Annotated in this window: 54 protein-coding genes (2 of these 54 only partly in view); 27 read left to right on the top strand and 27 right to left on the bottom strand. The window is 64.8% G+C overall.

The window, feature by feature from the left end; all coding sequences use genetic code 11:
- On the top strand, positions 1-42 hold the final stretch of the coding sequence (gene rplA, locus E0473_RS06955) for a 50S ribosomal protein L1 (protein ID WP_137680167.1). The gene continues 651 nt to the left of window position 1, outside the view; the window shows 42 of its 693 coding nt (coding positions 652-693); its start codon lies off the left edge, out of view; the stop codon is at positions 40-42.
- 85 nt (positions 43-127) lie between these two features.
- Here rplA and E0473_RS06950 read toward each other — a convergent pair whose 3' ends face one another.
- From E0473_RS06950 to E0473_RS06935, 4 genes are read right to left on the bottom strand one after another with little or no spacing between them, the layout of a single operon-like run.
- On the bottom strand, positions 128-892 hold the full coding sequence (locus E0473_RS06950) for a competence/damage-inducible protein A (protein ID WP_137680166.1): 765 nt from the start codon (positions 890-892) through the stop codon (positions 128-130).
- Positions 889-2,367, bottom strand: coding sequence for a flavin-containing monooxygenase (locus E0473_RS06945; RefSeq protein ID WP_137680165.1), 1,479 nt, complete (start codon positions 2,365-2,367; stop codon positions 889-891). Before E0473_RS06945 ends, E0473_RS06950 begins: the two co-directional genes overlap by 4 nt.
- A 21-nt stretch (positions 2,368-2,388) precedes the next feature.
- Positions 2,389-3,318, bottom strand: a complete 930-nt coding sequence (gene folD, locus E0473_RS06940; protein ID WP_137680164.1) for a bifunctional methylenetetrahydrofolate dehydrogenase/methenyltetrahydrofolate cyclohydrolase FolD — start codon at positions 3,316-3,318, stop codon at positions 2,389-2,391.
- Positions 3,319-3,343: 25 nt separating this feature from the next.
- Positions 3,344-4,216: a methylenetetrahydrofolate reductase gene (locus E0473_RS06935; RefSeq protein WP_137680163.1), complete on the bottom strand. Its 873-nt coding sequence runs from the start codon at positions 4,214-4,216 to the stop codon at positions 3,344-3,346.
- A 155-nt stretch (positions 4,217-4,371) separates the two neighbouring features.
- On the opposite strand from E0473_RS06935, the gene E0473_RS06930 reads away from it, so the two are divergent.
- The 3 genes from E0473_RS06930 (at position 4,372) to E0473_RS06920 (ending at position 7,717) form a co-directional block, all read left to right on the top strand.
- Positions 4,372-5,073, top strand: a complete 702-nt coding sequence (locus tag E0473_RS06930) for an alpha/beta fold hydrolase (RefSeq protein ID WP_137680162.1) — start codon at positions 4,372-4,374, stop codon at positions 5,071-5,073.
- 33 nt (positions 5,074-5,106) lie between these two features.
- Positions 5,107-6,531: a syringate O-demethylase gene (gene desA / locus E0473_RS06925; RefSeq protein ID WP_137680161.1), complete on the top strand. Its 1,425-nt coding sequence runs from the start codon at positions 5,107-5,109 to the stop codon at positions 6,529-6,531.
- Positions 6,532-6,628: 97 nt separating this feature from the next.
- Entirely contained in the window at positions 6,629-7,717 is a 1,089-nt protein-coding gene (locus E0473_RS06920) for a hypothetical protein (RefSeq protein ID WP_137680160.1), read from the top strand.
- Here E0473_RS06920 and E0473_RS06915 read toward each other — a convergent pair.
- The 3 genes from E0473_RS06915 to E0473_RS06905 all read right to left on the bottom strand — a co-directional run bounded on the left by E0473_RS06915 (position 7,714) and on the right by E0473_RS06905 (position 10,145).
- Positions 7,714-8,487, bottom strand: a complete 774-nt coding sequence (locus tag E0473_RS06915; RefSeq protein WP_137680159.1) for an IclR family transcriptional regulator — start codon at positions 8,485-8,487, stop codon at positions 7,714-7,716. The two genes, E0473_RS06920 and E0473_RS06915, sit on opposite strands and share 4 nt — an antisense overlap.
- 2 nt (positions 8,488-8,489) lie before the next feature.
- On the bottom strand, positions 8,490-9,617 hold the full coding sequence (locus E0473_RS06910; protein ID WP_137680158.1) for a cobalamin-independent methionine synthase II family protein: 1,128 nt from the start codon (positions 9,615-9,617) through the stop codon (positions 8,490-8,492).
- Positions 9,618-9,752: 135 nt separating this feature from the next.
- The gene (locus E0473_RS06905) at positions 9,753-10,145 is read right to left on the bottom strand and encodes a nuclear transport factor 2 family protein (RefSeq protein WP_137680157.1); all 393 of its coding nucleotides are present in this window, start codon (positions 10,143-10,145) and stop codon (positions 9,753-9,755) included.
- A 63-nt stretch (positions 10,146-10,208) separates the two neighbouring features.
- Here E0473_RS06905 and E0473_RS06900 point away from each other — a divergent pair, with 63 nt between their 5' ends.
- Genes E0473_RS06900 through E0473_RS06885 form a run of 4 tightly spaced genes read left to right on the top strand, consistent with a single transcriptional unit; the run spans position 10,209 to position 13,553 of the window.
- Entirely contained in the window at positions 10,209-11,858 is a 1,650-nt protein-coding gene (locus E0473_RS06900; protein WP_137680156.1) for a GMC family oxidoreductase, read from the top strand.
- Positions 11,855-12,244 carry a nuclear transport factor 2 family protein gene (locus E0473_RS06895; RefSeq protein ID WP_137680155.1) on the top strand — a complete coding sequence of 130 codons (390 nt, stop codon included), beginning with the start codon at positions 11,855-11,857 and terminating at the stop codon, positions 12,242-12,244. The genes E0473_RS06900 and E0473_RS06895 overlap by 4 nt, the downstream gene beginning before the upstream one ends.
- Positions 12,245-12,269: 25 nt before the next feature.
- Complete coding sequence (locus tag E0473_RS06890; protein ID WP_137680154.1) at positions 12,270-13,019, top strand: SDR family oxidoreductase; 750 nt, start codon at positions 12,270-12,272, stop codon at positions 13,017-13,019.
- 3 nt (positions 13,020-13,022) lie between these two features.
- Complete coding sequence (locus tag E0473_RS06885; protein WP_137680153.1) at positions 13,023-13,553, top strand: DUF3237 domain-containing protein; 531 nt, start codon at positions 13,023-13,025, stop codon at positions 13,551-13,553.
- Positions 13,554-13,577: 24 nt separating this feature from the next.
- On the opposite strand, the gene E0473_RS06880 is transcribed toward E0473_RS06885, so the two are convergent.
- Positions 13,578-14,048 (bottom strand): hypothetical protein, encoded by a 471-nt coding sequence (locus tag E0473_RS06880; protein WP_194146757.1) that lies wholly within the window; start codon positions 14,046-14,048, stop codon positions 13,578-13,580.
- Between the two features lie 96 nt (positions 14,049-14,144).
- Complete coding sequence (locus E0473_RS06875; protein WP_137680152.1) at positions 14,145-15,629, bottom strand: lignostilbene-alpha,beta-dioxygenase NOV2; 1,485 nt, start codon at positions 15,627-15,629, stop codon at positions 14,145-14,147.
- A gap of 151 nt (positions 15,630-15,780) precedes the next feature.
- Here E0473_RS06875 and E0473_RS06870 point away from each other — a divergent pair, with 151 nt between their 5' ends.
- Both E0473_RS06870 and E0473_RS06865 read left to right on the top strand, forming a co-directional pair.
- Positions 15,781-16,317, top strand: coding sequence for a MarR family winged helix-turn-helix transcriptional regulator (locus E0473_RS06870; protein ID WP_241657387.1), 537 nt, complete (start codon positions 15,781-15,783; stop codon positions 16,315-16,317).
- Between the two features lie 33 nt (positions 16,318-16,350).
- Positions 16,351-16,800: a nuclear transport factor 2 family protein gene (locus E0473_RS06865; RefSeq protein WP_241657386.1), complete on the top strand. Its 450-nt coding sequence runs from the start codon at positions 16,351-16,353 to the stop codon at positions 16,798-16,800.
- Here E0473_RS06865 and E0473_RS06860 read toward each other — a convergent pair.
- Both E0473_RS06860 and E0473_RS06855 read right to left on the bottom strand, forming a co-directional pair.
- On the bottom strand, positions 16,790-18,010 hold the full coding sequence (locus E0473_RS06860; protein WP_137680151.1) for an MFS transporter: 1,221 nt from the start codon (positions 18,008-18,010) through the stop codon (positions 16,790-16,792). The two genes, E0473_RS06865 and E0473_RS06860, sit on opposite strands and share 11 nt — an antisense overlap.
- 66 nt (positions 18,011-18,076) lie before the next feature.
- On the bottom strand, positions 18,077-18,931 hold the full coding sequence (locus tag E0473_RS06855) for a DUF8021 domain-containing protein (protein WP_137680150.1): 855 nt from the start codon (positions 18,929-18,931) through the stop codon (positions 18,077-18,079).
- Between the two features lie 86 nt (positions 18,932-19,017).
- Here E0473_RS06855 and E0473_RS06850 point away from each other — a divergent pair, with 86 nt between their 5' ends.
- The 4 genes from E0473_RS06850 to E0473_RS06835 are packed head-to-tail and all read left to right on the top strand — an operon-like array spanning position 19,018 to position 22,180.
- A complete protein-coding gene (locus tag E0473_RS06850) occupies positions 19,018-19,785 on the top strand; it encodes an SDR family NAD(P)-dependent oxidoreductase (RefSeq protein ID WP_137680149.1) in 768 nt (255 codons plus the stop codon).
- 12 nt (positions 19,786-19,797) lie between these two features.
- Positions 19,798-21,360 carry an FAD-binding oxidoreductase gene (locus E0473_RS06845; protein ID WP_241657385.1) on the top strand — a complete coding sequence of 521 codons (1,563 nt, stop codon included), beginning with the start codon at positions 19,798-19,800 and terminating at the stop codon, positions 21,358-21,360.
- Positions 21,357-21,815: a c-type cytochrome gene (locus E0473_RS06840; RefSeq protein WP_137680148.1), complete on the top strand. Its 459-nt coding sequence runs from the start codon at positions 21,357-21,359 to the stop codon at positions 21,813-21,815. Before E0473_RS06845 ends, E0473_RS06840 begins: the two co-directional genes overlap by 4 nt.
- Positions 21,812-22,180, top strand: coding sequence for a hypothetical protein (locus tag E0473_RS06835; RefSeq protein ID WP_137680147.1), 369 nt, complete (start codon positions 21,812-21,814; stop codon positions 22,178-22,180). Before E0473_RS06840 ends, E0473_RS06835 begins: the two co-directional genes overlap by 4 nt.
- A 95-nt stretch (positions 22,181-22,275) precedes the next feature.
- Here the strand turns inward: E0473_RS06835 and E0473_RS06830 are convergent, their stop codons facing one another.
- Positions 22,276-23,841: a tannase/feruloyl esterase family alpha/beta hydrolase gene (locus E0473_RS06830; protein ID WP_241657384.1), complete on the bottom strand. Its 1,566-nt coding sequence runs from the start codon at positions 23,839-23,841 to the stop codon at positions 22,276-22,278.
- Between the two features lie 153 nt (positions 23,842-23,994).
- On the opposite strand from E0473_RS06830, the gene E0473_RS06825 reads away from it, so the two are divergent.
- The 5 genes from E0473_RS06825 (at position 23,995) to E0473_RS15375 (ending at position 29,468) form a co-directional block, all read left to right on the top strand.
- A complete protein-coding gene (locus E0473_RS06825) occupies positions 23,995-24,903 on the top strand; it encodes an SDR family oxidoreductase (RefSeq protein WP_137680146.1) in 909 nt (302 codons plus the stop codon).
- Between the two features lie 92 nt (positions 24,904-24,995).
- On the top strand, positions 24,996-27,278 hold the full coding sequence (locus E0473_RS06820) for a PQQ-dependent dehydrogenase, methanol/ethanol family (protein ID WP_241657383.1): 2,283 nt from the start codon (positions 24,996-24,998) through the stop codon (positions 27,276-27,278).
- Between the two features lie 10 nt (positions 27,279-27,288).
- Positions 27,289-28,755, top strand: coding sequence for an aldehyde dehydrogenase (locus tag E0473_RS06815; protein ID WP_137680145.1), 1,467 nt, complete (start codon positions 27,289-27,291; stop codon positions 28,753-28,755).
- A gap of 249 nt (positions 28,756-29,004) precedes the next feature.
- The gene (gene infA, locus E0473_RS06810; protein ID WP_137680861.1) at positions 29,005-29,271 is read left to right on the top strand and encodes a translation initiation factor IF-1; all 267 of its coding nucleotides are present in this window, start codon (positions 29,005-29,007) and stop codon (positions 29,269-29,271) included.
- Positions 29,272-29,321: 50 nt separating this feature from the next.
- Positions 29,322-29,468: a hypothetical protein gene (locus E0473_RS15375; protein WP_161981538.1), complete on the top strand. Its 147-nt coding sequence runs from the start codon at positions 29,322-29,324 to the stop codon at positions 29,466-29,468.
- A 195-nt stretch (positions 29,469-29,663) separates the two neighbouring features.
- On the opposite strand, the gene E0473_RS06805 is transcribed toward E0473_RS15375, so the two are convergent.
- Entirely contained in the window at positions 29,664-31,832 is a 2,169-nt protein-coding gene (locus E0473_RS06805) for an outer membrane protein assembly factor BamB family protein (RefSeq protein WP_137680144.1), read from the bottom strand.
- The gene (locus E0473_RS06800; RefSeq protein WP_241657382.1) at positions 31,832-32,293 is read right to left on the bottom strand and encodes a nuclear transport factor 2 family protein; all 462 of its coding nucleotides are present in this window, start codon (positions 32,291-32,293) and stop codon (positions 31,832-31,834) included. The genes E0473_RS06805 and E0473_RS06800 overlap by 1 nt, the downstream gene beginning before the upstream one ends.
- Before the next feature lie 197 nt (positions 32,294-32,490).
- On the opposite strand from E0473_RS06800, the gene E0473_RS06795 reads away from it, so the two are divergent.
- From E0473_RS06795 to E0473_RS06775, 5 genes are all read left to right on the top strand, one after another.
- Positions 32,491-34,470 (top strand): TonB-dependent receptor plug domain-containing protein, encoded by a 1,980-nt coding sequence (locus E0473_RS06795; RefSeq protein WP_137680142.1) that lies wholly within the window; start codon positions 32,491-32,493, stop codon positions 34,468-34,470.
- Between the two features lie 84 nt (positions 34,471-34,554).
- The gene (locus tag E0473_RS06790; protein WP_137680141.1) at positions 34,555-36,006 is read left to right on the top strand and encodes an aldehyde dehydrogenase family protein; all 1,452 of its coding nucleotides are present in this window, start codon (positions 34,555-34,557) and stop codon (positions 36,004-36,006) included.
- Positions 36,007-36,244: 238 nt separating this feature from the next.
- The gene (locus tag E0473_RS06785) at positions 36,245-37,345 is read left to right on the top strand and encodes an NAD(P)-dependent alcohol dehydrogenase (protein ID WP_137680140.1); all 1,101 of its coding nucleotides are present in this window, start codon (positions 36,245-36,247) and stop codon (positions 37,343-37,345) included.
- Positions 37,342-38,205 (top strand): alpha/beta hydrolase, encoded by an 864-nt coding sequence (locus E0473_RS06780; RefSeq protein WP_137680139.1) that lies wholly within the window; start codon positions 37,342-37,344, stop codon positions 38,203-38,205. Before E0473_RS06785 ends, E0473_RS06780 begins: the two co-directional genes overlap by 4 nt.
- Before the next feature lie 61 nt (positions 38,206-38,266).
- Complete coding sequence (locus E0473_RS06775) at positions 38,267-38,500, top strand: hypothetical protein (protein ID WP_137680138.1); 234 nt, start codon at positions 38,267-38,269, stop codon at positions 38,498-38,500.
- 105 nt (positions 38,501-38,605) lie between these two features.
- Here the strand turns inward: E0473_RS06775 and E0473_RS06770 are convergent, their stop codons facing one another.
- A complete protein-coding gene (locus E0473_RS06770) occupies positions 38,606-40,027 on the bottom strand; it encodes a carotenoid oxygenase family protein (RefSeq protein ID WP_137680137.1) in 1,422 nt (473 codons plus the stop codon).
- A gap of 77 nt (positions 40,028-40,104) precedes the next feature.
- Here E0473_RS06770 and E0473_RS06765 point away from each other — a divergent pair, with 77 nt between their 5' ends.
- Positions 40,105-40,659, top strand: a complete 555-nt coding sequence (locus E0473_RS06765) for a nuclear transport factor 2 family protein (protein WP_137680136.1) — start codon at positions 40,105-40,107, stop codon at positions 40,657-40,659.
- A 7-nt stretch (positions 40,660-40,666) separates the two neighbouring features.
- Here E0473_RS06765 and E0473_RS06760 read toward each other — a convergent pair whose 3' ends face one another.
- The 12 genes from E0473_RS06760 to E0473_RS06705 all read right to left on the bottom strand — a co-directional run bounded on the left by E0473_RS06760 (position 40,667) and on the right by E0473_RS06705 (position 53,330).
- Complete coding sequence (locus tag E0473_RS06760) at positions 40,667-40,972, bottom strand: hypothetical protein (protein ID WP_137680135.1); 306 nt, start codon at positions 40,970-40,972, stop codon at positions 40,667-40,669.
- 98 nt (positions 40,973-41,070) lie between these two features.
- Positions 41,071-42,555, bottom strand: coding sequence for a Ppx/GppA family phosphatase (locus tag E0473_RS06755; RefSeq protein ID WP_137680134.1), 1,485 nt, complete (start codon positions 42,553-42,555; stop codon positions 41,071-41,073).
- Positions 42,552-44,753 (bottom strand): RNA degradosome polyphosphate kinase, encoded by a 2,202-nt coding sequence (locus E0473_RS06750; protein ID WP_137680133.1) that lies wholly within the window; start codon positions 44,751-44,753, stop codon positions 42,552-42,554. The genes E0473_RS06755 and E0473_RS06750 overlap by 4 nt, the downstream gene beginning before the upstream one ends.
- Positions 44,754-44,870: 117 nt before the next feature.
- Positions 44,871-45,917, bottom strand: a complete 1,047-nt coding sequence (gene virB11, locus E0473_RS06745; RefSeq protein ID WP_137680132.1) for a P-type DNA transfer ATPase VirB11 — start codon at positions 45,915-45,917, stop codon at positions 44,871-44,873.
- Positions 45,918-45,923: 6 nt separating this feature from the next.
- Entirely contained in the window at positions 45,924-47,051 is a 1,128-nt protein-coding gene (locus tag E0473_RS06740; protein ID WP_241657381.1) for a TraB/TrbI/VirB10 family type IV secretion system protein, read from the bottom strand.
- Between the two features lie 25 nt (positions 47,052-47,076).
- Positions 47,077-47,847, bottom strand: coding sequence for a TrbG/VirB9 family P-type conjugative transfer protein (locus E0473_RS06735; RefSeq protein WP_338325091.1), 771 nt, complete (start codon positions 47,845-47,847; stop codon positions 47,077-47,079).
- Positions 47,844-49,070 carry a TrbL/VirB6 family protein gene (locus E0473_RS06730; RefSeq protein ID WP_241657380.1) on the bottom strand — a complete coding sequence of 409 codons (1,227 nt, stop codon included), beginning with the start codon at positions 49,068-49,070 and terminating at the stop codon, positions 47,844-47,846. Before E0473_RS06730 ends, E0473_RS06735 begins: the two co-directional genes overlap by 4 nt.
- Positions 49,067-51,502, bottom strand: coding sequence for a VirB4 family type IV secretion/conjugal transfer ATPase (locus E0473_RS06725; protein WP_137680131.1), 2,436 nt, complete (start codon positions 51,500-51,502; stop codon positions 49,067-49,069). Before E0473_RS06725 ends, E0473_RS06730 begins: the two co-directional genes overlap by 4 nt.
- 45 nt (positions 51,503-51,547) lie before the next feature.
- Positions 51,548-51,829, bottom strand: coding sequence for a VirB3 family type IV secretion system protein (locus E0473_RS06720; protein ID WP_119592567.1), 282 nt, complete (start codon positions 51,827-51,829; stop codon positions 51,548-51,550).
- Positions 51,829-52,119 (bottom strand): TrbC/VirB2 family protein, encoded by a 291-nt coding sequence (locus E0473_RS06715; protein ID WP_170308128.1) that lies wholly within the window; start codon positions 52,117-52,119, stop codon positions 51,829-51,831. Before E0473_RS06715 ends, E0473_RS06720 begins: the two co-directional genes overlap by 1 nt.
- Before the next feature lie 2 nt (positions 52,120-52,121).
- Positions 52,122-52,775 carry a lytic transglycosylase domain-containing protein gene (locus E0473_RS06710; RefSeq protein ID WP_137680129.1) on the bottom strand — a complete coding sequence of 218 codons (654 nt, stop codon included), beginning with the start codon at positions 52,773-52,775 and terminating at the stop codon, positions 52,122-52,124.
- Between the two features lie 180 nt (positions 52,776-52,955).
- Positions 52,956-53,330, bottom strand: coding sequence for a tetratricopeptide repeat protein (locus E0473_RS06705; RefSeq protein WP_137680128.1), 375 nt, complete (start codon positions 53,328-53,330; stop codon positions 52,956-52,958).
- Between the two features lie 287 nt (positions 53,331-53,617).
- Here E0473_RS06705 and E0473_RS06700 point away from each other — a divergent pair, with 287 nt between their 5' ends.
- Both E0473_RS06700 and E0473_RS06695 read left to right on the top strand, forming a co-directional pair.
- The gene (locus E0473_RS06700) at positions 53,618-55,195 is read left to right on the top strand and encodes a hypothetical protein (protein ID WP_137680127.1); all 1,578 of its coding nucleotides are present in this window, start codon (positions 53,618-53,620) and stop codon (positions 55,193-55,195) included.
- 112 nt (positions 55,196-55,307) lie between these two features.
- Positions 55,308-56,518: the 5' end (the start) of a TonB-dependent receptor domain-containing protein gene (locus E0473_RS06695; RefSeq protein WP_137680126.1), read on the top strand. 1,558 nt of this gene lie beyond the right edge of the window; 1,211 of the gene's 2,769 nt are visible here — the first part of the coding sequence; its start codon is at positions 55,308-55,310; its stop codon lies off the right edge, out of view.

Here is a 56,518-nt window from a genome sequence, read left to right as displayed (position 1 = left end):
CCGGGCCTGAAGGTCGACCTCGCCGAGATCGAGGGCGCCTAAGCCTGGCTATTATCGTCTCGCTATTGAGCGAGGTGACAGCAAAGGGCCGGCGGTGCGTACCGCCGGCCCTTTTGTTATGCGCAGTTTAGATGCCGCCAATGGAGCAAGGGTAACCCGCCGCTTCGAGCGCCTGGGTCAGCTCCTGCGACGCCGCGCGCAGAACCTCTGCGTCGGTCGAGCGGATCACGAAATTCGCGCCCGTTCGCCCCTCGCGGAAGAATGGATAGCTGCCGATCTGGATCGCCTCGTGCGCCTTTTCGATGCGGCGCAGGATCTCGGCCACCTCACTCTCGGCGACCCAGCTGCCCAGCGTCTCGCTCAAGAGCACCTTTCCGCCTTCGAGCGTACCGGTGAGCGCATCGAGCATCTGCGCGGTGATCGTGGGCACGCCGGCCATGATATGGACATTGCCCCACTTGATACCCGGCGCGGCCGACATCCGGTTGGGAATGAGGCTAGCCCCCTCGGGCACGCGCGCCATGCGCAGCCGCGCCTCGGTGAGACCGCCGGGCTTATCGGCGTAATAGTCTTCGAGGATTGCGCGCGCTTCGGGATGGACGACCACCGGCACGCCCAGCGCCTGCGCCACCGCGTCGACCGTGATGTCGTCATGGGTGGGGCCGATCCCGCCGGTGGTGAACAGATAGTCGTAGCTTGCGCGCAGCGCATTCACTGCGGCCACGATTGCGTCCATATTGTCCGACACCACCCGCGCTTCGGTCAGGCGAATGCCCTGCACCTGCAACCAGCTGGCAATCTGGGCGATGTTCTTGTCGTGGGTGCGGCCGGAGAGGATCTCGTCGCCGATCACCAGCAGGCCGGCGGTCCAGATACGGTCTTGGCTGCTCACAGGTGAGGCTCCTTGGATTGGGCAGGGTTGGTGAAGCGCAGAATGCCGTCCGATACCGGGCGGCTGCGGAAGTCGCGCGCATCTTCATAGTAGTCGTGGTTCAGCCGCCAAGGCAATTCGGCGGCGTTTTTGGGCATTTGCGATCTGGCGCGCTGGAGATAGCCCGAGGTGTAGTCGAACGGCGCGACCGCCGCGGGCTCGTCTTCTGGCAGCAATTCTGGCGTGGCGACGCTGGTCCCGGTCCGGTGCATATGGGCGACGGCCTCGGCGGCAAAGCGCGCATTGTTGTCGGCGCGCAGGGTCCAGCTGGCGTTGAGATAGCCGAACACCACCGAGAGGTTGGGCACGTTCGAAAACATCGTGCCGCGATAGAAATAGGTCTGCGTAAAGTCGACCGGCTTGCCGCCCATCGACACCGCCACCTTGCCCGCCAGCACAAGTCTGAGGCCCGTCGCCGTCACCACGATATCCGCCGGAACGTAGGCTCCGGACGTGAGCATCACACCGCCCGCGTCGAACCCGGAGACGGTGTCGGTGACAAGTTCGGCCTTGCCGCTTTTCACCGCCGCGAACAGGTCGCCATCGGGGACGAGGCAGAGCCGTTGCTGCCATGGATCATAGGGCGGCTCGAAGTGCCTTGGATCGTAGGCCGGGCCAAGCTGCTGCTTAAGCATCGTGCGCAGCATATTCGCCAGCTTGCTGGGATCGCGCCGCGACAGGCGGAAGAAGTAAGTCCGCAGCGCGATGTTCTTCTGCCGGGTGAGCCAGTAGGCCCAGCGCTCGGGCAGAAATCGCTCGAACAGCTTGCCGATCCGGTCGCGGCGCGGGCCTGCCGCCATCCACGTCGGGGTGCGCTGGAGCATGATTACATGGTCGGCGGTCTCGGCCATGGCGGGCACCAGCGTCACTGCCGTCGCGCCTGAGCCGATCACCACCACCCGTTTGCCTGCATAGTCGAGATCGTCGGGCCAGAACTGCGGGTGAACCACCGTGCCGCCGAACTGTGCACGGCCCGGCAGCTCGGCATCGTGGGGGTTGTCGTAGTCGTAGTAACCGCTCGCGAAGTAGAGCCAGCGGCAGGTGACGACCTGCGTCCTGCCATCGCTCAACAGAGCGGTGACGCGCCACAGCGCCTTGGCCGCATCCCAGTCGGCGGCGATCACTTCGCGGTCGAAATAGATGTTCTCGACGATCCCGCGCTCTTCAGCCACCTGTTCGAGGTAGGCAAGGATGGCGGGGCCGTCGGCGATGGCGTTCTCGTCACGCCACGGCGCGAATGAGAAGCCGAGCGTGTGCATGTCGCTATCCGAGCGCACGCCCGGATAGCGAAACAGATCCCAGGTGCCGCCGATGGCCTGCCGCCGCTCGAACACGGCATAGCTTGCTTCGGGGCAGATCATGCCCAGATGCGCGGCCATCGAAATGCCCGAAATCCCGGCTCCGACAATCAGGACGTCGAAATCGGGTTCGGTCATTCAGCACCTTTCGCGGGGCAGTTAGCTCTTGGAAGAGTGCATAGAGCGATCGGGCGCATCGGCATAGTCGCTCTCGCCGTTGTCGCTTCCTTCAGCCACGCGCTCGGCCGCCTGCACGGTGTTCGCGAGCAGGCAGGCAATCGTCATCGGGCCGACGCCGCCGGGCACGGGCGTGATCGCCTTGGCGTGCTGGCATTCGTCGAAGGCCACGTCGCCCACCAGCTTCTCCTTGCCGGTGGTCTCGTCCATGATGCGGGTGATGCCGACGTCGATGATAACCGCGCCGTCCTTCACCCAGCTCCCCTTGACCAGCTCCGGCGCACCGGCAGCGGCGACGATGATGTCGGCCTTCTTGGCGATGGCGGGCAGGTTGTGGGTGTAGATGTGGGTGACGGTGACGGTGCACTCGGCATCGAGCAGCAGGTTCGCCACCGGCTTGCCGACGATGTTCGACTTGCCGATCACCACCGCGTCCTTGCCTTTGAGATCGTCGATTACGCTCTCAAGCAGGATCATAACGCCCAGCGGTGTGCAGGGTACGATGCCGCCGGTGCCGGTGCTGAGGCGCCCGACATTGACCGGGTGGAACCCGTCGACATCCTTGTCCGGGTTGATCGAGCGGAGAACGAGGCGCGTGTCGATATGCTCGGGCAGGGGCACCTGGCACAGGATGCCGTGCACGGTGTCGTCGTGGTTCAGCTGGTCGATCAGCTTGAGCAGATCTTCCTGGCTGGTGTCGGCGGGCAGGCGGTGCTCACTCGAGGTGATGCCCACCTTTTCGCACGCCTTGATCTTTCTGCGGACATAGACCTGGCTCGCGCCGTCCTCGCCCACCAGGATCACGGTCAGGCCTGGGCGCGGGTGCCCGGCTGCCACCAGCGCATCGACGCGCGCCTTGGTCTTTTCGTCCAGGTCGCGCGCCACCGCGCGGCCATCGATGATATCGGCCATGTTGGTTCCTTCGCTTGTGCGCAGCTTAGCTGTGCTTGGCGTCGTAGTCGTTGATCCACTCGGCCGATGCCTTGAGCGCGCCGAACGGATAGAAATGCAGGCGCACCCGGCCGTGGCGCTCGGTCAGCTTCTCTTCGAGATTGCCGACCAGCTTATCCGGCCCGGCGCTGCCGATCAGGTTGGTGATGCTGATGCCATACTTCTTCATGACCGAAGCCGAGGCACCCACGCCGCAGCGCTTGGCAAAGCCGAGCAGGCGCTTGATCCCGGCCGGGCCGGGCACGCCGAGGCGCACCGGAACGTCGATGCCGCGGTCGCGCATTTCACCGATCCACTCGACAATTGCATCGTCATCGAAGGCGAACTGGGTGACGACCAGCGGGGTCATGCCATGGGCGCGAACGGCGTCGAGCTTCTTCTGCATCCACACCCACAGCTCTTCGGCGGAGTTGTTGGGGTGTCCTTCGGGGTGGCCGCCCACGCCAACGATGGTGATGCCGTGCTTTTCGAGCAGGCCCGATTCGATGATCTGCAGCGAGTTCTCGTAAGGGCCTTCAGCCTCGGGCGGATCGCCCGCAATGATGAAGACGCGCTTCACGCCTGCCTTCTGGGTGATCTCGCCAAGATACCAGTCAAGCTGCTCCTCGCTTTCGATGCGGCGGGCCGAGAGGTGGACGATCGGCTCGAACCCGAGCTCGCGCACCAGCACGGCGGCCTCGACGCGCTGCGACAGCTCTTCACCGGGCAAGAAGGTGACGGCGACCTGCGTGTTGGGGCGGATCAGCGGGGCCGCTTCCTTCAGGCCTTCGATTTCCTTCGCGGTCATCTCCAGCGAATAGCCATCGACCATGTTCGAGGCGGGTTTTTCCCAGTTGGGGTGAATGGCGGCGTAGGACATCGCTTGTCTCTCCTCTCGGGCCACAGAATCGTGCGCTCGCGCCACGCTGTAGGCCAATTGATCTCTCGATAGAAAGCCCCTAGCGGCGTGGTGGTTATTCGTATAGATGAAATTTTCAAGAACGCGAAGAGAGAGGCAATTTCGGTCTTCCTACCATGCTGATTTTCCTGCCAGGCCTGATCTGTGATGCGAGCATCTATGCGCCGCAAACTGCTGCTTTTGCTGATTCGCACGCGGTCGATTCTTACGGCATGGCCGACAGCCTTAAAGAGATGGCCCGAGTCGCTTTGGCCGATGCCGACCGGCTGGGGGCCAAGCAGTTTGACCTGTTCGGCCATTCGATGGGCGGCCGCGTCGCGCTTGAGCTTTACCGGATGGCGCCTGAACGCGTGCGCCGCCTCGCGCTGGTCAGCACGGGCATCCATCCCTTGAAGGAAGGCGAACCGGCCAAGCGCGACGCTTTGAAGCAGGTCGGCTACGATCACGGTTTCGAAGCATTGGTCGACCAGTGGCTCCCACCGATGGTGGCTGAAGCCAACCGCGCCAAGCCCGAGCTTTACGATCCGATGCGCGCCATGTCGCTCGCTATGGGGCAGGACATTTTCGATGCGCAGATCAATGCGCTCGTTACCCGGCCCGAGGTCGACAGCGTGCTTGCCTCGATCACCTGCCCGACGCTGGTGATGACCGGCGAGCTCGACGCCTGGGCGCCGCCCGCGCAGCACGAGCAGATCGCCGCATCTATCGCCAATTCGCAACTCGTTGTCGTGCCGGGGGCTGGACACATGATCCAGCTCGAAGCCCCGGAAGCGGTCAACGAAGCCATAACCCGCTGGCTTGCAACGCCGGCAACCTGATCAACCCGCAACCCTCGAGGAGAGGACAGTAGTATGAGTGAGAACCTTCAGCAGAAGCTGGATTCGAAGGGCGATGTCGTCGAATTCCTGCGCAACCAGCAGCTTGGCCCTAACCCCTATCCGGGCGTTCCCGCCGAATATTCGAACTGGCGCAACGAGCAGCGCGCATGGGCCAAGACCGCCGTGCTGTTCAACCAGAGCTACCACATGGTCGAACTGTACGTGCGCGGCCCGGAAGCCAAGGCGCTGCTCGAGTACACCGCGATCAACTCGTTCAAGAACTTCGCCGTTAACAAGGCCAAGCAGTACGTGCCCGTCACGCCTGAAGGCTATGTGATCGGCGACGTGATCCTGTTCTACCTCGACGAGGAAGAATTCTCGCTGGTCGGCCGCGCGCCTGCCATCGAATGGGTCGAGTTCCACGCCCAGTATCCCAAGCCCGACGGCAGCAAGTGGGACGTGACCGTGGAGCGTGACGAGCGCACCGCGATGCGCAGCGATGGCGTTCGCAAGAACTATCGCTTCCAGCTCCAGGGCCCGAACGCGATGAAGATCCTGTCGCAGGCCATGGGCAAGGACGCGCCTGACCTCAAGTTCTTCAACATGGCCCACATCGATATTGGCGGCAAAGACGTGATCGCGCTGCGTCACGGCATGGCCGGCCAGCCGGGCTACGAACTGTTCGGCCCTTGGGCTGACTACGAAGCCGTGCACTCGGCGCTGGTCGAAGCTGGCAAGAACGACGGCCTGACGCTGGTCGGCGGCCGTGCCTATTCGTCGAACACGCTTGAATCGGGCTGGCTGCCTTCGCCGCTGCCCGCGTTCTTCACCGGCGACAGCCAGATGATGAAGGACTTCCGTGCTTGGGCGGGGGCCGATAGCTATGCCGGCAAGTGCTCGATCGGCGGCAGCTACGTTCCTGACAGCATCGAGGGCTACTACCTCACGCCGTGGGACATCGGCTATGGCCACATCGTCAAGTTCGACCACGACTTCGTGGGCCGCGAGGCACTCGAAAAGATGGCTGGCGAGAAGCACAAGCAGAAGGTCACGCTGGCGCTCGACGACGAAGACATGCTGCGCGTGCTCTCCTCGCTTTATGCCGAGGGCGACCGGGCCAAGTACTTCGAATTCCCGAGCGCGGTCTATGCCATGCACCCGTTCGACGAAGTGAAGAACGCCGACGGCAAGGTCATCGGTGTTTCGACCTGGGTCGGCTACTCGTCGAACGAAGGCAAGATGCTCACCCTCGCCATGATCGACCCCGATGAGGTCGAGATGGGCAAGGAAGTGAAGCTGGTGTGGGGCGAGCCGAACGGCGGCACCACCAAGCCGACCGTCGAGCCGCACGTGCAGACCGAGATCAAGGCCGTCATCTCGCCGGTGCCTTACTCGAACGTCGCCCGCACGGCCTATGCCGACAGCTGGCGCGCCGCAGGCGTTGGCGCCAACAGCTAAGGCCTTACGGCACTAGCCAAATTGAAAGGGCGTCCCGTGTGAGCGGGGCGCCCTTTTCATTTGCCAATGGGGGGCGTTGCTTGGCAGGAGAAGCCCCATGCTGAATCGTCTAGCGCTCGCCTTTGCCGCCCTGTTGCTGCTGCCCGCTGCGGCCTCTGCCGAGACACTGGACGGCAGCTGGGCGTTGAGGATCAACGACACGACGATCTTCCGCTTCGACCTGCAACAGACGGGCGAGGGTGAATGGAGCGGCGTCTGGGCTCGCCCGCGCAGCTATCGCAACAACGGTGTGATCTTCTCGAATCTCGAAGGGCAGGCCGAGGTGACGTCGCGCAGCGCAAGCATTCAGGGCGATGCCTTGCGGCTGACGTTCAACGACCCGCGCCCGCGCTCCTTGCCCGAAGTATTGCGTTTCCGCATCACCGGCGAGAGGAGGGCGGAACTGACCTATGTCGATACCGGCTTCGCACCGCTTCCGCTTGTGCGCGTGGCGCCGACCACCGAAGTCGGCCCGTTCGACAAGAGCCGACTTTACGACCGCGACAATGCCCAGACCATGCCGACGCGGTTGGCAGTGCCCGAGCGCGGAGTAGCTGCTCCCGCGCCAGCGTCGACGGCGCAGTCGCCACAGGAGTTGCCAGCGCTTGCTACGCCTGCAGCAGCAGCTCGTTCGCAACCGGTGCAAGAATTGCCTGCAAGTGCCACGCCAGCGCCCCGCATTCCGCAAGCAGTGCAGGAGCAACTGCCGCCGGTTGCAACGTCCGAGCGGCCCGGGCCTCGTCAGCAGCTTCCTACGCCTGCAATGCCAACGCGCCGGGTGGCGGCTCAACCAGCAAGCGTTGCTCCGACACCTGCGTCCAGCGAGCCGGGATCCGGCGGTTGGCAGCCTGACCCCTCCGTCAGCGCGGCGATTGCAGCGCGTGCCGCGGCGCTGGACCGCTCAGCAGCACCAGCAGTCGCAGAGCCACGAACGGAGTCGGAACGTCCCGCCGCCGCCCCTGCTACACCGCCGCCTGCGCCGAGCGCACCGCAGACAGGTGCATGGCAGCCCGATCCTACGGTCAGAGCCGCAATCGCGGAGCGCGCGGCTGCGCTGAATGGATCAGCCGAACCATCTGAAGGGCCGGACACGGAATCCGCCAAACCCGACAGCCGTCTCGGCGCGGATTTCCTCGAAGGATTCTAGCTCGCTTCGAGCAGGCTCGCCGTGCGTTCAAGCTGGTCGCACACGCGTTCGGCCATGTCCTTGTCGAAACGTACCTTCGGCACAGCCACCGACAAGGAACCCACTGGCTCCCCGTCGATCGTGATCAGCCGGGCGATGCCCTCGATCCCTTGCGAGTATTCCTGATCGGTGGTGGCGAAGCCGGTCTTGCGCGCGTCTTCGAGTTGCCCGCGCAGTTCGGCCTCGTCGATCACGGTTCTGGGAGTGAACTTTTCGCGCTCGGCCTCGGCGAAATAGCGATCGAGTTCCTCGGGCGAGAGCGCCGCCAGCATCACCTTGCCCGCCGCCAGCGCATGCATCGGCAGACGGCGCCCCTGCGGCACCGAATAGCGCAGCGCCTGCTCCGAACTTTCGGTGACGATGGCCTCGATTTCCCAGTCGTAGCGCACGAAGAAGCTGGTGGTCTCGTTCAGCTGCACCCTCAGCGAGCGCACCAGCGGCGCGGCCCGGTCGGCCAGCGAGAACCCGCCGCCCGACGATTGCAGCCGCGCCAGCCCCGGTCCCGCCAGATAGCGCCGCCCCTCGCGGATCAGGTAGTTCCGCTCAACCAGCGTTGCGAGCAGGTACGACAGGCTCGATACCGGAATGCCCAGAGCCGTCGCGATCTCCTGCGCCACCAGCGGCCGGTTGTGCGCGACGACATATTCGATGATGTCGAGCGTGCGCGTGGCCGACTTTACCTGGCTGTTCTGCGCCGGGTTGGTCGAGCTAGGGGGCGACGGCTCGTTCACGATCAGCCTATCCGCTTCTCGGCAAGGTCAGCCCCGGCGCGCAGGGCCGCAAGCTTGGCCCAGGCGACCTTCGGGTCGATCTTCCCGTATCCGGCGAAGGTGCCGAAGCCGCAGTCGGTGCTGGCGATCACCCGGTCCTTGCCGACGATATCGGCAAACCGCATGATCCGCTGCGCTATCAGCTCGGGCGTCTCGACATAGTTCGAACAGGTGTCGACCAGGCCGGGCGCAAGCACCTTCTCCTCCGGAAGATCAGCCTTTGCCCAGACTTCCCATTCGTGCTCGTGGCGCGGGTTGGCGGCCTCGAACAGGATCGTGGCGGGGCGGGCCGAAAGCACTATGTCCATGATCTTTTCGAGCGGGATATCGTGCGTGTGCGGGCCTTCGTAGTTGCCCCAGCACACGTGCATGCGCATCTTCTCGGGCGCGATATTGGCGGTGGCGGTGTTAAGCGCCTCTACGTTGGCGGTGATCGCCTTCAGGAATTCGGCCTCGCTCATGTCCTGATAGCCGGTGTGGCGGCTCATCGCGAGGTCGGGGCAGTCGAGCTGGAGCTGGAAGCCCGCATCGACGATCGCCTCGTATTCGGGCTGCATCGCAGTGGCGAGGTCGGCCAGATAGGCCTCGTGGCTGGGATAGAACTGGTTGGGCTGGAAGGCGGTGATGAGCCCCGGCGAGGCCGAGTTCATGAAGGCCTCCGCGCCGTCACCGGCAGCATCGAGCGCCGCGCGGAAGCGGCGGATGTCGTCGTGCAGCGGCTGGAGGTTTACCAGTTCGACCTTGTCGACGGCGCTGGCACGGGTGAATTCCTGCGCGCCCATGATGGCGCTCAATTTCTTGGTCAGCTCGGGCACTTCGGCCAGATCCATCGCAGGCTTGCGCGGCGTGTGGCCGCCGAAGCCGGAAAGCCGTTCGATAATATAGGTCGAATAGCCGACCTTGCCGATTTCGCCATCGGACACCACCGAGACCCCGGCGGCAACCTGCTGGCGCACCGCCTCGGTCACGGCGGCGAGCACCAGCCGGTCGAATTCCTCGGCATCGTAAGGTTCGCCCTTGTCGCGGGCGAGCAGCAGGGGGACGAGTTCTGGGCCGCGCGGAAGGCTGCCGACATGAGAGGTTTTGATCATGCGCGATCTATTTCATATATGCGAAAAACCCGCAAGTATGAAAGAGCGCCTAGGTCGTTATCTCAGACAGCTTTTTGGCCAATGGCTCGGGGGCGGCTGGTGGGCAATAGCCAATCCGCCCCCTCAGCCCGAGAATCACACTAGCGCACAGCCCACGCTGGCGATCTTGCCGCCTTCGAGGTGGTAATGGATGTACTGCCGCATCTCCTGCACCTCGCCCGCCTTGACCGGGAAGAATTGCTCCATCCCGTTGGCGTCGAGGTCTTCGCGCGTGAGGTCGCGGAAGCATTCGATGCGGATCAGGCCTTCCACTGCGGCCAGCTCGTCGCTGCTGGCGAACTTCTCGATTTCGACCGTTTCGCGCACATAGGAATGCAGGAAGCTGTAGAATTGGCGCAGCTGCTCGCGGGTGGTGATCTCGATCCCGAAGAAGGCCATCTTCGGCGTATCGGTGTAGAAATCGAACACCGAATCGTAGTCGCGGGTGTTGAAGGCTTCGACGTATCGTTGGTAATCTTCGCGTGTCATTCGCTCTCCCCTTCTTGCGCCCAATCGTAACGAGCGTTAGCAAGTGAAGGCAAGGAGAGAGTGATGCAGGAAGCGGATACCGACTATATCGTCGTCGGCGGCGGCAGCGCGGGCTGCGTGATTGCAGCGCGGCTGAGCGAAGACCCGAAGACCAATGTCATGCTGCTGGAGGCGGGCGGCGATGACGGCCACCCGTTCATCCAGATGCCGCTGGGCTTCCTGCGCGCGATGATCATGCCCAGCCTCAACTGGACCTATATGACCGAGCCCGAGCCGGGCCTCGACGCGCGGCAGATGCCCTTGCCGCGCGGGCGGGTGATGGGCGGATCGGGTTCGATCAACGGCATGTTCGCGATGCGCGGCCATCCGGCGGACTATGACCAGTGGGCGCAAATGGGCGCGCGCGGATGGTCCTATGCCGATTGCCTGCCCTACTTCCGCAAGATGGAGAACTCCTGGCGCGGCGAGGGCGATTATCACGGCGTCGATGGCCCGGTGACGATCCGCCCGATCGATTCGCCGCACGTGCTGCACGAGGTGATGATGGAGACCGCGGAGAACGCGGGCTTTGCAACCACCGAGGATCTCAGCGGTGCAACCCCCGAGGGCTTTGCCCGCGGCGAGCAGTCAGTCGATGCGCGCGGACGGCGCGTGTCAGGGGCGAGCGCCTATATCAAACCTGCGCTCGGACGGCAGAACCTTGACGTGCGCACCGGCGTGCAGGTGCGCCGCGTGGTGTTCGAGGGCAAGCGCGCGGTGGGCGTGGAGGTCCAGGTGGGTGAGGGTACCAAGGTGCTGCGCGCGCGGCGCGAGGTGATCTTGTGCGGCGGCACCTACAATTCGCCGCATCTGTTGATGCTTTCAGGGATCGGCCCCGCCGAACACCTGCGCGAACATGGCATCACCGTGCTGCACGACAGTTCCGGAGTGGGCCGCAATCTGCAGGAGCATCCGACCACCAGCCTCGAATGGGCGGCCAAGCAGAAAGTCACTTTCCTGCGCCAACTGCGCTGGGACCGGCTTGCCCTCAATGCGGTGAAGTGGGCGCTGACAGGCACGGGCACCATGGCGAGCCAGCTTAATAGCTGCAACGTGGTGGTGCGCACCGACGACCGCCTCGAACGGCCCGACATGCAGATCATGGTCAACCCGATCCGCTTCGATGCGCAAGCCTGGTTCCCACTTCTGAAGCCCGAGCAGGAGCACGTGTTCTGGGCAGGGGTGGTCCAGCTTCATCCAGAAAGCCGTGGCTGGGTGGAACTGAAAAGTGCTGACCCGATGGAAAGCGCCGCCGTCACGCTCAACATCATGACCGAAGAGGCGGACCTTGCACAGATGCGCCGCGCGATCCGCGCCACGCGCCGGATTTATAACTCGGAGCCGATGGCGCAGCTGGTGGGGGCAGAACGTGCGCCCTCGGCGGGGGCCGAAACCGATGATGAGCTGAACGCGCTGATCCGCGCCACCTGCTATGTCGCGATGCACCCGACCAGCACCTGCGCGATGGGCATGGGCGAACGCAGCGTGGTCGATGCCGATTGCCGCGTACTGGGCGTGGAGGGGCTGCGGGTGGTGGATTGCTCGGTCATGCCCACGGTGCCCGGCGGCAACACCAACATCCCGGTGATGATGCTGGCCGAAAAGGCCGCCGATCACATCAAGGGCAGCGTGCTGGCTGCGGCCGATGTGCCCGCTCGGGCCGAAGCGGCATGAGCCGCACGCCGCAAGAGGAAGCCAACCTCGCGCTGGTGATGGGCATGTTCGAGCATGTGCTGGGGCCGATGGATTCTGCCCGCGTCGATGAGTTCGTCGCGGCGGAATACGTCCAGCACAGCCAGCTTGCCCCGCCGGGGCGCGATGCGCTGAAGGCCTTTCTCGATATGATCCGTGAACAAACGCCCGAGGCGGTCCACGATGTAAAGCGTGCCTTCGTCGATGGCGACCATGTGACCGTGCACTATCACGTGCGGCGCTGGCCGGGTGATCTCGGCTGGGCGGTGATCGACATCTTCCGCGTGGAAGACGGCAAGATCGCCGAACACTGGGACGTGTTGCAGGACGTGACCGAAGGCGGCCCCAATCCGAACGGGCCGTTCTGACAGAATAATGAGCGGGGAGAGAGTGATGAGGTTCAAAGATAAGGTCGTTCTGGTTCTCGGCGGCAACTCGGGCATGGGCCTCGCCTCGGCGCAGGCCTTTGCGGCGGAAGGTGCCAAGATCCACCTGACCGGCCGCAACCAGCAGACCATCGACGAGACCGTCGCTTCGATCCCCGGCAGCAGTGGCTATGCCGCCGACATCGCCGACCCTGCCGCCACCGAGCAAGTGGTGCAGCAGATCGAAAAGGCCGACGGCCGCATCGACGTGCTCTATATCAATGCAGGCGTCGGCGGTTTCGCGCCGCTCGAGAGTATCACCGAAGACGCCTGGGATTTCGTCCATTCGATCAACCTGCGCGGCTGCGCGTTTGCCTTGCAGAAGGCGGTGCGGATCATGGGCGAGGGCGGAGCGGTGGTCGTCACCGGCTCGATCGGCGCGCATGGTGCGGTGGAAAGCAACGGCACCTATGCGGCAGCCAAGGCGGGCCTGGCCATGGCGATGAAGGTGTTCGCGAAGGAACTTCTGCCGCGCAAGATCCGCCTCAACATGGTTTCGCCCGGCCCGATCGATACGCCGCTGCTGCACCGCAACCCCGGTATGGGGCCGGAAGATGTGGAGCGCCTGCGCGACATGATGATCGCCAACATCCCGATGCACCGGATGGGCACCAGCGAGGAAGTGGCCAAGGCCGTGCTGTTCCTCGCCAGCGACGACGCAAGTTTTATCACCGGCGCCGACCTCTTGGTCGACGGCGGCCTCATCGAACTGGGATAAGCCATGACCACCTTCTCCGACACCACCCCCTTCACCGCACCTTTCAGCGAGCTGGACAACCCCCGGCTCGAATTCGTGATGGAGGTGCGGCTCACCTTCCCCGAAGTCTACACCATGGCCCCGCACCCCAATGGCGGGACGCGCAGCGCGGTGCTGGTCAAAGGCGGCACCTTCGAAGGGCCCAACATCAAGGGCCGCGCGATTCCCGGATCGGGCGGCGACTATGCCTATTTCCGCCCCGATGACGTCGCCGTGTTCGATGCACGTTATCTGCTGGAGGAGGACGACGGCACGATCATCCTGCTTAACAATAAGGGCTTCCTGTGGGGCCGCCAGCCCGACACGATGCAGCGCCTGCGTGACTGGGCCTTCAACGACGGCGAGCCGGTGTCGCACCCCGAATATTACCTGCGCGGCAACCCCACGTTCGAATGCCCGGTGGGCAAGCACGACTGGCTGACCAAGCACGTCTTCATCGGCGTGGGGGAGCGCAAAGCGGACGGCAACTGCCTGCGCTACTATGCGCTGACCTGAGACTACTTGGGTTTTCGGCTCCAATCAGTCCTGAATCCCGGCCCGGCTGGAAAAGTCGGGCCTGCCGTTCCACACAAACAGCGGCCAGTAATAGCGTCGCCACGGCCACAGCAGGATCGCGTTGAACAGCAGCGTCAGCGCGCCGAAGGTATATTCCACCATCCCCACCTCGAGCACGAAGTTCCAGTAGAGAATGACGAAGTTGATAGGCACGATGGCCGCTGCGGCGAGCGGCATCACGCGGTTGATGAGAATCAAGAGGCCGAACACGATCTCGGCCACCTTGATCCAGGCCATCAGCCCCGAGGCGATCAGCGCCAGCGTGAAGTCGATCGCCGCCTGCTCCTGCCCTAGCGGCTGCCAAGCGGGATTGATGAACGGCATCACGCCGAAATAGACCCACCAGCCGCCGAAGATGATGCGGCTGAGGTGGTAAATCCATTTCATCGTCGGACCGGGCAATTCGTCGGGCAGGGTGGCGGGATCGGTCGTCATCGTATCGGCGTTCCAGTTTCGGCGGGCTCGCCGTGATGGTGCGAGCCCTGTCGGAACATCACATAGGCTGCATTGCGCCGCTACGGGAAGAGCGGCTTAGCCCACCTTCGCCGCGTCGAGCTTGTCGCGGCTGACCCAGGTGCCGTGGACTTGGCTGCGCAGCGCGAGCCCGGTTTTCACCTTGGCCACCGGGCCTTTCTCGACCGCATCGGCCTCGATCACCCAGACTTCGCTGGAATAGTCGGCAGGGTTGCCGCCCGGAGGGCCGTTGGGAAGGTCGATCACAGCGAGCAGCCAGCCGCCGTGGCCTTCCTCGCTCGACGGCACGTGCGCCGGCTCGCTGACGGCGCAGCCCGGAGGCACTTCCATCATCGACACGCGGCCATTGCCGACCTCGATCCGCAGCAGCGCGTTGAAGTTCGCGCCCACGGGGCCGCCGAGCATGGGCGGGCCTTTCGCCTCGGGGTTCATGCTCAGGTACCAAGCGTGGTTATAGGGGCGGCCCTGATCCTTGTCGGCCAGGCGGCACAGGTCGCCCGGAGGGCCGAGCGGGCGCTCGCTGAGTTCGGGCGTGTCCTTGCTCATGTCGAGCGTCCAGCGGGTGAGCGCCCCCTGCACGTCCTGCTGGTCGCGCTGGATGCCGCCCGCTTCGCGCATGAAGCTGAATGCATTGGTGTCGCTCAGGCACAGGTCGATGTGGACCAGATCGCCATCGTCGTAGGCATTGACCTCGTGAAAGCACGAGACGCCGACCGGGCCTTCGATCCAGACCATTTCGGATACGTCGCCGTAGCGCGGCATGATGCCGATGTAGCTCGGCTTCGACTGATCGTGCGCCCAGTGCGCGCCGCCCTCCTTGAGCCGGTCGAGATCGGTCAGTGTGGGGAAGACCGGGAAAATGGCGTATTTCTCGGTGATTACGAAGTCGTGGATGGTCGAGAGATAGGGCTGCTCGAACCACTGCTCTTTCACCAGGTTGCCGTCCTTGTCGGCGATGCAATAGGCCACGTTCGGGTCGCACAACCCGCCCGCTTCATAACCGAAGAAGAACATCTCGCCCGTTTCCGGGTCGATCCGCGGGTGCGCTGTGAAGGTCTGGCTGCGCAGCTTGCCCTCGTAGTCCCACCGGCCCACGGTCTCCAAAGTGTGCGGGTTGACCTCGTAGCCGCGCCCGTCCTCCTTGGTCATGAACAGGCGGCCGCCGTGCCACACGGGGGTGGTGTTGGCCACTGTGCGGTCGGCGCCCTCGACGCTGGGGTCGTCGGTGAACGGGTTGCGGTAGCGCCCGAACAGCGCGCGGCGCGCCTTCTTCTCCAGCTTGTAACGCTCGGTCTCGACATAGCGGATATCGAAGTCGACCGCTCCGCCCTCGAAGTTGAACCGCGCGATCATGCCATCGTGATTAAGTGCAATGTCGTCGTCGAACATCGGGACATGGGCGTTGTCGGGCACGGCGCGGAAGAAGGCGCCTTCGATCTCGGCGGGGATTTCACCCTCCACCACGAGATCGCGGAGCGACATTTCCACCCGGCGCGGGGTGTTGGTGCCCATGAAATGGATAGTTTGCGGATAGCTCGCCACGTCGTTACTCCCAAAACTGTCGTGCTGATTCTTGGCGGCAACGCTAACGACTGTTACGGTCGAGGGAAAGGGCCCTCTGTCAGGTGCTGGCAGGGAAAATAACTGTGAGCCGCAGAAGGAAAATGCGTTGGAAATAGATAGGCAAGGGGTAGTGGCCACGGGCTTGACCGCAGCGGCGGAAAAAGGGCCGCGCGCGAGCCCCGCCGATAGCGAGGAAGTCGCGATGCTGCACCGGCTGTTGAAACTCACCAACCGGCTGATGGCTCCGTTCAGTACCCATCTTTCACACCGCTATCGCATCAGCCTTAACGAGTTTCGCCTGCTGATGAGCATCGGCGCGCTGGGCCGCACGGCCAGCCACGAGGTCGCCGAAATGACCGGGGTGAATGCGATGAGCATCTCGCGCGCGGTGGCAACGCTTGAGCGTCACGGCCGGATCACCGTCACGGTCGACGAAGCGAACAGGCGGCGCAAGTGGCTCAGTCTGACCGAAGAGGGCGAGCGGCTCTACAAGTTGATGAAGCCGCAGAGCCAGCAGGTGGCGAACTATCTGTTCGATGCGATCAGCCCGGCCGAACTGTCGGCATTCGGCGATATCGTCGAAAAGCTGATCGAGCGGCTCGATGCGACCGACGAGAACGGCAATTCGGTGTTCCTGGAAAGCACGAAGCCGCCGGTGGAAAGCTAGACCCGGAAGCCTCGGGCGGATAAGTCGCTTGGCATGACACAGACACCTTACGGCATGGACGAAGACAGCCGCCGCGCTGTCGAGGCCGACGTCACCCGGCTGATTCACGACTATACCTGGGCCAACGATGCTCAGGATTGGGAAGCCTGCGCCCGGCTTTACACCGAGGATGCGGTGTTCCGCCGCCCCAGCGGGGGCGACCCGGTGATTGGCCGTGCGGCGATTCTCGAAAGCTTCCTGGCCCGCAAGCCGCGCGCGCAGCGCCATGCCATCGCCAATGTGCTGGTCGAAGTCGAAGGCCCCGCCACGGCGCGGGCGAAAAGCGTGATCGTGCTCTACATGGGCGATGCAGCGGACGACGGCGGCCTGCCGGTGCAGGATGCCAAGAGCCCGCTGATCGGCACCTTCACCGACCTTTGCGTGCTGACGCCCGACGGCTGGCGCTTTGCCGAGCGGGTCGGCGGGCTCGACTTCAGGCCGTAACCGCCGCTGGCTCCACCCGCTGCCGCACTAGCAGCGCGGGGCTTACCAGCAGGGCGAGCAGCACACAGACCAGCGCCGGGATCGCCGCCACGCCAAGGAAGGTCTGCGCGGGCACCTTGGCGGCGATCATCGCGCCGCCCAGCGGCGGCCCGGCGAAAGCGCCCAGCCGCGCCACCAGCACACCCATGCCGACCGCGCTCGACAGCAGGCGGGCGGGGAACAGGTAGGCGCACAGGCCCGGCAGCACCATGCCGCCAGCATTGGCTCCGCCCACGCCGACCATCAGCAGCAGGGTCCAGCGCGTCTGGTCAGGTGCGGTGAGAGCGATGGCAGCGAAGCTGGCGGCCATCGATCCGAACAGCAGCGCCAGTGTCAGCCCCTTGTGCCAGCGGTCCAGCAGCAGGCTCGCGCCGATGCCGATGCCGAGCCCGGCCAGATTGGCAACGCCCGCCACCCGCGCAGCATCGTCGAGGCTGAGGCCAGCGCCGGGCAGCACGGTCGGCAGCCACGAATTGAGCAGGTAAAGGTTGAGCGCGTTGAACGCGAGCATCGCGGCGAACACTGCGAAGGGGAACAGCCACGGCGCGCTGAACAGCACCAGCTGCGGCAGCCTGGCCTTGGGCGCAGCAGCGTCGGCCGGTTCGCGCGCGGGCGCGCCACCTTCGAGCGCGACGAACAGAGCGGCGGCCAGCACCACGGCAAAGGCACCGGGCACGAGGAAGAGGCCCTCCCAACCCCAGGCCCCGATCAGCTCGGGCGCGATCAGTCCGGCCAGTGCCAGCCCCACCGGGATGCCCGCCGAGACCACCGCCATCAGCGTGGCGCGCATCTTTTGCGGAGCAAGCTCCGAAGAAAGCGCGCTGACATTGGGCAGGCAGGCCCCGAGCGCCAACCCGGTGATGGTGCGCCAGAACAGGAAGTGTTCGATATCGCTCGAACTGGCCGTGCCGAGCGTTGCCAACCCGGTGCCGAGGCAGCCAAGCACGATCAGCGTGCGCCTGCCGAACCGGTCGCCCAGCGGCGCGATCAGCGCGCCGCCAAGCCCAAGCCCCACCAGCAGCGCGGTGAAGACCCAGCCGAAGCCGGCAGGATCGAGCCCGAGCGAGACTTCGAGCCGCGGCACCGCGAGGCTCATCGCGGCGATGTCGAAGCCTTCCATTATGAACACGCCGGCCAGCAAGGCGAGGGCGATGATGCGGCGGCTGGTCATTTCTCTCTCCCTAAACGTCTCGCCCGCTCATCCTGAGCTCTTCGAAGGATCGTTTTTCTTCTTGTCTTAACAGGTTCGCCCATCCCATGGGCTCGGCATCCGATAGGGCACGGTCAGAAAATTTGCCTCGACCTGGCGAATTTCCCCGTCGACGATCTTGAAGGCCTCGGCCAGATAATACGAATGCGGGCGGCGCACCGGGCTGCTGGCGGGGGTGCCGTCGGTGAGGGTGTAGTCGCCGATGCGGCCCGAATGATCGATAAAGCCATAGGTCAGCACCAGCCCCTGCTCGACATCGACCAGCGGAAAGCGGCGCGCGCGCAGGTCGTCGTCATAGCGATACCAGCCGAGCGCGAACTGCTCCTCGCAGCCGAGCCGCGCGATGGGGAGCGGGAAATCGGCATTGTTGGTGGTCTGCACGCCGTTCTCGACCCGGTTGCATTCCGGGTGGAAGCGTGTGCGGATCGTGCCGTCGTTGCGCTCGATAGTTTCGAAATAGCCATCGGCAATGCGCACCAGCTCATCGCGCGGGGCGGGCGCAGCGGGCAGGGCCATCTCGGGTTTGTCCTCGAAATGTTGCGGACCGAAGGGAAAGCCCTCGTCCTTGTTGCGCGCAACCGCCGTTTCGACCCCGGTAATCTTTCCGTCTTTTACTTCAAGCCGGATGCAGCAGGGGTTCAGCGCATCGGTTTCTTCAACCGCGGTGAACACTGCAACCTGCCCGCCAGCAGGTTCGGCCATGCGCAGCTGATAGGGGTGGCGCGCAGAGATCGTGTTCCACAGCCCGTCTCCCACCGCGAGGGCGACATTGTTCTCGGTGTTGAAAACGCCATCGGCAAAAGGCGCGCGTGCCGGTTCGTGCGCTGCGAGCGCGGCAAGGTAGGCGTCGAGCACGGCGTAAAGTTCGGTTCTGCTGGCCAAGTTCCTCTCCCTCTCTTGACTCAATGCCTCTCTAGAGGAAAAGTAACGCTCGTTAAAGTCGCGAACTGAGCGACCGGGAGAGAACTATGGATCCGGCAGGTAAGGTGGCGCTCGTCACCGGCGGCAACTCTGGCCTTGGCGCAGGCGCGGCAACCCATCTCGCGGCGCTGGGCGCTAGCGTGGTGAGCTGCGATGTGGCGGGCGAAGCGCCCACTGGGGTTGACTTCATCTCCTGCGACGTATCCGATGAGGCAAGCGTAAAGGCGACCGTAGCCGAGGTGATCGCGCGCCATGGCCGGATCGACATCTGCTGCAACAATGCGGGCGTGGGCGGCCTCGGCCCTATCGCCACGCCGGATGGGCCGGGCGATATTGCCGATTTCGCCCGCGTGATCGGGATCAATCTGATGGGCGCGGCGCATGTGGCCGCGCACGTTGGCCATGCCATGATTGCGAACGAACCGAGCGGCCCCGATGGCGAGCGCGGAATAATCGTCAACACCTGTTCCATCGCCAGCTTCGAAGGGCAGGAGGGCATGGGCGCCTACACCGCCGCCAAGGCGGCGCTGAAAGAGCTGACACTGGTCTGGGCGCGCGATCTTTCGCGTCATGCGATCCGGGTGAACGCCGTCGCGCCGGGCTTCATGGCGACCCCGTTGGTGGCAATGCTGCCGCCCGATCTGGTCGACGAATTGCTGAGCGACGTCGAGTTCCCCAAGCGCGCGGGAACCGGCGAAGACTTCGCCGCCGCCGTCGAATTTCTCATCCGCACCCCGCTGGTCAATGGCGAGGTGCTGCGGCTCGATGGCGGTGCCCGGCCGCCAGCCCGCACTCAATGGGCCTCAGGCCAGTAAGGACGCTAGATCATGGCAGATATCCCACTTCCACCCGGCTTCAGCGCCATGAAGATGGATCAGGCCCGCGCCGAGCTTGAAACGCTGCTCGGTGCCTCGAAGGTCTTCTTCGAGGATCTCGACCGGAGAACCTATCAGGACAAGTTCGCGGTCAACGATGCGGTCCATCACCCCTCCGGCGCGGTGGCGCCCGAGAGCGTGGAGGAAATTCAGGCCGTGCTGCGGGTGGCGAACCAGTATCGCCTGCCGGTGTTCCCGATCGCGCGCGGCAAGAACCTCGGCTACGGCGGCACCGCCCCCGTGCTGGCGGGCAGCGTGGTGATGGACCTGTCGCGCATGAAAAAGATCGAGTTCGATGCCGAGCTCGGCACCGTGCTGCTCGAACCGGGCGTGGGGTTTTACGACCTTTACGACTATATCCAGAAAAACAACCTGCCCTACTGGCTCTCCACCCCCGGCAACTCGTGGGGCTCGGTGATGGGCAACGCGCTCGATCGCGGCGTTGGCTACACGCCCTATGGCGAGCACACGAAGAACATCTGCGGCCTCGAGGTGGTGCTGGCCAACGGCGAAGTGGTGCGCACCGGAATGGGCGCGTTCTCAAACGCGCCGACCTGGCAGGCCTATCCGTTTGGTTTCGGCCCCGGCTGGGATCAGATGTTCGTGCAGTCGAACTTCGGGATCGTCACCAAGATGGGCATGTGGTTGATGCCCGAGCCCGAAAGCCTGATGGGCATGGACGTCGAGTTCGACAAGAAGGAAGACTTGAAGGTGATGGTCGACACCATCGCCCCGCTGCGCCGCGAGCGGCTCCTGACCCAAAGCCCCTCGATCGGCAACTGGATGCGCGCCGCCGCCATCCTGACCACGCGCGATGAGTGGACCGACAAACCCGGCGCACTCGACGACAGCGTGATCGACGCGATCCGCCAACGCTTCAACATCGGCTGGTGGGGCGTCAGCTTGCGTCTTTATGGCCGCGAGGACGTGAACAAGGCGGCCTACAAGGTGCTGGAAGACGCGATGGGCAGTGCGGGCCCGCTGTCCATCAAGCCGACCAGCTGGGTGAAGGGGCAGCCGATGGAATATTCCGGCTGGACCGGCACGCCGCTCACCTTCCCGATGCAGAACGCCAACTGGTATGGCGGGCGCGGCGGGCACATCGGCTTCTCGCCGATTATCGAGCAGGATGGCGACAAGGCGCTGGCGCAGTTCCGCCGCACCTATGCCCGCTATCAGGAATATGGCGTCGACTATCAGGGCAGCTTCGCCTTTGGCGAACGGCACCTTACCAACGTGAACGCGATGGTGTTCAACAAGGACGATCCGGAATTCATGGCCAAGATCGATCCATTCTTCCGCTCGCTGGTGGCTGACGCGAAGGAGCAGGGCTACGGCGAATACCGGACCCACCTCGACTACATGGACCTGGTGGCTGACACTTATGACTACAATAACAACGCTTTGCTGCGCATGAACGAGACGGTGAAGAACGCTCTCGATCCCAACGGGATCATCGCGCCGGGCAAGAGCGGCATCTGGCCCAAAGGCTTTGCACAGGAGCGCGGACAATGATCAGGCAGCCCGGAAAGACAACGCTCGCCTTCACTCTGGCAGGCGCACTGGCAGTGGCCGGATGCGTGGGCATGGCCGCGGCGCAGGAGGGCGGCGCAACACCGGATGTGCCCGCCACCGACACCGCGCCTGCGCAGCCTGCCCCGCCGCCAGGTATGCCCAAGCCCACCACGCTGGCGGACCGCTCCGATGCGACCGGCGGAGAGGCGCTCTATATCGAGAAGTGTATGATGTGCCACGGCCCGGTCGGCATGGGCACAGGCCTGCTCGAACGCCGGGGCCGCTCGCATGCCGAGCTGGAAAAGCGCGGTGATCTGGCGGCTGCCTTCGTAGTGCTGGCTGCGCGCAACGGCATCGGCAACATGCCCGCGATCCCGCGCGGCGAGGTTTCGGACGAGCAATTGCAGGCGATTGCCGACTATCTTGCGGCAGGCCCGCATGGGGGTGACCAGTGAAGCTGACCCGCCGCTCGTTCGTCGCCGCCGCTGCTGCGCTGCCCGCCGCCGCCTCGGCTGCTGAAAAGGGCTGGAAAGACGGGCACGAGACCGTGCTGCTGTTCGATCCCGCGCTGGCCGAGGGGCGCGCCTTTGCCGATGCCGGTTCGGCCTGGAACCGCGCCGTGATCGCCATCGAAGGCGACCGCATCCGCTTCGGGCGCGAACTGTTCGCGCGCCGCCCCGCCATCGTGCAGGGTGTGAGCCGTTCGGCCGATGCGCTGCTGCTCGAAGAGGTCGCGCGAGAGGCGGGCTACGAACGCGTCTCGCTCGAGCGCGAGGGCAAGGCGATGAAGTGGGTGCTGATGCCGCAGCTGCGGCGCTGAGCTACCTGCCCACTTTCCTCCGTTCGTCCTGAGGAGAATACCAAGCCACAGACTGAGCGCCCGTCTCGAAGGACGGGCCTCATGCCGCCCTCTGTCTACGGCAGAGCGCAGGAGAAGCTCGCGGCGACATTCGGATCACCCGTGCCATCATACTTCGCAACCCATGGCCAGGCGCAGAGCGGGCGCTGCATCGGCTCGCGCGGCGGCTGCGGAGGCTGGCCGGGGAAGGTCGGCGCTACTGTCGGGCGGTCGGCGAGAATGCGGTTGGGGGCCGCGCCGGTTGTCGCCCACTCGTCGATAATGCCCAGCGTGTCGATCTCGCTCGGCCCTGCGCCGCCCGAACAATGGTCCATCCCCGGGGCCATGAACAGCCTGAGCTGGCTGTCGCGCTGCGCGGCGGGCAGGGCATTGAACAGGCCGTAGTGGAAGGCGAGGGTATTTGTCGCCGGGATCAGTCCGTCCGACCAGCCATGCGAAAGCAGCAGCTTGCCGCCGCGCTGGAAATACGCGCCAAGGCCATCGGTCGGCACGTTGAGAAGGTCATTGCCGTAGGCGAAGCCATCCGCCGTATAGGTGCGGTAATCGGTTGATTTCCAATCCCAATCCGATTTCCCGGCATAAACGAGATCGCGGAAATAGCTCATCGCTACGGGAAAGGGTTCTTCGCCCATCACCAGCAGCGCCATCTGCATTTCGGAGCCATAGGGCCAGCCGGGCAGCAGCAGGCTGCCGTCATTTGCGCGGGTGCCGCCAAACATGTTGCTGACCGCGTGATACTGGCCCGTGGACAGACAGGCACCTTCCTGCCCCGCGCGGCATTGCAGCTTCGCAAGGTCGGGCCGGCATTGCAGCGGCGAGGATACGATCCCATCGGTCACGCCATCGATGCCGTCGCAGGCGCGCAGGATTTCCGAGTGCACTAACCCAAGCACATCGGGCGTCAGCTTCACCCCGAACCGCACCGGCTGGAAGCCCTGCCACATGGTCTGTGTCATCAGGTCGGTCATCGGATTGGCCGGGGCCATGGCGCTGATCGCGTCGAAATCCTGCGGGTAGCGATAGGCCGCCATCAGGCCCTGGCGCCCGCCGGTCGAGCACGAGTTCCAGTACGACTTGCTTGGCCGATCACCATAGTTGGCGGCGACGATCCGCTTGGCCGCCTCGGTCGTTACATGGACCGCGCGATAGCCGAAATCGACGAGTTTTTCCGGATGGCCGATGGCCCAGCGCGCGTCCATCCCGCTGCCGACATGGCCGGTGTCGGTGGCGGCGGTGGCGTAGCCGCGAGCCAGCGCGCGGCCCATCTCGGCATAGGAGATCGAGCCCGCCCAGATGCCGTTGCCAATGCCGACATATTTGCCGTTCCACCCCGACAGCGGCAGCCAGACCTCGCTCTTGATGTCGGAATCGCTGCTCGGCGTGAGCGTCATCTCCACACGGCAGAAGGCGGGGACATCGGCGAAGGGGCTCGCGGCGACACCCGGCGGCGGGCCCATGCCGTTGTTGGGCGGAGTGAAGGCACCCTTTGCAACTTCGGTCGCTGCGGTCACTTCGCCCGCGCCCAGATCGAGCCCGACAAGATCGCCGCAGGCCGCCTGAGCAGGCGCGGCAAAGGCAAAGGTCGCGCTGGCAAGCGCCAGCATGGTCTTGGTGTGCATCATCACTCCCTCCCGTTTTGTCGGCTACCCTAGCGCAAGCGCTGCGCCGGAAAAGTCGTCATTTGTATCAGCCAAGGCGAAACTGCGCGGGCTGCGTTCTCTTGTTGCTCCAACACTAACATCCGTTATGATCGTGTCCAACAAAGGAGAGGACAATTGGGCAAGATCATCGTCTCGGGCGCGTCGGGTGGGTTCGGCCATGCGGCAGCCAGCAAACTTCTGGACATGGGCTGCGAGGTTATCGCGCTCACCCGTTCACCCGATAAAGTGGCCGACCTCGCTGAACGCGGCGCCGAGGTGCGCGCGGCCGATTTCGACGACCTGGAAGGCCTGACCAAGGCGATGGAGGGCGGCGAAAAGCTGCTGCTGATTTCCACCCTGCGCGTTGGCGAAAGGGTCGAACAGCATCGCAATGCGGTGGACGCGGCCAAGGCCAACGGCGTGAAGCATGTCGTCTACACCTCGATTGTCGGCGGCGGCCTCAAGGATCACCCTGGCGTCGAGCAGACCGACCATTATGAGACCGAGCGCCTGATCGAGGAATCGGGCCTTGCCTACACCCACCTGCGCAACAGCCTCTATGCCGATGCCGTGGCCACCGCCATGGCGATTCCGGCGCTGGCCTCGGGCCACAAGCCCGAAAACGGCGGCGACGGCAAGGTGGCGATGGTCGCGCGTGATGACTGCGTGAACGTGGCCGTGGGCGTGCTCACGCAGGATGGCCATGAGAACAAGGCCTATGACGTGACCGGCCCCGAAGCGATGACGATCCATCGGGCGGTCGCGATGATTTCGGACATGGCGGGCAAGCCCATCGTGGTCGAGGATGTCGATGACGAGGGCATGTACCAGTATTTCGATTCGCTCGGCGTGGCGCGCAAGGCCTCCGACATCAAACCTGATGGACCGATTCCGTGGGCGAGCGAGGGCATGGTGACCTTCGGCCAGTCGATACGGGAGGGCTTTATGGATGTGGTGTCCGATGCGGTCGAAACGATCACTGGCAGGAAACCGCAAAGCCTCAAGTCGGTGCTGGAGGCGAACAAGGGCGCTTGGCCGCAGTGATCCTCCATCGGTTCAGGGCACTATTCGCCCCTCCCGCTGGCGGGAGGGGCAGCGAGACTTGGCGAACCGCAAGTAAGCCTAGTCGCAGCGGGGTGGGCCTCCAGCGGCTTATCCAGCGTCCGAAGCCCACCCCCAACCGCTGTGGCTGCGCCACGTCTGCGACTCCCCGCACACGGGAGGGGAGTGTTATTGCGCTGTTTGCCGCAGCCTTCGCGCTTGCCGCTTGTTCGGATAGCGCGCCGCAAGTCGATACCTCGACCTATGGCGCAGGCGACAACTGGGACAATCCCGGCGGCGACTGGGCCGAGAGCCACTTCTCGCGCCTCGGCGACATCTCGCAGGAGAACGTCGGCGAACTGGGCCTCGCGTGGGAATACGATCTCGGCACCGAACGGGTGCAGGAATCGACCCCCATCGTGATCGACGGGGTCATGTATGCCTCGGGGAACCTCGGCCGGGTCTATGCGCTCGATGCGGTGACGGGGGCCGAGAAGTGGACCTTCACCCCCGAAATGGACATGCAGATCGCCCGCTCCGCCTGTTGCGACTGGGCCAATCGCGGCCTTGCCGTGGCCGACGGCAAGGTGATCACCGCCGCGCTCGACGGGATGCTTTACGCGCTAGACGCCGAGACCGGCGCGGTCGCCTGGAGCGTCGATACCTTCGTCGACAAGGATCGCGGTTACACCATCACCGGCGCGCCCGAAGTGGCGGGCGATATCGTGGTGATCGGCAATGCGGGTGCCGAATACGACACGCGCGGCTATGTCACCGCCTACAAGATTTCCGATGGCGCAGAGGCATGGCGCTTCTGGACCATCCCGCACGACCCCGCCGAAGGCCCGCAAGAAAGCCCCGAGCTGGAAGCAGCGGTCGAGACCTGGAGCAAGGACACCCGCTGGGACATCGGCGGCGGCGGCACCGCATGGGATGCCATCACCTACGATCCCGAGTTCGATCAGGTCATCGTTGGCACCGGCAACGGCGGCCCCTATCCGCAGGCGATCCGCTCGCCCGGCGGGGGCGACAACCTCTACCTGAACTCGCTTGTCGCCGTCGACCGCAAGACCGGCGCGATGAAGTGGCACTTTCAGGAAACCCCGCAGGATAACTGGGATCTTACCGCCACGCAGCCGATGGTGCTGGCGCAGATGGACGTGAACGGCGCAAGCCGTCCGGTGATCCTGCACACGCCTAAGAACGGCTTCTTCTTCGTGGTCGACCGCGAGAGTGGCAAGCCGCTCGCCGCCAATGCCATCGTGCGCACCAATTGGGCCGACGGCTGGAACCTCGAGACCGGCAAGCCCAATATCCGGATGGACCTGGCCGACTATACTGAGGAAGCCAAGGTGGTGTTCCCCGGCTCGCCGGGCGCGCGCAACTGGTATCCGGCGGCTTTCGACCCCACGCGGAACACCTATTTCGCCCACGTGCTCGACATGGGCAACCTGATGTTCCTCACCGGCGATCCGACCAAGGTGAAGCGCGAGAAGAACTTCATGAACGCCGACGCGGCGATCATCTTCACCCCCGATCTCGAAGCCGCTTCGCCCACGCTGCCCGCACCTGTCCGCGAGGCTGTGGAGGCGAGCGAGGCCTGGCAATGGGTGAAGGAGGAGCCCTATCGCAGTGAGCTACGCGCGATGGACCCGCTCACCGGCACAACCAAATGGGCGGTGTCGAGCGAGGGCTGGCAGGACCGGCAGGGCGTGCTTGCCACGGCCAGCGGGCTGGTGTTCCACGGCAGCGTCACCGGCAAGCTGACCGCACGGGATAGCGAGACGGGCGAGGAGCTGTGGAGCGTCGATACCGGTTCCTCGATCATGGCCGCGCCGATGACCTACCGTGTCGATGGGGTGCAGTATGTCGCGGTGCAGACCGGCTGGGGCGGCGGTGGCTGGGGTTTTGTGCCCGGCTATGCCGCAGCCTATCACAAGGGCAATGCCAACCGCCTGCTGGTTTACAAAATCGGCGGCGGGCCGACCCCGCAACCGGCGGACCTGCCGCCGCTTGAACCTGCCCCCGAGCCGCCTGCGCAGTATCCCGATGCCACCCCGGCGATGATCGCCGAGGGCGCGGGGCTGTTCGGTGCCAATTGCGCGATGTGCCATTCGAACCAGCCACGCGCGCCTTTGCCCGACCTTCGCCGCATTGCGCCCAACGTCCACGCCGGGTTCGAGCAGGTGGTGCTGGGTGGCCTGTTCAAGATGAACGGCATGCCCTCGTTTGCAGATCGCCTCGACGCTTCCCAAGTGAAGGCCATCCACGCGTGGCTTATCGACACGCAAGGCAAGCTGCGGAAGCGCGAACTGCAATTGCAGGCTGAGGGCAAGCCGCTCGACAGCCGCTCGCTGACCATTCTTTCCAGTTACTGAGGAGACTTTCATGACCCCCGAAGGCGTAACCATCAAACATCCCGATAAGCTCTTTATCGGCGGCGAATGGGTCGCTGCGACCAGCGGCGCCGAGATCGAACTGGTCAATCCGTTCAGCGAAGAGGTCGTGGGCCGCGTCGCCCATGCCAGCAACGCCGATATGGACAAGGCGGTCGATGCCGCCCGCGAGGCCTTCGACAACGGCCCGTGGCCGCGCCTCTCGCCCAAGGAGCGCATGGCCAAACTGATGCAGTTCTGCGACGAGCTTGAGAAGCGCGTGCCCGAACTGGCCACGGCCTGGACCGCGCAGATCGGAGGCCTCGCGACGGCGGCAGGCCCGATGCACGGCGGTGCTGTGGCTGGCCTGCGCGGGATTGCGGCGCTGGGCGAAAGCTTCGAATGGACCAGCCAGCGCAAGGGGCAGGCGGTCGATACCGTGGTGATGGTGCGCGAGCCGGTGGGCGTGGTCGCCGCCATCGCACCGTGGAACGGGCCGTTTGCGATCATGGCCAACAAGGTGTTTTACTCGCTGATCGCGGGCTGCACCGTGATCATGAAGCCTTCGCCCGAAACCCCGCTGGAGGCCTATATCATCGCCGAATGCGCCGAGGCCTGCGGGATGCCCGCCGGTACCGTGAACCTCGTGCCGTCCGACCGTGAGGCGGCGGACCACCTCGTCCACTCGACCAAGCTCGACAAGATCACCTTCACTGGCTCCAGCGCGGCGGGCAAGCACATCGCCAGCGTGGCGGGTTCCAACATGACCCGCGCCACCTTCGAGCTGGGCGGCAAGTCGGCAGCGATCATCCGCGACGATTTCCCCACAGAAGCCGCCGCGCAGATCCTCGGCAACACCATCACCGTGATGAGCGGGCAGGTCTGCGCGATGCTTTCGCGCGCGATCGTCCCCAAGGCGCGGCATGACGAGCTGGCCGAAGCGATTGCGGGCGTGATGAAGGGCGTGAAAATCGGCGATCCGAACGATCCGGAAACCCAGCTCGGCCCGGTGGCGATGAAGCGTCAGCTCGACCGGATCGAGATGTATATCGAGGAAGGCAGGAAGAGCGCCGACCTCGTGACCGGCGGCAACCGCCCCTCGCATATGAACAAGGGCTATTTCATCGAGCCGACGCTGTTCGCCAATGTCGATAATTCCTCGCGCATCGCGCAGGAGGAAATCTTCGGCCCCGTGCTCTGCCTGATCCCGGCAGAGGATGAGGAAGACATGATCCGCATCGCCAACGACAGCGAATATGGCCTCAACGGCTCGGTCTTCACCAACGACGCGCAGGCGGCTTACGACATCGCGCGGCAGGTCCGCACCGGCGTGGTGGGCCAGAACGGCATGCGCATGGAGTGGACCGCGCCGTTCGGCGGGTTCAAATCCTCGGGCATCGGCCGTGAGGGCGGCGAGGAGGGCCTGTGGGGCTACCTCGAAACCAAGACGATCCTCACCGACGCCAGCGTCACGATCTAAGCGCTCCAAAAGCCCTTCCCACAGGAAGGCGCGTTAGACCGAACAATATAATTTCAAGCGCTCGCATTGATAAATGCGGGCGCTTGTTCTATATAGGCCATGTACAAACGTCGCCCGTCTCACATTGGGTGGCCGGAAATGGCTTGCGAACCTTTATCGCGCCATCATTTCCATTTTGCACATCACCGCCTGTTTTTGCGCTCTTACGGCGCGTTGCAGGCCCATATTAATTTGAAAGCGAGGCTCGATTTGGCGAAGGAAGAACTGCTCACCGTTGAAGGGGAAATCGAAGAGGTTTTGCCCGATGGAAGGTTCCGCGTTCTCCTCGACAATGATCATCGCTTGATTGCTTACACTGCAGGCAAGATGCGCCGCTATCGTATCCGTACGGTGGCGGGTGACCGGGTTCATGTCGAAATGACCCCCTACGACCTCACCAAGGGTCGCATCACCTTCCGCGAACGCACGCCGGGGCAAGGCCCGGGCGGACCGCGCGGCAGGCAATTCCGCAGGTAGGCGGCAATCGGGCCGGCGCCGCAGTGGCGCCGCCCCGCACAAGGATTTTAATGCATATTACGAATACCCGCGCAGCCCAGTGGTCGCGCCTTGATTTCCTGTCTGCCGATCTGTCGCAGGCCGTTATTCCTTTTACCCGCTCCGCCAAGCTGACCACACGCGACTTGCGCCGACTGGTGGCGGAGATGATCGACTAGGCGAACTGCCTCGGTCGCTTAATCCCTTGAGAAATAATCGTTTCGTCGCCCGGACTTGATCCGGGGCGGGGCTTTTCCCCGCCCGCCTACCTGGCGCGATGTGGTCAGGGGACGGCGGCGGGAGCCGTAACCCCATCGCATCCATCAGACGTTGCACAAGAGTAGCCCATCCCAGGATCAAGTCCGGGGCGACGGTTAGTCGATCCCGATAGCCCTGAGCAGCCCCTCATCCGTGTCGAGCGGAGCACCCGCCGGATAGCCATTGGCCTCCAGCAGATAGGCTGTCACCGCCAGATAGTTCGCCGCGCCTAAGGTATGGCCTGCGCCAACCGGCATCATCTCGCTGGTATAGGTGTAGAGGTCACCCACGCTGCGCCCTTGCCACTTGGCCTTGAACGCGGCACCCGCCACTGGCGGCACTCCGCCCGAGCCCGCAAGGTTGCTGCCATGGCAAGCCGCACAGCTCTGCTGATAGACTTGCCTTCCAGCCTCAGCCTGTGCGGCGGAGAACACCCCTTCGCTTGTGTTGCGGGCGAAGTTCGCATTGGCAAGATCGGGGCTTTCGAACCCGGCCGCCCCGCGCGCCGCTACGAAGGCCCGCTCCGGCCCCTCCGCGCCAATCCCCGCCTCGGGCAGGGCAAATACGAACAATGTGTTCTGGCTGCCGTGCGTCAGTTCTGGGGTAAAGGAATCGGATAGCCACAGCCCGGTTGAGACGGCGAGATACTGATGCCCGCCCACCATGAAGGTACTGGGGTAGCCGGTGATGCTGGAGCCGAGATTCATCTGCCACAGCACTTCGCCCGTCGCCTGATCGAAGGCTTTGAGCCATCCGCCCGCATCGCCCGCGAACACCAGGCCGCCCCCGGTGGCGATCACGCTTTGCATCCCGGCGCGCTGGCGGTGCACCCAGCGGGTGCGTCCCGTCACCGTGTCTAGCGCATAGAGAACGCCAAGCATCCCTTCGGCCTCGGGGGCGATCGCAATCCGGTTGCTCACGCCATAGGTGCCCACGTCACCCTGCGACGGATCGAGCGCGATCATTTGCGCGCAGGTAGCCTGCATCGGCATGAACAGGCTCGTGGTGAGCGGCGAATAGGAGCCTGCCGGATAGTTTGCGCCGCCGGTGGGGCCGGGGCAGATATCGTAGCTGCGGCCATATTCCGTCGGCACCGAGGCCGGGTTCACCGTGACCCGGCCCGAAGCGCCGTCGATGCTCTCGACGAAGTTCTGGCGTACGGTCGGTCTCGCCCAGAGGAATTTGCCGCTCTCCCGATCCAGAGTGTAGACGACGCCGGTCTTGCCCGGAACGCCTGTCAGCGTCTTGTAGGTGCGGCCCGGTTCGAGATCGGGTGCCATCCATGCCACCTCGGCAGGGTCGGGCATGGCCCGCTGATCGACCAGCATCCGGGGGAAGGTGTGGTCCATGTCCCACTGGTCGACGAGGTGCTGATAATGCCAGCGGATTTCGCCGGTTGTCACATCCAGCGCGAGCGTCGAGTTGTGGTAGAGGTAGCTGTAATCGTTGCCCGCCAGCGAGATCTTGGGCGCGGGTGCGCTGACCGAGGTGCCCATGTAGATAAGGCCAAGCTCGGGATCGTAGCTCGCCAGCATCCACGCGCCGACCTGCTGCCGGTCTTCCAGGGGCACGCCGCCCCATGTTGCATCGTTCGGATCGTCGCCTTGCGCGATGATCGGGGTCGACCAGACGAGCTTGCCCGTTTCGGCATCGTGCGCGGTGATAACACAGGCCGCCGGGCCGCCTTCCGGCTCGCAGCTTCTCCCCGTTATCGCCAAACCTTCGGCGATGATCGGGCCGCTCGATTGCTTCGCCCCTGTGCGGTAGTCGAGCACCTTGGTTTCCCACACCAGTTCGCCGGTGCGGGCATCGAGGGCATAGACATAGTCGTCAGCCGAATTGCCTATCACGAGGTTGCCATAAAGCGCCACATTGCGGGTGGTGTCGTAGACGGGCAGATAGTCGCCAATGTCCTCGGGCAGCTGGCGTTTGTACTGCCAGATCATCTGGCCCGAGCGCGCGTCGATTGCCTCGATGGTGTCGGCGGGGCCGGAGAAGAAGATCGTGCCATCGTGCATGAGGGCCGTGCCCTCCTGATGACCGGGCGGCAGCGGGCGTGCCCAAACCAGGCGCAAGCCGCTCACGCTGTTGCGGTCGATCTCGCCCAGCGGGGAATAGCCCCAGCTGTCGAGCGTGCGCCGCCAGCTCAGCCATTCGGCCGGGTCGGGTTGCTGAATCTGGGCATCGGTGACGGGGGTATAGCCCGTCACGGTTTGCCCGGCGGCCTGCGTCATGGCGAGGGCGATCACGGCCCCCGCCAGCGCGGCCCGACCGGCCAGCCGCATCAGTCGTCCAGCCGTTGCGAGTTGGGATCGATCTTCGCATCGTTGCGGGTCATCGGGTCCCAGTGCTCGGCGATCTTGCCATCCTCGATGCGGAACATGTCGAACCAGGTGGTGTAATAGGTCTGGCCCTCGGCATCGACTTCGCGGCGCACGAAGGAGGTGATCACATAGTCACCCTCGGCCACGAGGTTGATTAGCGGCAGCTCGATCTTGTCTTCGAGGGGGCGCTCGGGCCGGGTGGAGCGAATATAGTCCTCGATCCCCGCCAGCCCCTGTGCGGCATTGGGGTTGTGCTGGACATAATCCTCGCGGATGAAATCGCCCGCGCGGTCGGCATAGCCGCCCTGCAGCACGATCCGGTACATGTCGTAAACCAGCCGCTTGTTTGCCGCGAGCTGGGGATCGTCGCTGGCGAGCAGGGCTTCGTGGTCTTCGGCAACGGCCGGCGCGGTGGCGGTCATTCGGGTCTCCGGAGTTTGGGCGGGCTCTTGGGCATGCGCTGTGGCGCAAATGACCGCCAGCGCAAGGGCACTGGCGATAAACACTTTTTGCATTATTCTCTCCCTTGCCCGTCATCCTGCCATTGACGGGGTGACGCCACAAGCCCGAGCCGCTAAGGCGCTTTCCGGACAAAATCAATTTGACGAGTTGTTGCCCCATGAAAACCTTGCTGTTCGCCAGCGCTGCCGCCTGTATCTCGGTCCCCGCCCTGGCGCAGGCCGATGTCGACGCTGACACCGATGTGATCATCGTGCTGGGCGAAGGCTTGCCCGATACGCCTGCCGAACCGGCCTATTCGACGCTTACGATCGAACGCGATCAGGTCGTCTCCAGCAGCTCGGGCCGGATTGAGGACGTTCTGGCCAACATTGCCGGGTTCCAGCTCTATCGCCGGTCAGACAGCCGGGCCGCCAACCCGACCACGCAGGGTGCGAGCCTGCGTGCACTGGGCGGCAACGCGACCAGCCGCGCGCTGGTGCTGCTCGATGGCGTGCCGCTGACCGATCCGTTCTTCGGGTACATTCCGCTTAACGCTGTCGCGCCCGAGCGGCTCGAGAGCATCCACGTGACGCGCGGCGGCGGGTCCGGTCCGTTCGGCGCGGGCGCGCTCGCAGGCACGATCGAAATGGAAAGCGGCAACCCGCAAACACTCGGTCTGTTCAACGGGCAAGCGCTGGTGAACGACCGCGGCGAGACGCAGGTTTCCGCCACTGCCGCGCCTGAGGTTGGCAAGGGCTTCGCCGTGGTTAGCGGGCGTTGGGATCGCGGCAAGGGTTTCTACACCACGCCCGAGGATCAGCGCGTCGATGCCTCGGTGCGCGCCAAGTTCGAAAGCTGGTCGATCAGCGGGCGGCTGGTGCAGCCGCTTGGCGACAATCTCGAAGTGCAGCTGCGCAGCCTTGCTTATGACGACAAGCGCACGTTCCGCCTGGCCGGGGCGGACAACACCAACGAGGGGCAAGACCTGAGCGCGCGCGTGGTAAGCCGGGGGCCGTGGCAGGTCGATGCCATCGCCTACGCCCAGTGGCGCAACTTCACGAATATCGTAATCTCGTCGAGCAGCTTCAATCCTGTGCTCGACCAGCGCGATACGCCTTCCACCGGCATTGGCGGCAAGCTCGAAGTGCGCCCGCCCGTGGGGGCGGACCACACGCTGCGCCTTGGCGTGGACTATCGCAGCGCTGAGGGCGACCTGCTGGAAGTGAATGCCTTTTCCGGCGTGCGCCGCGCGGGCGGTGTCAACAGCGATTTCGGCGTCTTTGTCGAGGATGACTGGCGTCTTACCGAACGGCTCACGCTGACCGGCGGCCTGCGCGCCGACCGCTCCTCGATCCGCAACGGCTATTTCGAGACCGAGGCCGATGGCCGCACCAACTTCGCCGATCGCGGCGAATGGTATGCCTCCTATCGTGTCGGCGCGCTGTTCGCGGCGAGCGAGGCGCTGCGCCTGCGCGCGGCGACCTACACAGGTCTGCGCCAGCCGACCCTCAACGAGCTTTATCGTCCCTATCAGATCTTTCCCGCAAGCTACCTTGCCAACGAAAACCTCGATGTCGAGCGGCTCGAAGGATACGAGGTGGGGATCGACTTGGTGCCGATGCCCGGCGCACGCCTGTCGCTCACGGCTTTCGACAACGAGGTCGAGAACGCGATCACCAACGTCACCATCGACACCAACCTCAACCAGCGGCAGAATCTCGACGCGATCGAAACGCGCGGGCTGGAGTTCGCCTCGCAGCTGAAGCTGGGCCAGGTCAGCTTCGATGGGACGCTGACCTATACCGACGCCGAAGCGCGCGCCTCCGGCGATGCCGCAATGCTCGACGGGCTGCGTCCGGCGCAGACGCCAGAATGGGCCGCCAGCGCCACGTTGAGCTGGCGTCCGGTCGGGGGGGCCATCCTCGCCGCCACGCTGCGCCATACGGCGGACCAGTTCGAAGACGATCAGGAGATCGACGTGCTGCCGGCCGCGACCACCCTCGATCTGTTCGGGCAGATGCCCCTGATCGGCGATCTTTCCGTGGTGGGCCGGGTGGAAAACCTGTTCGACGAGGAGGTCGTCACCTTCAATCGCGGCGGCACCATCGACCTCGGAGCGCCGCAGACGTTCTGGATCGGCCTGCGCTACGGATTCTGATGCGGATGTAGTTCCAAAGAGGAACGATTGCTGTTGTGATCCGCTGCGGCGGCGCTAGCTTGGCGCCGCCAAAGGGAGAGACGAATGGCAACAGCGCCACAGATGCTCGCCGTGCGCAATCCGCGCAGCGGGAAGGTCGATCACAAGATCGCGGTGTCTTCGCGCGCGGAGGTGGCGGAAAAAGCCGGCAGCCTGCGCGCCAACCAGCCTGCGTGGGAGGCGCTGGGCGTCGAGGGGCGCTGCGGCGTGATGGCGCGCTGGCTTGGCGCGGTGAAAGCGCAGGCCGTGGCCATCGGCGAGGCCGACGCGCACGACACCGGCGGCTGCCACACCAGTTACCTGCAAGGCTTCATTACGATGGGGAACATTGGGGGCTGGCTGGAGGATGCGCCCAAGGCCTTCGCCGCGCTCGACTATGACGCGATGAGCAGCTCGATGCCAAGCGTGCGGGTGCAATCGCAACTCGTCGCCTATCCGCTTACCGGCGTGATCTCGCCGTGGAACGCGCCGCTGATGCTGGCCTTGCTCGATGCGGTGCCCGCGCTGTTCGCCGGGTCCGCCGTGCTCCTGAAGCCAAGCGAAGTGACCCCGCGCGTGATCGAGGCGCTGTTCGAAACCGTGCGGCAGGTGCCCGAGCTGGCAGGCGTGTTCGACTACGTGACCGGGCCCGGCGAAGTGGGGCAGGCGGTGATCGAGGAGGCCGATACGATCTGTTTCACCGGCTCGGTGCCGACCGGCCGCAAGGTCGCGGTCGCCTGTGCCGAGCGGTTGATCCCGTGCAACCTCGAACTGGGCGGGAAAGACCCCTGCATCGTCACCGCCAGCGCCGATCTCGAACGCGCGGCCACGGCAGTCCTGCGCGGAGCGGTCTATGCCACCGGGCAGGTCTGCTATTCGGTCGAGCGTGTCTATGTTCATCGCTCGATCCACGACGATTTCGTCGCGCTGCTGGTGGAGAGGGCGGCCGAGGTGCGGCTCAATGCCGACAATCCCCGCGCCGGACATATCGGGCCGTTCACCCATCCGCCGCAGGGCGCCATCGTTGCGCGCCATATCAGCGATGCCGTGCGCAAGGGGGCGGTGCTGCGCAGCGGCGGCACCTTGGAGGATATCGACGGCGGGCTTTATCTGCGCCCGACCATCCTCACCAATGTCGATCACACGATGCTGATCATGCAGGACGAGACCTTCGGCCCCTGTTTGCCGGTGATGGCCTATGACGATGAGGACGAAGCGGTGCGCCTTGCCAACGATACGCAGTTCGGCCTCACCGCGAGTGTGATCGCCGGGACCGCCGATGAGGCCGAGGCGATCGGGCGGCGGTTGAACGCGGGCGGGATCTTCCTGCAGGATACCTTCCTCACCTTCGCCAAGTTGCGCACCTTCGGCACCGACAGTTTCGGCTGGTCGGGCTATGGCGCGCCAAGGATCGGGCCGGAAAGCCTGCGCCGTTTCCTGCGCCGCAAAAGCCTGCTGACGCAGACCGGCGAGGTGGCCGATATCCGCAACGATCATCATCTGGGCGATGATAAGTGATGGTGCAGTCCCCACGTCGCCCCGGACTTGATCCGGGGCCGGGCTCCCTCCCTGCTGGCACGAAACAAGCCCGGCCCCGGCTCGGAGGCCGGGGCGACGAAGGGGCAAATGTCTTTCCTACAGCCGCGGCGCTGTCCCATGCTGCACGCATGGCCTCGCCCCGATCATCCCACAGGATTTCCCCCTCAGGACACTGTCACACCTGTCACACCTTGCCCGCTAACCCGAAGGTAGCCTCATGAAGATCACCGCAGCCCTGTCCGGCCAGGGAGGCGAAGCGCCGCACCTGGTCGACCTCGAACAGGAAGCCCCGCGCGCTGGCGAGATGCGCGTGCGGCTGGTCGCGACCGGCATCTGTCACACCGACCTGCACGAACACCCCGGCCGCCACGCCCCGCAACCGATCGTGCTCGGCCACGAGGGAGCGGGCGTGGTCGAGGAACTGGGTGAGGGTGTCAGCGGCTTCGCGGTAGGCGATCATGTGGTGCTGTCGGGCAGCTCTTGCGGCACATGCCCCAGCTGCCTTGCTGGCAGGCCGACCTATTGCGATCTCGCGATGCCGCTGTGCTTCGGCGGTAAACGGCTCGATGGCAGCACGGCGCTGTGCGGCAGCGATGGGGCGATCCACTCGCACTTCTTCGGTCAATCGAGCTTCGCCACCCACGCAATCGTGCCGCAACGAACAGCGGTCAAGATGCCGAAAGACTTGCCGCTGGAGAAGCTCGGCCCGCTCGGTTGCGGCGTGGTGACCGGCGCGGGCGGGGTGGTCGAAGCGCTGAAGGTGGGCTTTGGTGACAGCATCGCCGTGCTCGGCACCGGGGCGGTGGGCCTCTCCGCCGTGATGGCAGCCAAGCTGGTGGGCGCGCGGCGGATCGTTGCAGTCGACCTCTCCGACGAGCGGCTCGAACTGGCGCGCGAGTTCGGCGCGACCGACACCCTCCGCGGCGACGAGGATGGCCTTGGGGAGAAGCTGCGCGCGATCACCGGGCGCGGCATGGACTTCACCTTCAACACCACCAACGTGGTCGCAGTTCACCAGCTCGCGCTGGATGCGCTGGCGATGAACGGCACGGCGGGCTTCGTGGCTGCGCCGCTCGGGGGTTTCGATCCCAAGATGTTCGGGATGCTCGCAGGCGGCAAGCAGCTGCGCGGCATTCTCGGCGGCGATGCCAACCCGCAGACCTTCCTCCCCCTGCTGGCCGACTACTGGCGGCAGGGCCGCCTCCCGTTCGACCGGATGATCGCGTACTACCCCTTCGCCGAAATCGACCGCGCCTTTGCCGATGCCCAAGCGGGCAGGGTGATCAAGCCGGTCCTGCTGATGGAGAATGATACATGACCCCCGCAATCCGCGCTAAGCTGGCCGCGCTAGGCAATGACCTCAGCCCTGAGATGGTGCAGGGTTCGATTGGCTTGTTGGCCGGCATGAACCGGGGGCTATCGTCCGACACGCAGGTTTTGAGAGACATCTCCTACGGGCAGGACCCGCGCCACCGGCTCGACCTGTTCCGGCAAGGCGATCCCAAGGGCGCGCCGGTCTTCGTGTTCGTCCATGGTGGCGGCTTCCTGATGGGCGACAAGCACACCGAAGGGTCGCCGTTCTGCTCGAACATGGGCGACTTTGCGGCACGGCACGGCATGGTCGGCGTCACGCTGACCTACCGCCTTGCGCCCGAGCACCGCTTCCCCTCGGGCCCTGACGACATGGCCATGGCGGTCGATTGGCTGAGGCAGAACGTGGCGGAGCATGGCGGCGATCCGGGCAGGATCGTGCTGTCGGGTCAGTCGGCGGGGGCGGTCCATGTGGCGGGCTATCTCGCGCACCGGGCCGACCATGCGGAAGGCATCGGCGGGGCGGTCCTGATGAGCGGCATCTACGATACGCACACCTGCGCGCCCAACGCCTCGGCCGAGGCCTACTACGGCACCGACCGGCGCCAGTGGGGCATGGCTTCGTGCATGCCCGGTCTGCTGAAGACCGAAGTGCCCGTCCAGTTCTCGGTCGCCGAGTTCGACCCCGACGACTTCCAGCAGCAGGCCGCCCAGCTGGTCGAGCAATGGTATGCCGTGCGCGGACGCTATCCCGAGATGCACTACTTGGCGGGTCACAACCACCTCAGCCCGGCACTTTCGGTCGGCAGCGACCAGATCGAGGTCGAGCGGATGCTAGCCGCGTTCGTGGCGCGGGTTGCGGGGTGATACGAGGCCGGGAACCAATCGGGCCTCAAGCGGGTTAATCCACGAAACAAAGGAGTGACCGATGCGTAAACTGATGAGCCTTGCCCTTGTGAGCACCGCCGCGATGGGCCTCGCCGCCTGCGATGTCGAGCAGACGGAAGAAGGCGATATGCCCGACGTCGAAGTTGAGGGCGGAAACCTGCCCGAATATGACGTCGACACGCCTGATGTAAACGTCACCTCGGAAGAAGAGACGATCGAAGTACCCCAGATCGAAGTCGAGGAAGCTGACGCGGGGGCCCCCGGCGAAAACTAAGCTTCTTTCTGATTGAAGGTTGCCCAGCGCGGCCTGACGAAAGCTCCCGCTCAGCTCCTGCCTGTTGGCAGGAAATGAGCGGGAGTTGTCGTATGAGCGCGAGTGTCATGCAGGAATCCAGCTCCCGTGGAAGGCCATCGGCAGCCCGAACGGCAGCTTCACCGTGGCGAGAGGCGGGCGGCTGACATCGCGCCCGTCGAGGATCAGCAGCTCGGCGCGGCGTTCCTCGAGCCGATCGACCACGACAAGGACGAAGCCGTCGCCCTCCTCGCTGTCGGCGCTGCGCGGCACGAACAGCGGCTCCTGCGCGGCGGCACCGGTTAGCGAATGAACTGTGAGTTCGCCGGTGTCCCAATCGACCTGCCCCACGCCCATCTCGGGGAAGGCGCGCAGCGAGAAGTAGCCAGTCCGGTACTTGCTCATGGCAAAGCGGTCGTCGATCCGGGGCATGTCGCCCAGCGCACTGTCAACCGGCTCCAGCGTGACAGCCTCCGCCTTGGGCTTCGAAAGGTCGAAGGTGATGCGGGTGAGCTGGGTTATCGTCTCGGGCATGGTCGGCTGATTGCCGTCCTTGTCGCGGAAGAAGCTGAAGCAGTTACCCGGCGAACAGGGCGTGTCCACCACCACCTTATCGCCATCGGTATAGGCATTCATGATGTGACCGAGCACGAGGCCGGGCACGTCGAACCAGCGCATGTCGGTCGCCGGATCGCCATCGCGCGGCATGATGCCCCAGGCCGACGGGAGATCGGGATCGTACTGATAATATTGGCCGCCCTCGCGCAGCCGCGCCTCGCTGGCGGTGAGCGGCATGATCGGGAATACGAGGTGCTCGCGGGTCACACCCCAGTCGTGGCTGAGGCCGGGGAATGGGGTGTGGAACCACTGCTCGCGCACGAGCTTGCCCTGCTTATCGAACACGTGGAGTGAGGCATCGGTGGTGGGCTCTCCGCCCGCGAAGACGCCGTAACTCCACCATTCGCCCGTCTCAGGGTCGATCTTGGGATGGGCAGTGAGCGCGGTGCTGCGAAGATCTCCCCACTGGCCCTCGCCAAGTGTTTCCAGCGTTTCGGGATCGACCCGGTAAGGCCGCGAATCCTCGCGCAGCATGAACAGCTCGCCATGGTGAGCGAAGGCATAGGTGTTGCCGGTGTTGTCGCGCTGGGGCAAATTCGAGACACTTGGATCGTCGGTATGACGGTTGCGGTAGTGGCCATAGAGCCGCCGCCGCGCCTCTCGCTCGGCCTTGAGCCGCTCGGTCTGGACGTAGCGGCTGCGGAAGCTGACGTGGCCGTTCTCGAACCGGAAGCTCGACACGAGCCCATCGCCGTTGAGGATGATGTCATCCTCAAGGCTGGGATACTGCCGATCGCCTCCGGTGCGGACATAGCTGCCCTCCAGCTCGGCCGGGATTTCGCCCTCGACCTCGCATTCGAACACGTCGGCTTCGAACCGCATGGTCGGACGCTTCTGAAGGCCGAAGCTGTCGTAGAGATGGAAAATTTCCGGCACCGCATCGTCTCCCACTTGGGCTTTTCGCCCTTCTCGCTACACTTACTCTATATAAGCAGTTTTCAAGTCCGGAATAAGGGGAGAAAAGCGAAATGACCGAGACCTGCTGGCCTGACGGCGTGCCGGAAATCATGCCGGTGGCCGACCGCGCCGAGATCGAGGAGCTGTTCGCCCGTTATGCCTGGGGCATCGATCTGGCCGACGAGGAACAGGCGATTGCCACCTTCGCCGAGGATGCCGAATTCGACCATCTGTGGCAGGGCAAGGTGCAGGGCCATGAGGGGATCCGCGCCAATCTGCGCAGCCTGTGGAACGACCGCCAGCACTGGTGGTTCGGACGCCAGCACCTGATGAACCACTTCATCATGGACCCCAGGCCCGAAGGCGCACGGGTGCGCTGCTTCTTCCAGATCATCCAGTGGAACGCCGACTATCGCACCAACTTCGTATTTGGCATCGGCACGCGCGATGATCGGCTGGTGAAGCGAAACGGACGGTGGAAGTTCTATCGCCTGCACGTCAATGCCTGGACCGAGGTCGATCAGGTGCCCTGGAAGGGCGACCTCTCCATGCGCCAGCGCCCGCCCTATCGTAGCCCTCCGGCTGACACGCGCACTTTCGACGAGCAGACGAAGGATCCGTTCTAGGGAGCGGCTACTTCTTGTTCTGACCGGGGATCTTCGCCAGCTTCCGCTTCTTTTTGCCACTTTTTTTGGCGGACTTGCCGCTGGCGGCCTTGGTGGTTGACTTGGCAGCTTTCCTGGGCGCTTTTTTCAGCTCCGTTTTCTCCCGCTGCATCGCCAGAACCGCCTCGGCCAGGCGCCTTACGCTCGCCACGCGGGGGCGGAAGTCGCGCGCGAGTACGCCTTCGGCCAGCGCCGTCAGCCCTAGGGCATCCTGATCGGGATTACCGTTTTCGTTCGCCGCCTCCTGGGCGGTGGGTGCCTGCTTTGCGACCATGGCTGGGCTCGCCTCCAATCTCTTTCCCGCTGTGTGCGCTGGGTTGGGTAAGAAGGGCAAGTCTGGCCGTTAGATTGTCACTAAACTGTCAAGAATGGCTACTCCATGCGCCATTCTAGGTCGAGCCAGCGCGCCAGCGACTTAAGGTCGCTCTCGACGCTTCCCGAACGCAGTTGCTCGCGCGCAGGGTCGATCCAGAGCGTCAACAAATCGTCCTCGCGGGTGAGTTTGCTGGTGAGCAGCGAAAGGCGCGATCCGGCCCCCAGGCGTCGGCACAGCCGGATAGCGAGGCCCCAACCCGAGGCACGGCGCAGATCTTCGCTGCTGGCCAGTTCCTTGAGCAGGGCGGTCGGTTCGGGCTTGCCGCAGGCCCCGCGCAGCGCGGCAGCGATCAGCGCGCGCCCGCGATGATCGAGACCCAGCCAGCGCTTGTGCAGCGCCCAGTCGGTGCAGTGGGCAAGCCGCATGTTCGGCTCGATCTGAGCAGCCGCCAGCGCCAGCATGGTTGCCGCCACGCGCAGCCGTTCGTCGTCGTTGACGCCGCCGCGCGCTGTTGCCGCGGTCCATCCCGCGATCAGCGTGGCCTGGGTGGGGGTGACCCCGCGCGGACGGGTGAAATGCTCGACGCCTGAAAGCAGCGGGTCTTTCGCGCGTTCGAGTTCGTCAAGCTGGCTGTGCAGCAGCCCTTCGCGCAGGCCCCACGAGGAGAACACCAGCGCCTGCGGCTTCAGCGTGGCGATCAGCGGGCGCAGCATGGCGCAGGCATCGGCCAGCCCAGTGGCGCGCGAGGAGGAGACGCCGGGAATGGCGGCCAGCTCTTCGACGCTCATCTGCGCGGCCTGTTTGGCGAAGTGGTCTGCCTCCTTGGGGGAGAGCGTGTAGGCATGCGGATCGGACAGCGGATAGTCCTGAGCGTTCATCGCGAACTTGGCGAGCGCGCGCCAGGTGCCGCCCACAAGATAGAGCGGGCCTTTCTGCTCCCCGGCCCACTGCGCCTTCGCCAGCTCGTCTTCGATGACCTTGCGGAAGGCTGCCGAGCCTTGTTCGCGCAGAGCTGGCAGGCGCAGGGTTCCCAGCGGCAGCGAGACCTCGTGCGAACATTCGCCATTGGCAATGGCGATCAGTTCGAGGCTGCCCCCGCCCAGATCGGCGACCACGCCTTCGGCCTGCGGAAAGGCACCGATCACACCCATGGCGGCAGTGCGGGCCTCTTCCTCGCCCGAGATGACCCGGACATCGAGGCCCAACTTGCGGACCTGTTCGACGAATTCCGGCCCGTTCTCGGCATCGCGCACGGCGGCTGTGGCCACCACGTCCACCTGGGTGACGCCGATGTCCTCCAGGATGGCGGCAAACCGGGCCAGCCCGCCCAAGGCAAGGTCAGTCGCCTTGTCGGGCATCCGGCCGGTTTCGGCGAGATCGCGGCCGAGCCGTGCGGTCACCTTCTCGTTGAGCCAGATTATCGGTGCACGGCGCGGTCCGCCGTAGATCACCAGTCGCACCGTGTTCGATCCGATATCGATCACCGCGCGTTCCGGCCCCGGCGCGGTGATGCCGGAGCTACGCTTCGAAGCCGAAATCATATTGCTCCCTTGCGCAGAGTCAGCTTGGGCACGAGACTTTCCTTCAATGCGCCCCCGCGGCCCGACAGCGAGGGATTGGTCATGAAATAATCGTGGCAGTTGAAGCCGGGCACGCCGTTTCCGTCGGTATCCTCTTCGTCTGCGTCAATCTGCACGCGCTCGTATTCCCCGGTTTCGCCATCGAGCAGCCAGCTTTGTTCGGTGTCGAGCAGGTTTGCCAGCAGCACCTGGTCAAGCACCTGATCGTGAACCGTTGGGTTCGCAATCGGCACCAGTGTTTCCACCCGCCGGTTGAGGTTGCGGTCCATCGCATCGGCGCTGGAGATGAAGATCAGCGCCTTGTTCGAGGGCAGCGCCTCGCCGTTTCCGAAGGCCCAGATCCGGCTGTGTTCGAGGAAGCGGCCGATGATCGACTTGACCGTGATATTGTCCGACAGGCCGGGCACGCCGGGGCGCAGGCAGCAGATGCCGCGCACCACCAGCACGATCTGCACGCCCGCCTGGCTCGCCTCGTAAAGCCGGTCGATGATGCCCTGTTCGGTGATCGAGTTCATCTTCGCCCAGATCATGGCCGGTTTGCCGGCCTGGGCAAATTCGATCTCGCGGTCGATGCACTGGTTGAGCCGCTCGCGCAGGTTCAGCGGCGAGATCGCCAGCGCCTCCATCGCCTGCGGTTCGACATAGCCGGTGATGAAGTTGAACAGCTTGGCCGCATCGCGCCCCAGCGCCGGGTCGGCGGTGAAGTAGGAAAGGTCGGTGTAGATCTTGGTGGTGATCGGGTGATAGTTGCCGGTGCCGAAGTGGCAGTACGTGCGGTAGCCGTTGTCTTCCTCGCGCACGACCATGCTGATCTTGGCGTGGGTCTTCCAGTCGACGAAGCCGTAGATCACCTGCACGCCCGCGCGCTCCAGCTCGGTCGCCCATTTGAGGTTCTGCTCCTCGTCGAAACGCGCCTTCAGCTCGACAACGGCGGTGACCGACTTGCCGTTCTCCGCTGCCTCGATCAGCGCGTTGATGACGGGCGATTGCTGGCCCGCGCGATAGAGCGCCTGTTTGATCGAGATGACCTTGGGATCGCGCGCGGCCTGGCGCAGGAAATCGACCACCACCTCGAAGCTTTCGTAAGGGTGGTGAATCACGATGTCTTTCTCGCTGATCGCGGTGAAGACGTCGCCGTCGTGTTCCATCACCCGCTCGGGATAGCGCGGCGAATAGGGGGTGAACTTGAGGTCGGGCCGGTCCTCGCTCACCACGTCGGACAGGCCCGAAATGCCCAGCATACCCAGCGTCTTGGTGACGAAGGCCTGCTTGAGGCCAAGCTTGTCGCGCAGCATCTCCTCGGCCGCGCGGTCGAAATTTTCGTCCAGCTCGATGGCGATGACCTGCCCGCGCCGCCGCCGCTGGATCGCGCTGCGGTAGTAGCGCACGAGGTCTTCGGCCTCTTCCTCGATCTCGATATCGCTGTCGCGCAGGAGGCGGAAGGCGCCCTGGCCTGTGATGGTGAAGCCGGGAAACAGCAGGTGGGCAAAGCGCAGCACCAGTCGTTCGATAGCGACATAGACCGCCTCGCCATCGGTCGCCTCGTCGTCCACCCGCACGAAGCGCGGGAGCGCCGAGGGGATCAGCACCATCTCGATCAGCTGGCTGCCGTCAACCGAACGCTCAAGATTGAACAGCGCGCCGATGCCGAGGTTGGAGACGAAGGGGAAGGGGTGCGCCGGATCAATCGCCTGCGGGGTGAGCACGGGGATGATGTGCTCGATGAAATAGCGTTCCAGCCATTGTTCGGCCTTGGGGCCGGCGCGATCCCCGCCCTTGATGTGAATGCCCTGTGCGGCCAGCAGCGGGCGCAGCTCGGTCAGCGCGACTTGCTGACGGCCTTCGATGGCGCGCATCTTCTCGGTAATCGCGGCCATCTGCTGGCTGGCGGTACGCCCGTCGATCGAGGTTTCCGAAATGCCCGTGCGCACCTGCCCGACAAGCCCGGCAAGCCGGATCATCGTGAACTCGTCGAGGTTGCTGCCGCAGATCGAGAGAAAGCGCAGACGTTCGAGTAGGGGGTAGGCGGTGTTGGTCGCCTCGGCCAGCACTCGCTCATTGAATTCGAGCCACGACAGCTCGCGGTTGAAATAGCGCTCCTCGGCGCTCAGCAGCGAAGGATCGGGGGCGTCGTCGGGACTTGTCGGCGCGGTGCTCATCTGTTCTCGCTCTCGTGCAGGGTCATGGCCTTGCGGGGTAGGCGGTTCGGCGGGGTCTTAGGCAAAGCTACCATGCCTGAAAATACTGCGCAGGCCCATGTCATGAATCGGGGGAAATCACGCGATATCGGCGGCCCTCGCAATGGCCGTGATGCCGCGTTTGCCCTCCGATCGGCCAAGCTGGACGATCACGTCGATCACGCCTGCTGCATAGGCGAGGGTGTCCGAACGGGTCAGGCCGATGCCGGTCTGCATCACCATCAGCGAAAGCTGTTCGAGCGCGCCGCGCAAGCTGTTCGCATGAATGGTCGAGAACGAACCGGGATGTCCGGTGTTGATGGCGCGCAGGAATGAGACGCTCTCCGCGCCGCGCAATTCGCCGAGCACGATTCGGTCGGGCCGAAGGCGCAGGGCCGATTGCAGCAGCTCGTTGGCGGTGACCTTCGCTTCGCCCAATTCTCCCTTCACCGCGACCAGCCCCACAGCGTTGGCACCGGGGAACTTCAGCTCGGGCGTGTCTTCCACCAGCACCACACGCTCCTCGCGCGGGATTTCTCCGAGCATCGCGTTGAGGAAGGTCGTCTTGCCGGTCGAGGTGCCGCCCGAAACGAGGATGGTTTTGCGCGCCTTGATCGCGGCGCGCAGGAACGCGACCGGCTCCTGTGCCGGATCGGGCATGTCTTCTTCGGCAGGCGCGCGCAGAGGCCCATGGTCGTAGGCGTCGAGCGGCAGATCGAGCTGACGGTGGCGGCGGATCGACAACGCCCAGTGCTTGCGCGTGGCGGGCGGGCCGCAGAACTGCACGCGCGCGCCGCCATAACCCTCGGCAGGCAGTGTCGCGCCAAGCAGCGGATGCTCGCGGTTGATGCCCTGATGGCTGATCCGCGCGACCTGTTCGGCCAGGCGTTGCACCAGCTTATCCGTAACCTCGGGAATTTCGATACGCTGCATCCCGGGATGGGCCGCGTCCTCGATCCAGACCTCGCCCGGTTTGTTGACGAGGATTTCCGTTACGGTATCGCGGTCAAGCCACTGCCGCAGCGGGGCGAGATAGGCGTCGAGATAGACCGAGCCGCCGGGGATCACTGGGGCCTCCGGCAGCGGCCCTGCAATGGCGGGTGCAGAGGCCGTATCGCCGCCAAGCTGATGGATTTCCGCGCTCATCGCGTCTTAGTTCACCTGACCGAAGTCGAGGTCGCGCGCGGTGTAGACGCGCACCGGCTCGCCCATGCGCACGCGCACGGTGGGCGGACGCTGGCCGTCCTGCTGGAGCGCGGTGGAGGCCGCGCTCTGACCGCCGCCGAGGATGACCGAACTGCCGCCGCTGGCGATGGTGGTCAGCCCGCCGATGACCGAGAGCAGCATGGCCGAACCGAACCGGCTGAAGAAGTGAGAATCGACCTTGCCTTCCAGCCCCGTGGTGCCGTCGAAGGTGGTGCTCGGCGATTGCAGCGCCACCGACACGCCATCGGGGCGGATCAGCCGCGTCCACACCACGTATGCGCGGGTCTGCCCCGCCTGCAGGCCCGACTGGTATTGCCCGACCAGACGGCTTGAACGCGGCACCAGCACGCGGCTGCCGTCGTAGCTCTTCACGTCCTGGCTCACCACGGCGCGGACATAGCCGGGAACGTCGGTGTTGATGGCGGTTTCGAGGATCGCCGGGATCATCGTGCCCTGCGCCACGGTGGTGGCGGGGTTAATGTCCTGCCGGGCCTGAGCCGGGCCGCCGCCCACGCCGCCGATGCGCGCGGCAAAATCGTTAGCCGAGCCGCCACCTGCGCCGGGCACGACCGAGCCTTCCGGCGAGGCGGTGGTAAGCGCACCCGCGCCAGCAGCCGCATTGGCCACACCCGCTGCCGAGCTGTTGTCGACCACCATGGCAGGCGAGCTGTAACGGTTGGCGGCAGGGGCCTGTTGCGGCTGCTGCGACATCACCGGTGCGGGGGCCGGATCGGGCTGCGGCGCGGGGGCAACCATGGCTGCCTCGGCGGGCTCGGGCTGAAGCACGACCGGGGCCTGCGCGGGTTGCGGCGCGGGCGCGACATCCTGCGGGGCCTGCGCATTATCGCCCATGCGGCTGGCGTTGAGGCCCCACAAGGTGGCCCCGCCGATCAGCGCGACAAAGCCGATCCCGGCGATCAGGCCGAGCGCATCGGAACCGCCCTTGCGGGCCGCCACGGCGGGATAGGCGGTGCGGCTGGCGAGGTCGATCACCTCGGCCGGAGCCTGCTCGCGCGGGTCCGCATCGTTGGCGACACCCTTGGTCTTTTCGGGAAGGCGCATGGCAAGTTTCATTGGCGTCGCTCCGTTTCTATCCGGTTCAGGCGCCGGGCGCCGGGGCAGTGCTGCCCGTGTTGATCAAGGTGGCCACATCGTCGCCCGAGCGCAGGATGATCTCGCGCGGCACCCCTTCGAGCACCACGGTATCGCCGCGCACGGCGAAATTTACAGGGCCTTCCATGCCATCGCGGTCTTTGACGAGGATCGCGGGCATCGCGGCGCCCGAAGACCAGGCGAGGAAGGTCGCCGTGCCGTCATCGTAAACCTGTTCGGGCAGCAGCCGTTCGGCCCCGTCGCTGGCCCAGTCGAAGTTGAGCGAAGCCGGGTCCACCACAGCGAGCTGATCGTTCGCGGCGGCGACTTCGAGCGCATTGGGCACCTGCGAGGGGTCGCGCGGCGCGCCGTCGGCCAGCTGCGTCTCCTCTTCCACCTCTTCCACCGGATAGGTGAAGCGCAGCACATAGACCGGGGTGCGCGTGGCGGGGCTGGCCACCAGATCGAACAGGTAGGTGCGCTTGTTGGTGACCACCGTCATGTTGGTTGTCGCGCGCGGTTCGAGCGGTTTCACGAACAGCAGGTTCGCGCGCCGGTTGGGGGTGACCTGCCAGGTCTGCGAGTTGCCGATGGCGACATTCTCGATCGCCTCGTCGTCGCCGAACTGGATGGTCGACTGCACGTTCACGCGGCCATTGATGGTGACCACTTCGCTCTCGTCGTAGAAATGTTCGACAAGGCGCGGATCGGCATGTGCGGGCAGGGCGGCAAGGCTGCTGGCGGCAAGCGCCATGGCCAGAAGCGCGCGGGACATCATCGTTTCGTCTCCGTTGAGCGAATGGGGGCAGACTTGAAGCGGCTGCCGATACCGCGGGCGCGATTGCCCGTGCCTGACTGGCCTCCGGTGAGCGGCGAGACCTGCGCCCCTTGCGTCACCACGCGCGTTTCGCGGGTGTTGGTGGCGCCGCCGGTGTCGTTGGCGGCGAGCGGCATGGCGGCTGCCGTGCTGACCCTGATATCGCGCGCCTGCGAGGCGCTGGCGGCGGTGGCGGCAGCACGGTCGGCGGCGCTCGTGGCGAGCGCGGGGTTAAGGGGGCTTTGCGCGTGCGCGGCGGTGCCGCGTCCGCTGTCGTCGGCCTTGTCGCTGGTGGCAAAGCCGAACACGGTCCAACCTGCAACCATGGTCGAGGTGACCTTGAGGATCATCGCCATCAGCGCCAGATGCACGGCGCCGATCATGAAGAAGGCCATGGCCGGACGTATGTCGATCTTGCCCGGCGTTTCCATCAGGCTGGCGAGCACCGGCACCGTCATCTCCAGCATCAGCGAGCCGCCGAGCACGGCGAACAGCGGGGCGAGCGCCATCAGCACCACGCCCTTAAGCCAGCCCACGAACAGCCCGCGCGTGCCGTTGAACAGCGCCATCACGATGAAGATCGGCCCCAGCCCCATCAGGATTGCGAGGGCAATCTTGCAGGTGGCAAGCACGCCCACCGTGCCGAGCAGCAGCATCGTGCCGCCGCTCCACAGGAGGCCCGGTGGCGAGAAGATCGAGGTGTCGTTCTCCATCGCATCGCCGCCCGAAATGTCCATCAGCGCAATCATGACGGAGTCTAGCTTGTCGGCAAAAATCGTACTGGCCGAACCGTCGGTGCCCATCAGGAGCGTAGCGATCTCGTCGGGCGCGCCGACCGCGAGGTTCCAGAACACGCTCTGAAACGCGACCCAGCTGGTGGCGAAGGTGATCACCATCACCAGCGTCACCATGCGCGGGGTGAGCGAGGACAGGCCCAGACGCGTGCGCCCGGTGATCAGCGCGAACCCGAGGAAGGCGATCCAGATCGTCAGCATCGCCGTTAGCACCGGGCCAAGCGTGCCCTCGGCGCTGAACAGGCGGTTGAAGGCGGCCTGCGCCATGCTCGATGCCGCGCAGTCGACGCCGCGCAGGCTCGCGCCGATGCCTGCGCCTACGCCGTCCATGGCGCGCATACACTCGGTGCTGACGCTGGCGGCAGCAGTGATGTCGAGGATAGCGCTCATTCCGCGGCTTCCCAGCTCAGGCTGTCCGCTTCGTTCGCTTCGGCACGATAGTCCGCAGACCCCGGCCATGGACGGTTGGTGAGCGCCGGATACCACTGCGCCGGATCGTTGCCGACCGCCTCGCGCAGCAGATCGAGCCTGCGCACGGTGCTTTCGCGGCCCGAAAGCATGGCGATGACTTCGGGCGCGCCCGACAGATCGAGCCGAACCACCACGCTCGCATCGGGCTGGCGCACGAGGAAGCAGCGCGAATGCGCGGGCAGGGTGCGGATCAGCGCCAGCTCGTGCTCGGTGAGGCCGAAGCCTTCGCAATAGTCCTCGGGCCGGGCGCGGCTGTTGGGCATGAACACCATGGTCGCAGTCTGCTCGACCAGCGCGGTGCTGATCTTGCTGTCGAGCGCATCTCGCGCAGACTGCGTGGCGAAACCGACCAGCGCGTTGCGTTTGCGCAGCGTTTTCAGCCAGTCGCGGATACGCGCGGCGAAGATCTCGTCGTCGAGTGCCTTCCAGCCTTCGTCGATCAGGATCATCGTTGGCTTGCCGTCCAAGCGCTCGTCGATGCGCTGGAACAGGTACATCATGGTGGGCGTGCGCAGGCGCGGGTTGTCGAGCAGCGCGGTCATGTCGAAGCCCATCACCCGCGTGGTGAGGTCGAGCTTGTCGGCGGCATTGTCGAACAGCCACGCGAATTCGCCGTCCTCGATCCACGCTGAGAGCCGGTCCGCCAGATCGCCCGGTTGCGGGCGGCGGCTGCCGCTCAGCAGCTCGCGGAAATAGCGCAGACGGCGCAAGCTCGGATCGTTGGCATAGGCAGCATCGACTGCGGCGGCGATGAGGCCGTTCTCTTCCGGTCCATCGGCCTTGAGCAGCACCGCAAGCCAGTCTCGCAGGAAGGCGCGGTTGGCGGCGGTGTCGGGCATGGCGAGCGGGTTGAACCCGGTCGGCTCGCCCGAATGGATACGCTCGTAGCTGCCGCCGATGCCGCGAATGAACAGCTCGGCGCCGCGATCCTTGTCGAACAGGATGGTGCGAGGGGAAAACTTCTGCGCTTGTGCGGCCAGGAAGTTCATCACCACCGTCTTACCCGAGCCCGAGGGGCCGATGACCGAGAAATTGCCGAGGTCGCCGTGGTGGAAGTTGAAGAAGAACGGCGTGGCGCTGGTGGTCTGCAGCAGCGTGACTGCCTCGCCCCAGTGGTTGCCCTCGGCCTGCCCCAGCGCAAAGCCGTGGAAGCTGCCGAAGCCCGCCATGTTGGCGGTGGAGATCAGCGCGCGGCGCACGAGGTAGCCTTCGTTGCCCGGGAACTGGCCCCAGAAGGCGGGCTCAAGGTTGGTATCCTCGCGCACGGCAATCGCGCCGGTGTCGGCCAGCGCGGCGGCGACCGATGCGGTGGCGTCGTCAAGCCGGGCAAGGTCGCGCTCGCGCACCAGCACGGTGAGGTGATGATCGCCGAAGCCGACCGAGCCTGCGCCCAGTTCGTCACGCGCGGCCATCATGTCGAGCCGTTCGGCCTGCGCCTCTTCATCGGCTGAGCGCAGGCGGCGGATCGCGAGGTCGATCTTTTCGCGCGCGGTCTGGCGTTCCTGCGGGGCGAAGCTTTCGGTCACCACCATCTCGAACGGCAGACGCAGCATGGCGTCGAGCAGGCCGGGGCTGGTCGCCTCGGGATAGTCCTTCAGGCTGAGGATCGAGGAGAAGTCGAACCCCTGCGCGCCGCGCAGCTCCATCGCATCGAGCCCGAACGACACGCGGCGATAGGGCAGCATATTGCCGATATCGGTCGCCTCGTCGGGGCGGCGGACCGGGCGCATTTCGCCGTTGTACAGCGCGCTCAGCAGTTCGAGCAGTTCGTTGTTGGTTGCCCCGCTGTTGCCCACGTAGTCGCCGAGCGGCTGCGCGCCATAATCGCCCAACGAGGCAGCCAGCGCCTGCACCGCCGCCCGCAAGCTGCGCAGGTCCTTCGGGTCTACTTCTTCGCCTTCGCCCTTGCGGCCCTTGAAAAACTTGCTCGCCTTTTCGGCAAAGCCTGCCTTGCCGCGCGCGGGACGACGCACGAGGGTGATGAACTGGTCGTTCACGAACAGGCTGCCGGAGGAAAGCTTCTCGCGCCAGGCCTTGTCGATATGGGCCGAGAGCGGATCAGGGAAGCGCGCCTCCAATTCCACGCTCACCCGGCGGCGGATGACGTGGTGATAGAGCACGAAGCGCGCATCGAGGTTGGAGCGCAACATCACCTCGCGCGTGGCGGCGTGGGCGTTCAGCGCGTCGGTATCCTCGGTCTCGAACAGCAGGCCGGGCACCTGCAGCGCGCTCATCAGCGAGCCATCGCGCAGCAGCAGCGTGCCCGCGTCGACAAGGCGCGCATAGGGCAGACGGTCACCCGCCTGCGCTTCCTTCGCGCTCCATGCCGCGGCTCCCAGCCATTTGGTCATTCGTCGTCGCTCCATGCCGCCTCAATCAGGCGGACTCTCGGGCACTCAGGCGGCGTAGGAATTGCAGCCCCAGCGCTTGTAATTCTTGACCCGCGGACACTTCGAAACCTTGGTCAGCCAGAGGTCGAAAATGCGCGGCTCGCGCAGGCACGCGAAATAGCCGATGGCGTGCATGATCAGCGGAATTGGCAGGATCCAGAAGCTCTTGAGGATCAGGAACGCCTCGGTTGTGACCAGCGCGTTGATCACGAAGAAGTTCAGCGTCACGCCCGCAAACATCTGCGGCCTGGTCAGCGCGCGGTGAACGCGGGAGCGGGCGAGCTGCATCAGCCTGCCGCGCCCTGAATGCCGGCCACGATCGAGCCCGCGCCGAAGATGATGAACACACCGATGATCACGGTCGCGCCGAAGCGCCAGTTCATCCGGCCCGTCAGCATCATGAAGCCTACCGCCGCCACGGCCATCACCGCGACTGTGGTAGCCACCGTGCCGAGCATGGTCTGCTGCATCCACGAAAACGCGTTGTTGATCGGCGAAGAACCGGCCGGGTCCTGCGCGAAGGCGGCCGAGGGAACAACCAGGGCCACGAGCGCGGCGATACGAACAAGGAACGACATTGTTATTCAGAACTCCGGGAATGGTTGGCGAGGCGGCCCATGATGGCGGCCACATATTGCTGCGTTTCGCGAATGCGCGGAATGCCGCCCGCGCGCATCACGCGCCCCGGCCCGGCATTGTAGGCGGCGAGCGCCTTTTCGAGGTCACCATCGAAGCGATCGAGCTGTTCGCGCAAATAGCGTGCGCCGCCTTCGAGGTTGGCAAATGGGTCTTGCGCATCGACACCGAGATAGCGCGCGGTGCCGGGCATAAGCTGGGCAAGGCCCTGCGCGCCGACGGGGCTTCGGGCATTGGAGCGCCAGCGGCTCTCCTGCCACACCAGCGCCTCGATCAGCGCTGGCGAGAGGTCGAACCGGGTGGCCAGCTCGGCCACCTTGGCGGCATATTGCTGGGGCACGTCATCGTCGTGCAGCGCCGTGTTGGCGACCGCACTTTCAGGCACGAGCGCGGAAATACCTGTTGGAACCTGCACGGGGGCGGGAACCATCGGGTAGCTCGCGGATAGATCCTGCGTAGTGGCCACAGCCATGGCTGGCCCGGCCACCCAGCGCGCATCGCCCGACGCGCCTACCTCAAGCACGTCGGCGCTGGCCGGCAGTGCGCCGACCGCGATCACCAAGGCAGTTGCCGACAACGTCAGCGCGCGCAGAATCATCCGTACCCTCCGAAGCGCCCCCAATGCTTACAACAGGTGACAAGCGTGTGACAGCCCCAAGAGGCCTGCGGTGAATGTACAGAAAAGCCCCGCCGGGCACTTTGGCGCGGCGGGGCTTTCTCGAAGGCTATCGATAGCTGCGCTTGGGCAGCAGCCATCGCGGCCATATAAATAAAGGACTTAGTTCATCGCCACGGCGGTTTGCTCCAGCGCGCGCAGGGCAAGCCGCGCTGCGGCACGCGAATCGACCCATTCGCCATCGGCGAGTTCGAGCCGGTAGCGCACATCGGAACCGGCGGCGGCGCGATAATAGTCGGCAGCCTTTTCCTTGTCGCCGCGCGCGGCCCAAGCCGAACCGAGGTTGATCAGCAGAGCCGGATCTTCGGGGTTCTCGGCAAGATTGGCCTCAAGGCGGGCGATGGCGGCATCGGTTTCGCCCTGAGAGAGTTCCTCATAAGCGGCGTCACGCTGTTGCGTGTCGTTAATTCCGGCCATGAGAGCAGGCGGAGCGGCTTGCGCCATCATCAGGGCGACTGCGGCTTGGAGCACGATCATTTTTATTCTCCCAAACTGTGAATGATCGCAGGATGCTGCTTCCTCCCTGAAAACGCAATCAAACTGTCATATTGTCACAAATCTGAAACGTTGGCGCTGGCGGCGGAAATTTTGGCGCTTTGCTGCGGCGCGGCGATATTTTGACACGGCTGTCACCTCGCTGTCTTCAGACGATCATAATTTTATCGAGCGCTTTGCAAACAAACTGTCACGCGAGGCCCCTAGCGAGCGTTTCGCGACATTCATTCGCATTCCTGATTCTCGGTTTTTTGAGGGGACCGTTCGCTGTGACTAACCTTTCTCGCTCGCTCATCATAGGCTCCAGCGTGCTGGCTTTGGCCGCTTGTGGTCCTGAAAGCATTGGCTCGCCCGGCTCCAACGGCGACATCAACATCGGTGACATCATCACCAATCCCACGCCTGCGCCGACCCCAACTCCGACGCCGACCGGTTCCGTCGCTGCGGCAGACTGCCCGACGCTTCAGGGCACCGGCGACGCGTTGCTCGACAGCGGCACGATCAGCGGCCCCGAAGGCGAGTGGCGCGTTTGCACGCTGCCGTCGATCTTCACCGCTTCGACCACGCTGCCCTATCAGGCCGGCACGCTTTACCGCATGAGCGGCCGTGTCGACGTCGGTCGTGACGATGGACCGACTGCCGATGCCAGCGATGGCGTGACCGGCACCAATGTCAACCTGACCATCGAGCCCGGCGTGATCCTGTTCGGCGAGGACGATTTCCCCGGTGCCTCGTACATGATCGTCAATCGTGGCAGCAAGATTTTTGCCGATGGCACGGCTGCCCGTCCGATTATCTGGACTGGCGAAGACGACATCACCGGCAATACCAACGACACCACCAGCGGCCTGTGGGGCGGCCTGGTTCTGCTCGGCCGCGCTCCCGTTGCTGACTGCTCTGTCGGCAGCATCAATCAGACCGATCAGACCGATTGCGAGATGCGCGTCGAAGGTATTGCCAATAATATTCCGTTCTTCGGTGGCAACACCCCGACCGACAGTTCGGGCAGCGTAACCTACAACCAGATCCGCTACTCGGGCTTCACGCTCGATCTCGGCGGCGAACTGCAGTCGCTCACGCTGGGTGGCATTGGTTCGGGCACCAAGCTTGACTATATCCAGTCGTACAACAGCTCCGACGACGGCACAGAGTTCTTTGGCGGCCGCGTCAACATGAAGCACCTGGTCGTCGTCGGCGCCGAAGATGACTCGATCGATACTGACTCGGGCGTTCAGGCCAACCTGCAATACGTCGTCGTAGTACAGCGCGACAACGTTGGTGACCGTGTGCTGGAAAGCGACTCGCCGCCGGACGACAAGGGCACGGGCACCACGATCCCCGACGCCCTGCCGCGCAGCAAGACCACCATCAGCAACTTCTCGTTCTGGGCCACCGGCACCAACGACGCGGCCGAATCGCGCGGCGCCAGCGACATTACGCTCGCCAACGGCGTGATTTACAAGCCGGCTTCGGCCAGCGGTGTTTGCCTCGACGACAACGACAACGTTGGTGGCGGCCGCGGTTCCGAGCAGATCCTTTACTCGGTCCTGCTCGACTGCACGAGCAACAGCGACACGGACGAAGCGATCGCTGCTGGCAGCGGCAATACCAAGGGCACCAACACGCTGACCGGCAAGTACATCAACGGGGCCAGCGAGCAGAACTACACTCCGGTGTACGACGTCTCCTCCCTGTCGAGCTTCTTCGACACGGGCCTGACCTATATCGGTGCTGTTCCGACCCCGGCTGCAGGCGCTGCGCCGTGGACGCGTGGCTGGACCTGCGACAGCACCACCGTTTCGTTCGGATCTGGCCTCTCGTGCCAGGCCCTGCCGGTTTACAACTAAGCAGGAAAGCGATTGGAGGGAGGGGCTCGTTGAGCGAGCACCTCCCTCTTTTTCACGCACGGCACCAGCCGGCACATACGGTTTCAGGCCTGATACTGAGGGGGTCTTCGTCATGATCACTGGCAAGCAGTTTGCGGCGCTGCTTATGCTCACCACCGCTTTCACTTTTCCTGGCGCAGCCTTTGCGCAGGATACCGCTCCCGCTTCGAACCCCGGCGCTTCCATGCTGGACGACGGCGCGGAGAACGGTGAGGAAGAGGCCTACGATGAGCCCGATATCTCGGTAGCAGGCGGCAATACGATTATCGTTACGGGCCGCGTCAATCGCGATCCGACGCGCAATTCCTCGCAGGTTATCAGCGTTCTTTCCGCGGAAGAAATCGCGCGTACCGGCGAGGGCGACATCGCCGGCGCGCTTGGCCGCGTCACCGGCCTGTCGGTGGTCGGCAATGGCCGCGTCTATGTGCGCGGCCTGGGCGACCGCTATTCGCTCGCCCTGCTGAACGGCCTGCCGCTGCCGAGCCCGGAACCGCTCAGCCGTGTGGTCCCGCTCGACATCTTCCCGACCAACGTGGTCGCCTCCTCGCTCGTGCAGAAGACCTATTCGGCCAACTTCCCCGGCGAATTCGGCGGCGGCGTGATCAACCTCACAACCCGCGCCGTGCCTGACGAATCGTTCCTTACGATCAGCGGCAGCCTGAGCGGCGATACCGAAACGACCTTCCAGAACGGCTATTCCTACTACGGCAGCGATACCGACTGGACCGGGTTCGACAGCGGCGCGCGCGACATTCCCAGCGCGCTGCAAAATTACTTCGACCAATCGATCGCCACTGGCGCTTCGGTCGGGTCGTCGCCCGAGTTCGACCCCGAAACCCTGGGGCGTCTACTTGCCCCGCCGCAGCTTTCCACCCTTCAGGTGATTGGCGATCAGCGACCCAACTGGTCGGCCGGCGTGACCGCGGGCACCTCGTTCGATGTCGGCAGCGATGCCCGCCTCGGCCTGGTGTTGACCGGCAGCCTGAGCAATTCGCTGCGCAATCGCAATATCTCGCGCCAGCAGGCAGGCGATAGCGTCACCACGCTATCGCGTGATGAGCAGTCGTTCGTTACCGACAACCGAATCCTTGCCAACGCGCTGTTCGCCGCCGGTCTGGAAGTGGGCGATCACACCATTCGGTGGACCAACCTGTTCATCCGCGACACCGTGAAGCAGGCCAGCCTGACCGACTTCAAGATCTTCGACGGCGACCTCGATAACGTCGATTTTCTCGAACAGAACACGGCCTGGTACGAACGCCAGCTGATCGATACCCAGCTCGT

Origin of the sequence: Aurantiacibacter suaedae, assembly GCF_005434915.1 — a bacterium.
Lineage (GTDB): Bacteria > Pseudomonadota > Alphaproteobacteria > Sphingomonadales > Sphingomonadaceae > Alteraurantiacibacter > Alteraurantiacibacter suaedae.
Note: the sequence above shows the minus strand (reverse complement) of the source record. Positions and strands in the feature narration are given on the sequence as shown.

Excerpts from the sequence above, each read along its gene's own strand:
- E0473_RS06945 (WP_137680165.1), bottom strand. The coding sequence starts at position 2,367 with ATGACCGAACCCGATTTCGACGTCCTGATTGTCGGAGCCGGGATTTCG.
- E0473_RS06815 (WP_137680145.1), top strand. The coding sequence starts at position 27,289 with ATGACCCCCGAAGGCGTAACCATCAAACATCCCGATAAGCTCTTTATC.
- E0473_RS06750 (WP_137680133.1), bottom strand. The coding sequence starts at position 44,753 with ATGAGCACCGCGCCGACAAGTCCCGACGACGCCCCCGATCCTTCGCTG.
- E0473_RS06895 (WP_137680155.1), top strand. The coding sequence starts at position 11,855 with ATGAGCCGCACGCCGCAAGAGGAAGCCAACCTCGCGCTGGTGATGGGC.
- E0473_RS06890 (WP_137680154.1), top strand. The coding sequence starts at position 12,270 with ATGAGGTTCAAAGATAAGGTCGTTCTGGTTCTCGGCGGCAACTCGGGC.
- desA (WP_137680161.1), top strand. The coding sequence starts at position 5,107 with ATGAGTGAGAACCTTCAGCAGAAGCTGGATTCGAAGGGCGATGTCGTC.
- E0473_RS06865 (WP_241657386.1), top strand. The coding sequence starts at position 16,351 with ATGACACAGACACCTTACGGCATGGACGAAGACAGCCGCCGCGCTGTC.
- E0473_RS06755 (WP_137680134.1), bottom strand. The coding sequence starts at position 42,555 with ATGATTTCGGCTTCGAAGCGTAGCTCCGGCATCACCGCGCCGGGGCCG.
- E0473_RS06785 (WP_137680140.1), top strand. The coding sequence starts at position 36,245 with ATGAAGATCACCGCAGCCCTGTCCGGCCAGGGAGGCGAAGCGCCGCAC.
- E0473_RS06845 (WP_241657385.1), top strand. The coding sequence starts at position 19,798 with ATGGCAGATATCCCACTTCCACCCGGCTTCAGCGCCATGAAGATGGAT.
- E0473_RS06880 (WP_194146757.1), bottom strand. The coding sequence starts at position 14,048 with ATGACGACCGATCCCGCCACCCTGCCCGACGAATTGCCCGGTCCGACG.
- E0473_RS06805 (WP_137680144.1), bottom strand. The coding sequence starts at position 31,832 with ATGCGGCTGGCCGGTCGGGCCGCGCTGGCGGGGGCCGTGATCGCCCTC.
- E0473_RS06910 (WP_137680158.1), bottom strand. The coding sequence starts at position 9,617 with ATGATCAAAACCTCTCATGTCGGCAGCCTTCCGCGCGGCCCAGAACTC.
- E0473_RS06860 (WP_137680151.1), bottom strand. The coding sequence starts at position 18,010 with ATGACCAGCCGCCGCATCATCGCCCTCGCCTTGCTGGCCGGCGTGTTC.
- E0473_RS06705 (WP_137680128.1), bottom strand. The coding sequence starts at position 53,330 with ATGATCGTGCTCCAAGCCGCAGTCGCCCTGATGATGGCGCAAGCCGCT.
- E0473_RS06780 (WP_137680139.1), top strand. The coding sequence starts at position 37,342 with ATGACCCCCGCAATCCGCGCTAAGCTGGCCGCGCTAGGCAATGACCTC.
- E0473_RS06800 (WP_241657382.1), bottom strand. The coding sequence starts at position 32,293 with ATGACCGCCACCGCGCCGGCCGTTGCCGAAGACCACGAAGCCCTGCTC.
- E0473_RS06930 (WP_137680162.1), top strand. The coding sequence starts at position 4,372 with ATGCTGATTTTCCTGCCAGGCCTGATCTGTGATGCGAGCATCTATGCG.
- E0473_RS06730 (WP_241657380.1), bottom strand. The coding sequence starts at position 49,070 with ATGAGCGCTATCCTCGACATCACTGCTGCCGCCAGCGTCAGCACCGAG.
- E0473_RS06765 (WP_137680136.1), top strand. The coding sequence starts at position 40,105 with ATGACCGAGACCTGCTGGCCTGACGGCGTGCCGGAAATCATGCCGGTG.
- E0473_RS06840 (WP_137680148.1), top strand. The coding sequence starts at position 21,357 with ATGATCAGGCAGCCCGGAAAGACAACGCTCGCCTTCACTCTGGCAGGC.
- E0473_RS06900 (WP_137680156.1), top strand. The coding sequence starts at position 10,209 with ATGCAGGAAGCGGATACCGACTATATCGTCGTCGGCGGCGGCAGCGCG.
- E0473_RS06720 (WP_119592567.1), bottom strand. The coding sequence starts at position 51,829 with ATGCAGCTCGCCCGCTCCCGCGTTCACCGCGCGCTGACCAGGCCGCAG.
- E0473_RS06710 (WP_137680129.1), bottom strand. The coding sequence starts at position 52,775 with ATGATTCTGCGCGCGCTGACGTTGTCGGCAACTGCCTTGGTGATCGCG.
- E0473_RS06725 (WP_137680131.1), bottom strand. The coding sequence starts at position 51,502 with ATGACCAAATGGCTGGGAGCCGCGGCATGGAGCGCGAAGGAAGCGCAG.
- E0473_RS06905 (WP_137680157.1), bottom strand. The coding sequence starts at position 10,145 with ATGACACGCGAAGATTACCAACGATACGTCGAAGCCTTCAACACCCGC.
- virB11 (WP_137680132.1), bottom strand. The coding sequence starts at position 45,917 with ATGAGCGCGGAAATCCATCAGCTTGGCGGCGATACGGCCTCTGCACCC.
- E0473_RS06760 (WP_137680135.1), bottom strand. The coding sequence starts at position 40,972 with ATGGTCGCAAAGCAGGCACCCACCGCCCAGGAGGCGGCGAACGAAAAC.
- E0473_RS06735 (WP_338325091.1), bottom strand. The coding sequence starts at position 47,847 with ATGATGTCCCGCGCGCTTCTGGCCATGGCGCTTGCCGCCAGCAGCCTT.
- E0473_RS06790 (WP_137680141.1), top strand. The coding sequence starts at position 34,555 with ATGGCAACAGCGCCACAGATGCTCGCCGTGCGCAATCCGCGCAGCGGG.
- E0473_RS06740 (WP_241657381.1), bottom strand. The coding sequence starts at position 47,051 with ATGAAACTTGCCATGCGCCTTCCCGAAAAGACCAAGGGTGTCGCCAAC.
- E0473_RS15375 (WP_161981538.1), top strand. The coding sequence starts at position 29,322 with ATGCATATTACGAATACCCGCGCAGCCCAGTGGTCGCGCCTTGATTTC.
- E0473_RS06830 (WP_241657384.1), bottom strand. The coding sequence starts at position 23,841 with ATGATGCACACCAAGACCATGCTGGCGCTTGCCAGCGCGACCTTTGCC.
- E0473_RS06885 (WP_137680153.1), top strand. The coding sequence starts at position 13,023 with ATGACCACCTTCTCCGACACCACCCCCTTCACCGCACCTTTCAGCGAG.
- E0473_RS06850 (WP_137680149.1), top strand. The coding sequence starts at position 19,018 with ATGGATCCGGCAGGTAAGGTGGCGCTCGTCACCGGCGGCAACTCTGGC.
- E0473_RS06775 (WP_137680138.1), top strand. The coding sequence starts at position 38,267 with ATGCGTAAACTGATGAGCCTTGCCCTTGTGAGCACCGCCGCGATGGGC.
- E0473_RS06715 (WP_170308128.1), bottom strand. The coding sequence starts at position 52,119 with ATGTCGTTCCTTGTTCGTATCGCCGCGCTCGTGGCCCTGGTTGTTCCC.
- folD (WP_137680164.1), bottom strand. The coding sequence starts at position 3,318 with ATGGCCGATATCATCGATGGCCGCGCGGTGGCGCGCGACCTGGACGAA.
- E0473_RS06935 (WP_137680163.1), bottom strand. The coding sequence starts at position 4,216 with ATGTCCTACGCCGCCATTCACCCCAACTGGGAAAAACCCGCCTCGAAC.
- E0473_RS06795 (WP_137680142.1), top strand. The coding sequence starts at position 32,491 with ATGAAAACCTTGCTGTTCGCCAGCGCTGCCGCCTGTATCTCGGTCCCC.
- E0473_RS06920 (WP_137680160.1), top strand. The coding sequence starts at position 6,629 with ATGCTGAATCGTCTAGCGCTCGCCTTTGCCGCCCTGTTGCTGCTGCCC.